The sequence below is a fragment of the Neobacillus niacini genome, assembly GCF_031457145.1.
Lineage (GTDB): Bacteria > Bacillota > Bacilli > Bacillales > Cytobacillaceae > Neobacillus > Neobacillus niacini_J.
Map to the genome: position 1 here is coordinate 1 of NZ_JAVDVZ010000022.1, position 46,535 is coordinate 46,535.

Consider the following 46,535-nt stretch of genomic DNA (forward strand, 5'->3'; position numbering starts at 1 on the left):
GTCACACCCGTTCCCATACCGAACACGGAAGTTAAGCTTCTCAGCGCCGATGGTAGTTGGGACTTTGTCCCTGTGAGAGTAGGACGTTGCCAGGCAATTGAAGCACAACCTGATAAGGGTTGTGCTTTTTTGTTGTCCGAAAGGTAGAAAATCGTGTATCGCGAAACAGCTTGATTCCCTCAAACGAACATTTTCGTAGGTTAAGGTAACCAAAACGACTTTTTGATTCCCTCAACCCAAGATTTCCAAGGGCAAAGGTAACCAAAACCCCCTTCACAAGTTAAAGAATAGCCCCCTTAACAGCAAACAATACTTAATCAAAAAAATCTTTGCCTTTCCTGCTACTAATTTCCTAAAATTGAAATTAACAGGTTTCACACCTGCAAAATATGGAGAAAATCATTAGTAGCAGTTATTTGCAACTACATAAAATTTTCAGTATAATTAAAGTCAAATATAGTCAAAGTCAAAAGGGGGTGGGAAGATGAGAAACATCTCCGATATTATCGAAAAGTATTTGAAGCAAGTTCTAGAAATGAGCGAGCAGGAGCATGTTGAAATAAAGCGCAATGAGATTGCTGATAAATTTCAATGTGTTCCATCACAAATCAATTATGTCATTAATACACGCTTTACCATTGAACGAGGGTATATCGTAGAAAGTAAACGCGGCGGAGGCGGATACATTCGAATCATGAAGGTTCAGTCCCATGATCTAGTTGACTTAATTGATCATTTATTATCACTCTTTGAGAATCGTATCGCACAATCTACGGCAGAAGATGTTATTTATAGACTAGTCCATGAGGAGATAATCACGAAACGAGAAGCAAAAATTATGTTAAGTGTTATTGACCGTTCTGTCCTATATATTGATCTTCCATTCCGAGATGAATTAAGAGCCAGAATGTTGAAAGCTATGTTAACATCATTGAAATATAAGTAATATATACCAGCTAGAGAGGTGAAGTGAAAAATGATTTGCCAGGAATGTAATCAAAGGCCTGCTGCACTACATTTTACAAAAATCATAAACGGTGAAAAAACAGAAGTAAATCTTTGCGAAAAGTGTGCCCAAGAAAAGGGCGAGATGTTCATGTTTACTGGAGGATCTGGTTTTACTTTTAATAACCTATTAGCAGGTCTATTAAATATTGATCCTTCTGTTCAAAAACAGAATCAAAATGCGTTTCATCAAGAAGAAATTCTTCAATGTAATGGGTGTTCAATGACCTTTCCGCAATTTATCAAAGTGGGGCGCTTTGGATGTGCTCATTGTTATGAAACATTTAAAGAGCAGCTTCCACCGGTTTTAAGGAGACTTCATAGCGGGAATTGGTCGCATAGCGGGAAAATACCAAAGAGAATAGGTGGAGGAATTCACCTTAGAAAACAAGTTGAAAATCTCAAAAATGAACTGAAAAATTTAATTCAACAAGAAGAATTTGAAAAAGCTGCTCAGATACGAGATGAAATACGCACTCTCGAAAAAGATATACCGGGCAGTAATAAGGGAGGGGAATAACGTGTCGCTTGAACGCTTTATTAATCAAGCAGTCAGCTCATGGATGAGCGAGGAGGGACCTGATTCAGATATCGTCCTTAGTTCCCGAATCCGTTTAGCCCGAAACTTTGAGAATGTTAAGTTTCCAACATTATTTTCACATGAAGAAGCACAATCCGTTATTTTAAAAATGGAAGAAATACTTCGTGAATCAAATTTCACAAAGTTTGGGCAAATAGAATTACTGAAAATCGATGAATTACAGCCTCTTCAAAAAAGCGTTTTAGTTGAAAAGCACCTGATTAGTCCTAATTTAGCAGAGGATTCGCCATATGGTGCAGTTCTATTAACCGAAAATGAAGAAGTTAGTATTATGATTAATGAAGAAGACCACATTCGTATTCAGTGTTTGTATCCAGGGTTACAATTAGAAGAAGCTTTGGAAGCTGCAAATGAAGTGGATGATTGGCTTGAGAGTTTTATTCAGTTTGGTTTCGATGAGAAGCACGGTTATTTAACAAGCTGCCCTACCAATGTAGGTACTGGTCTTCGAGCTTCTGTCATGATGCATTTGCCAGGGCTTATGTTGACCCAGCAAATTAATCGTATCATTCCGGCAATTAATCAGCTGGGATTAGTGGTTAGAGGGATCTATGGTGAGGGGAGTGAAGCGCTCGGAAATATATTTCAAATCTCCAATCAAATTACTCTAGGAAAATCCGAGGAAGACATTTGCCGTGACCTTAAAGGTGTTGTAAGTCAGTTAATTTCACAAGAAAGGTCCGCTCGTGAAGCATTACGCAAGACTTCGAACATACAATTAGAAGATAGAGTGTTTCGTTCTTATGGCGTGTTATCCAATTGCAGGATTATTGAAACAAAAGAGGCTGCCAAGTGCCTATCTGATGTTCGTTTAGGAATTGATATGGGATACATTGATCATTTGCCTAAGAATATATTAAATGAACTAATGATTTTAACACAGCCTGGTTTCTTACAGCAATATGCAGGCGGGCATTTACGACCCAATGAAAGAGATATAAGACGAGCAGCATTAATCCGAGAAAGACTTAAAATGGAGCAAGATAAAAGGTGAGGAGGAATGGAATATGATGTTCGGCCGTTTTACTGAGAGAGCTCAGAAGGTATTAGCTTTAGCACAAGAGGAAGCAATCAGACTAGGACACAACAATATTGGGACTGAGCATATTTTATTAGGTTTAGTCCGTGAGGGAGAAGGCATTGCAGCCAAAGCACTTTATGGGCTTGGATTAGGCTCTGAGAAAATCCAAAAGGAAGTTGAATCATTAATCGGGAAAGGCCAAGAAGCAACCCAAACGATTCACTATACACCTAGAGCGAAAAAAGTAATAGAACTATCAATGGATGAAGCACGAAAATTAGGACATTCTTACGTTGGAACAGAGCATATCCTCCTCGGTTTAATCCGTGAAGGAGAAGGTGTAGCAGCAAGAGTTCTTAATAACTTGGGAGTAAGCTTAAATAAAGCACGCCAACAGGTACTCCAATTACTAGGAAGTAATGAGTCAGGCGGTCATCAGGGAGGAGCCTCTGTTAGTGCCAATACTCCAACCCTTGACAGTCTTGCTAGAGACCTTACCGCAATTGCTAGAGAAGGAAGTTTGGATCCAGTCATCGGAAGAGGTAAGGAAATACAGCGTGTAATAGAAGTATTAAGCCGCCGTACAAAAAACAACCCGGTTTTAATTGGTGAACCAGGAGTAGGTAAAACGGCTATTGCTGAAGGTCTTGCACAACAAATTGTGAATAATGAAGTTCCAGAAATTCTTCGTGATAAGCGGGTTATGACTCTAGATATGGGAACAGTTGTAGCTGGTACCAAATATCGTGGAGAATTTGAGGATCGTTTGAAAAAGGTAATGGATGAAATCCGCCAAGCCGGTAACATCATTCTTTTTATCGATGAATTACACACATTAATTGGAGCAGGAGGAGCAGAAGGCGCGATTGACGCTTCTAATATCTTAAAGCCATCCCTTGCCCGTGGGGAGCTCCAATGTATCGGTGCAACCACTCTAGATGAATATCGAAAATATATAGAAAAAGATGCTGCATTGGAACGCCGTTTCCAACCAATTCGTGTTGATGAGCCGACAGCTGATGAGTCTATCCGGATTTTAGAGGGTCTTCGTGATCGCTATGAAGCCCATCACCGTGTATCCATTACGGATGAGGCAATCGAGGCAGCGGTAAAGCTATCTGATCGCTATATTTCTGACCGCTTCCTGCCAGATAAAGCAATTGACTTAATTGATGAGGCAGGGTCGAAGGTTCGTTTACGCTCCTATACGACACCGCCAAATTTAAAAGAATTGGAAGTTAAGCTTGATGAAGTCCGCAAAGAAAAGGATTCAGCAGTTCAAAGTCAAGAATTTGAAAAAGCAGCTTCTCTGAGGGATACGGAACAGCGACTCCGTGAACAGCTTGAAGAAACGAAGAAAACATGGAAAGAAAAGCAAGGGAAAGAAAACAGCGAAGTGACTGTTGAGGATATTGCGAGTGTTGTTGCAAGCTGGACTGGGATACCTGTCTCCAAGCTTGCCCAAACAGAAACAGCTAAATTGCTTAATTTAGAGGAAATCCTACATTCTAGGGTGATTGGTCAGGAAGAGGCTGTTAAGGCTGTTGCCAAAGCTGTCCGTCGTGCAAGAGCAGGCTTAAAGGATCCAAAACGTCCAATTGGCTCTTTTGTTTTCCTTGGTCCTACTGGTGTAGGGAAAACCGAATTGGCACGAGCCCTTGCTGAAGCAATGTTTGGTGATGAGGATGCAATGATTCGAATCGATATGTCTGAATACATGGAAAAGCATTCTACTTCTCGTTTGGTTGGTTCTCCTCCAGGATATGTTGGATATGAAGAAGGCGGTCAACTTACGGAAAAGGTAAGAAGAAAGCCATATTCCGTTATCCTGCTTGATGAAATTGAAAAGGCACATCCAGATGTATTTAATATTTTATTACAAGTCTTAGAGGATGGTCGTTTAACGGACTCTAAAGGCAGAACGGTTGATTTCCGTAATACAGTTCTCATCATGACTTCCAATGTCGGAGCAGAGGCATTAAGACGTAATAAGTATGTTGGTTTTAATATTCAAGATGGCGAACAGAATTATAAGGATATGAAGGGCAAGGTAATGGAAGAATTGAAAAAGGCCTTCCGTCCAGAATTTTTAAACCGTATTGATGAAATTATTGTCTTCCATGCCCTAGAGAGAAAGCATTTAGAAGAGATTGTTACATTGCTGTCTGACCAGCTAGTAAAGCGTCTTAAAGAGCAGCATATATCTCTAGAGTTAACGGAAGCTGCAAAGGGTAAAATTTCTGTAGAAGGATACGACCCAGAGTACGGTGCCCGTCCATTACGCAGGGCCATTCAAAAGCATATTGAAGACCGCCTCTCTGAAGAGCTGCTAAGAGGTACAGTTTTAACCGGTCAGCATGTTATAATAGATGTTGATAATGGTGAATTCATAGTTAGAACGGCTGAAAAAACGACTCTAACTAAATAAGCCAGATTAATCACTTTTAAGAACAACTAAAAGGGGTACACGATACTAGTTCGACCGTGTACCTCTTTTTTATTTAGAGTCAGGAGTAGATGGAAATGGCCAAACGGAAAACGAAGTTCATGTGTCAGGAGTGTGGGTATGAATCTCCTAAATGGTTGGGAAAATGCCCTGGGTGCGGAGAATGGAACAAAATGGTGGAGGAAGTGGAGGTAACAGGGGGAAATAGAAGAGGTGCCTTTGCTCATTCTCAAGGAGTATCAACGATTCTCTCTAAACCAACTCCCATTACAGCAATCGAATCCTTATCTGAACCTCGGATTCTTACCGATTTAAATGAGCTTAATCGCGTTTTAGGTGGTGGAGTAGTAAAGGGATCACTAGTTTTAATCGGTGGTGACCCTGGGATTGGTAAATCTACCCTCCTTTTGCAGGTATCATCTCAACTTGCGCATAAAGGTAATCAGGTACTATACATATCTGGAGAGGAATCTTTAAGGCAAACAAAGCTTCGTGCTGAGAGACTAGGGGTACAATCTGAAAATCTTCTCGTTTATTCTGAGACTAATTTAGAAGAAATAAATCGGAACATTGAAAGTACGAATCCAAGCTTTGTTATTATTGACTCCATTCAAACAGTGTTCCATCCTGAAGTAACATCTGCACCAGGCAGCGTTTCACAGGTTCGGGAATGTACCTCAGAGTTAATGAGAATAGGAAAAACGAAAGGTATTGCTATTTTTATTGTTGGCCATGTTACAAAAGAAGGATCGATTGCCGGACCAAGACTACTCGAGCATATGGTAGACACCGTTCTCTACTTTGAAGGGGAAAGGCACCATACGTATCGAATTTTACGTGCCGTAAAGAATCGTTTTGGATCAACCAATGAAATGGGAATTTTTGAAATGAAAGAATATGGACTTGAAGAAGTGGCAAATCCATCCGAAATCTTCCTTGAGGAAAGATCACAAGGAGCGGCTGGCTCTACGGTAGTTGCCTCAATGGAGGGCACCCGTCCAGTACTTGTTGAAATCCAAGCCTTAATTTCCCCGACGAGTTTTGGAAATCCTAGGAGAATGGCGACAGGGATTGACAATAATCGTGTACCTTTGTTAATGGCCGTATTAGAAAAGCGAATGGGAATGCTGCTTCAAAATCAAGACGCATACCTTAAGGTAGCAGGTGGAGTAAAGCTCGATGAACCGGCAATTGACTTAGCGATTTGTGTAAGTATTGCTTCGAGCTTTCGAGACAAAACTACGAGGGCAGCCGATTGTATTATTGGTGAAGTTGGGCTTACTGGGGAAGTAAGAAGGGTTTCCAGAATCGAACAGCGAGTTCAGGAGGCCGCGAAGTTGGGGTTTGAACGGGTTATTTTACCTGCTAATAATTTGGGCGGCTGGCAATGCCCGAAAGGTGTAGAGTTAATTGGTGTATCTACTGTAGCTGAAGCCTTAAAAGCAGCGTTGGGAGTGTAATACATGGAAAATAGAAAGCTGGGTGAACAAACCGTAAGCGAAGTTTTACAGTTTATTGCCCCCGGTACACCTATTCGTGAAGGAATCGATAATGTACTCAGGGCAAATACCGGCGGGCTAATTGTTGTTGGTTACAATGATAAGGTTAAAGGTATTGTGGATGGTGGTTTTCAAATAGATTGTCCCTTTTCGCCGAGTTATCTTTATGAGTTAGCGAAGATGGATGGGGCAATCATTCTTAATGAATTAGGAAATACGATCCTGATTGCGAATGCACAGCTTGTACCAGATTCAAATATTTCTGTTTCGGAAACAGGCATGCGGCACCGTACCGCCGAAAGAGTGGCTAGACAAACAAAGGCACTTGTTATTGCAATTTCCCAAAGGAGAAATGTGATAACCCTTTATCAAGGGAATTTTCGCTATGCACTTAAAGATATTTCTGTGATTCTAACGAAGGCGAACCAGGCTATTCAAATGCTTGAAAAGTACAAATCAGTCCTAGAGAGAAGTATTGCTAACTTGAGTATTTTAGAGTTTGAAGAATCTGTAACGTATAACGATTTTCTTCTCGTACTGCACCGATTTGAAATGGTTCTTAAAATAAAAAATGAACTCATTACCTATTTAAACGAGCTTGGTACGGAGGGCAGGCTTATTCGTCTGCAAATGAATGAAATATTAACAGATTTAGAAGAAGAGACATCCCTGATTATTAAGGATTATGCATTGGATAGGGATATTAAGGCGAGAGATGTCCTCAAACGGATGCAGGTATTAACCAGTAATGGGTCATTAGATGATATTGCCATATTGAAACTAATGGGCTATCAAGGATATATTCCTCTAGATGAAAATAAACATCCCCGCGGGTATCGGATTCTTAACAAAATACCCCGGCTTCCTATGGTAATAATTGAAAATATTATTAATACCTTTAGTGAGTTTTCTAAAATAATTACTGCTTCAGTTGAAAATTTAGACGATGTAGAAGGCATAGGGGAAATCCGGGCAAAAAAAATCAAAGAAGGCTTAAAATTAATTAAAGATCGCTTATATACGGAGCGACAACTATAGACCTTCTATAAAAATACGGTAAATATCCGTTTATTTGACAGAGTTTTTTTCCAGTGCTACCCTTGAAGTGAAAAATTGACTCAATATCATGTGTTAATTTAATTTGCCTTTTTATAAAATAATCAACAAACGAAGGTTTCATTTTAGGGAATATGTTTATAATGAGTAGAGGAGGTGAAGGAATGTTAAAACGTATTGTGCAAGCATGCTTTCTAATAACCGGTGGAACGCTTGGAATATTGTTAATTCCCCTGTTACTAAAATTAATAAATTTTGATGACATTCCAATAATCAGTAACTCATATGCAACGGCTATTATAGGTGCAATTATTTTTTATCTTATTACTTTTTGGGCAGTAGATTATGTACTAGAGTTTATTAAATGGGCAGAAGATTCGCTGGTGAAAATCCCGGTAACGGACGTGATATTTGGCAGTATTGGATTAATCTTTGGCTTGTTAGTAGCTTTTTTAATCGGATTTGCTCTAAATGCAGTACAAGTACCTATATTAAATGCTGTCGCCCCTATTTTGCTGACATTATTATTTGGTTACCTTGGCTTTCAAGTAGGTTTTAAGAAAAGGGATGAGATTTTAAATCTTTTTGGCAGCCGAGGGAAGAAGAAGTCTGGAGAAGAGGATTCTGAAAAAGCAGAAGGCCAATCGCTTAAGATTCTAGATACTAGTGTAATAATTGATGGACGTGTGGCTGATATCTGCCAAACAGGATTTTTGGAAGGAACGATTGTCATTCCTCGTTTTGTACTAGAAGAATTACAACATATTGCTGATTCATCTGATGTCCTCAAGCGTAACCGAGGGAGACGGGGCTTAGATATTCTAAATCGAATTCAAAAGGAACTAGCTATTAAGGTTGAGATTTATGAAGGCGATTTTGATGATATTCAAGAAGTGGATAGCAAGTTGGTGAAATTAGCCAAAATAACGAACGGCATGCTTGTAACCAATGATTTTAATCTCAATAAAGTATGTGAATTACAGAACGTTTCCGTATTGAATATTAATGATTTAGCCAATGCAGTTAAACCAGTTGTACTGCCTGGGGAAGAGTTAGCCGTGCAGGTAATCAAGGATGGAAAAGAATATCACCAAGGTGTAGCCTATCTTGATGATGGAACCATGATTGTAGTTGAAGAGGGCAGAGAATATATCGGAAAAAGAATTGATGTTCTTGTCACGAGTGTTCTTCAAACATCAGCAGGAAGAATGATATTTGCAAAACCAAAGCTACTGGAAAAGGCATTGTAACTAGAAGATAGGAGTTTGACTATGGCTTATCAAGTCATTATCCCGGCAGCAGGTCAGGGGAAGAGGATGGGAGCAGGGAAAAATAAGCTTCTGTTAGAACTAAATAACATACCTATATTCATCCATTCTCTAAAAGTGTTCGATCAAGATGAGTTATGTGAGGGCATTATTTTAGCTATTAGCCCACAAGATGAAGTAGAATTTAAATTATTACTTAAGCAGTATAAGGTGAAAAAGGTGCTGGGTTTAGTTCCTGGTGGAAAAGAACGTCAGGATAGCATTTATAATGCATTGAAAACGGTGAAGACCGATGGAATTATTCTAGTTCATGATGCAGCTCGTCCTTTTATTCTTAAGGAACATATTCACCGATTAGTAGATACAGCACAAAAAACAGGTGCAGCAATCATTGGAGTACCAGCAAAAGATACCATGAAAACAGTACGTGATAATGTGGTAACAGCAACTGTCGAAAGGTCTAGCTTGTGGGCTGTTCAAACCCCACAAGCTTTTCGTTTTTCTATTCTTTTTAAGTCCTATGAACAGGCAGAAAAGGATTCCTTTATTGGTACCGATGATTCAAGTCTGGTAGAGCGAATCCCTCATCCAGTCACAATGATTGAGGGAGATTATGATAATATTAAGCTTACCACCCAGGAAGATTTATTTTTTGCAGAGGCGATAGTAAAGAAAAGACAAGGGAGTTTTTAAATATGTTTCGAATTGGCCAGGGCTTTGATGTACACCAATTAACGGAGGGCCGCCCTCTCATTATCGGCGGTATAACCATCCCCTATGAAAAAGGACTGCTAGGTCACTCGGATGCGGATGTTTTATTACACACAATTTCAGATGCGTGTCTAGGTGCTATTGGGGAAGGTGATATTGGCAGACATTTTCCAGATACGGATCCTGAATTTAAAGATGCAGATTCCGCTAAGCTAATGGAACATGTCTGGCAGCTTGTGAAAGAAAAAGGATACGAGCTTGTTAATGCAGATTGCACCATTATTGCACAGAAGCCGAAAATGGCGCCTTACATTCAGCAGATGAAAGAGCGAATTGCGCAGTTACTAGACGCCGATTCAGAACAAATCAATGTGAAGGCAACAACAACAGAGAAATTAGGCTTTACTGGCCGTGGTGAGGGAATTGCCTCACAAGTTGCAGTTTTATTAAAAAAGGTTAACGTATAGTCTTTATTGCGTAAATACACAGTGGTAAAATAAATCAGATGTAGAAAATCAAGGTATACGGAGGCATAATGATGTCAAATGAAGTTCGTGTAAGGTATGCTCCAAGTCCAACTGGACATTTACATATTGGTAATGCCCGTACAGCATTATTTAATTATTTGTTTGCCCGCAACCAGGGCGGGAAGTTTATTATCCGAATTGAGGATACTGATAAAAAAAGAAATATTGCTGGCGGCGAAGAAAGTCAATTAAAATATCTTAAATGGCTTGGTATGGATTGGGATGAAAGTGTGGATGTCAGCGGTGAGTATGGACCCTACCGACAGTCCGAAAGAAATGATATTTATCAAACTTACTACAATCAATTACTAGAGAATGGCCATGCCTATAAATGTTATTGTACAGAGGCAGAGATTGAAGCGGAGCGGGAAGAGCAAACGGAGAGAGGGGAAACCCCTCATTACTCTGGGAAATGCCGCCACCTAACAGCTGAGGAACGAGCAAAGCTAGAAAGTGAAGGCCGGGAGCCAAGTATAAGAATACTTGTACCGGAAGGAAAGACATATACGTTTGATGATATGGTAAAAGGACCTGTATCCTTTGAATCTGAAGGAATGGGTGATTGGGTCATTATCAAAAAGGATGGGACACCAACCTATAATTTTGCAGTAACCATTGATGATTACTTAATGAAAATATCACATGTCCTACGCGGAGATGATCATATCTCTAATACTCCTAAGCAGTTAATGGTCTATGAGGCATTAGGCTGGGAGCCGCCGATATTTGGCCATATGACACTTATTGTGAACGAAAGCAGAAAGAAATTAAGTAAACGGGATGAATCCATCATTCAATTCATTGAGCAATATGAAGAATTAGGCTATCTGCCAGAAGCCTTATTTAACTTTATCACTTTACTAGGCTGGTCTCCTGAAGGAGAAGAAGAACTCTATTCTAAAGAGGAGTTTATCAAGATATTCGATGCGAATCGTTTATCGAAGTCTCCGGCTTTATTTGATACTCAAAAGCTTACATGGATGAACAACCAATATATGAAAAAGATAGATATTGACCGAGTTTTAGAGGTATCCTTGCCACATCTAGTTAAAGCTGGACGATTAAGCGAGAACTTAACGGAAGAACAACAGCAATGGGCAAAAAGCTTAGTTTCACTTTTACAGGAAAAAATGAGCTTTGGTGCAGAGATTGTTGGAATATCGGATATGTTCTTTAAAGATGAAGCAGAATACGAAGAAGATGCCAAGGAAGTATTGTCAGGAGAAACAGTTCCCGAAGTCTTAAAGGCATTTTCGGACGAACTTGAAAAGCTGGCGAACTTTAAAGCAGACGAAATCAAGGCAGCAATGAAGGCAGTGCAAAAATCCACTGGTCAAAAGGGGAAAAATCTGTTTATGCCGATTCGTGCGGCTGTTTCCGGTCAAACACACGGTCCAGATTTACCTCAAGCCATTGAGCTTTTAGGAAAAGAGAAAGTTTTAAAGAGAATTCAAAAAATTATTGGTTAACATCGGCAGAGAAATGTAATATAGTAAAGAAATAAACATTCTATATGAAAAAGTGTAGAAGAGGAAAAGTAGAATACGATGCTTTAAAGAGATGACCATCATCGGCTGAAAGTGGTCAAAGCCTCTCATATTTGAAAATGCACCTCTGAGTCCCATTTCGAAAAGATGAAAATCTGTGTAGATATGGGCGGAACCTTTCCGTTAACAGGTTGAGTGAGACCAATATAAGCTAGAAGCTTATCGGTCTAATCAGAGTGGAACCACGCCAAAAGCGTCTCTGTCGTTATGACAGGGGCGCTTTTTATTTACTTGGAAAAACAAGGGGATTATTTTACAGATAATGCTTCATTACATTTAAGGGGGAAATGAAAAATGTTCAAAAGGATGAGGGAGGATATTGAGGTTGTTTTTGAACAGGATCCTGCAGCAAGAACTTACTTGGAAGTTATCCTAACGTATTCAGGATTACATGCCATTTGGGGGCACCGAATTGCACATGCATTTTTCAAGCGGAAGTTTTATTTTCTTGCACGGGTCATTTCTCAAATAAGTCGCTTCTTCACAGGTATTGAAATCCATCCAGGTGCAAAAATAGGCAGTAGATTATTTATTGATCACGGAATGGGGATTGTTATTGGGGAGACCTGTGAAATTGGTGATAATGTAACAATATTTCAGGGTGTGACACTTGGGGGAACTGGGAAAGAGAAAGGGAAGCGTCATCCAACCATTAAGGATAATGCGTTGATTGCAACAGGTGCAAAAGTGCTAGGATCGATAATCATTGGCGAAAATTCCAAGATTGGTGCAGGATCGGTTGTTTTAAAGGAGGTTCCACCGAATTCAACTGTTGTTGGGGTACCAGGAAGGGTAGTTATTCAAAATGGCAAGCGGATTGGTAAGGATTTAGATCATTGTAACCTTCCTGATCCTATCGCAGATCGCATTAAAGATTTGCAAATCGAACTAACTGAATTGAGAGAAGAGTTAATTGAATTGAAGAAAGAAAGGAAAAAAGTAAATGACCATACAGCTGTATAATACACTAACCCGCAAAAAAGAAGTATTTGTTCCGCTCGAAGAAGGAAAAGTCAAAATGTATGTTTGTGGTCCGACGGTCTATAATTATATTCATATCGGTAATGCACGTCCGGCAATTGTTTTTGATACTGTCCGCCGTTATTTTGAGTACCGGGGATACGACATCCAATATGTTTCCAACTTTACTGATGTAGATGATAAATTAATCCGTGCTGCCAACCAGCTTGGGGTAGATGTCCCAACCATTGCTGACCGTTTTATTGAAGCGTATTTCGAAGATGTATCAGCATTAGGCTGCAAACATGCGGATATCCATCCGCGTGTAATGGATAATATGGATATAATTATTGACTTTATTGATCAACTTATCCAAAAGGGCTTTGCCTATGAATCAGAAGGCGATGTCTACTTCCGAACAAGAAATTTCGATGACTATGGCAAACTTTCACATCAGTCGATTGATGACCTGCAGGTGGGTGCCAGAATTGAGATTGGTGAGAAGAAACAGGATGATTTGGATTTTGCCTTATGGAAGGCGGCAAAGGAAGGGGAAATCTATTGGGAAAGTCCTTGGGGAATTGGGCGGCCTGGATGGCATATTGAGTGCTCGGCAATGGCAAAGAAATACCTTGGTGAAACAATTGATATTCATGCTGGCGGCCAAGATTTAACCTTCCCGCACCATGAAAATGAAATTGCTCAATCTGAGGCACTTTCTGGAAAAACTTTTGCCCGTTACTGGATGCATAACGGATATATCAATATTGACAATGAAAAAATGTCAAAGTCACTTGGGAACTTTGTTCTTGTCCATGACATTATTAAGAAGCATAATCCTCAAGTATTGCGATTTTTCATGCTATCTGTTCATTACCGCAATCCAATAAACTATAGTGAAGAGCTATTGGAAAGCACAAAGGCAGCCTTTGAACGAATAACTACTTCTTATCAAAATCTAAAGCATCGTAAAGAATCTAGTACAAATTTAACAAATAACAATCAGGAATGGTTAGGGAAGATTGCAGCTTTACAAGATGAGTTTATCAAAGCCATGGATGATGATTTCAACAGTGCGAAAGCCATTTCCGTCTTGTTTGATCTTTCCAAGCTGGCAAATTACTATCTATTAGAAAAAAACACAGCAGTTGAGGTAATTGATACATTCACCAGCCAATTTGATGAACTATTTAATGTCTTAGGTCTGACGCTAGAAACGGCATCGGAAATGTTAGATGAGGAAATTGATGCGTTAATTGAGAAAAGAATCCAAGCGCGCAAAGACCGCGATTTTCAGCTATCAGACCAAATTAGAGACCAATTGAAGGAAATGAATATTATTTTAGAAGATACCCCGCAGGGTACAAGATGGAAAAGAGGCTAATTCATGCTTGATTATCAAGAAAAAGTAAATGCCAATCAATTGAATAGTCTTGCCTTAGCTTATATGGGTGACGCTGTCTATGAGACATATGTCAGATGTCACCTCCTTCAAAGCGGTAAGGTAAAGCCAAACCATCTTCACCGCGAGGGAACAACATATGTTTCCGCAAAGGCACAATGCCAGGTACTATTTCGGATGATGGATGAAAATCTCCTGTCAGAGGAGGAGCTGGCCGTAGTCAAGCGGGGGCGAAATGCCAAATCGGGCACTGTACCAAAAAACACAGATGTCCAAACCTATCATTATAGCACCGCATTTGAAGCCTTAATTGGTTTTTTATATTTAACAGAGAAAACAGAACGATTAGAAGAACTTATCGTAAAGTCCTTTATGTTTGTTGAAGAAAAGAAAGGAGGAACAAGTGAATGAATGAAAATAAGGATTATATCATTGGAAAAAATCCAGTTATGGAGGCGCTTAGATCAGAAAGGGATATCAATAAAATACTGATAGCAGAATCCTCCCAACGTGGTCAAATGCAACCGTTAATTCAATTAGCAAAAGAAGCAAATGTTATTGTTCAATTTGTCCCAAAGAAAAAAATTGACCAAATTTCTGATGAAAATCATCAAGGAGTTCTAGCTTATGTTGCTGCCTATCAATATGCAGAAATCGATGATTTATTTGCAGCTGCAGAAAAGAAGAACGAAACACCATTCTTTTTGTTATTGGATGAAATCGAGGATCCTCATAATCTTGGCTCAATCATGCGAACAGCTGATGCAGTAGGAGCTCATGGGATTATTATACCAAAAAGAAGAGCGGTTGGTTTAACGGCAACAGTGGCAAAAGCCTCAACAGGTGCAATCGAGCATATTCCAGTGGTCCGAATAACAAATATGGCGAGAACCATTGATGAATTAAAGGAACGAGGTATTTGGATTGCTGGCACCGATGCGAGCGGCAAACAAGATTATCGTCAATTTGATGGAACACTTCCACTTGGTCTTGTGATTGGGAGCGAAGGAAAAGGTATGGGGAGGCTAGTCAGAGATAAATGTGACTTCCTCATAAGCCTGCCGATGGCTGGAAAGGTAACATCATTAAATGCGTCTGTTGCAGCAGCTTTATTAATGTATGAGGTATACCGCAGGCGGCATCCTCTCGAGGGATAGAAAATGGATATTTTGCTTGTCGATGGATATAACATCATTGGGGCATGGCCGGAGCTAAGGGTATTAAAGGATCATGATTTGCCAGCAGCCCGGGACCGCTTAGTAGAGAGGATGGCAGAATACCAAGCTTTTTCAGGCTATCGTGTCATCGTTGTATTTGATGCCTATTATGTCCAAGGAATTGAGAAAAAATATAAAAATCATCAAGTAGAGGTTATTTTTACGAAAGAAAATGAAACAGCAGATGAGCGCATTGAAAAAATGGCTATTTCATTAAATAATCGGAGGACCCAAATTCATGTGGCTACCTCCGATTTTACGGAGCAATGGGCAATTTTTGGACAAGGTGCGCTTAGGAAATCTGCTCGTGAATTACTTATAGAAATGTCCTCGGTAGAAAAAGGAATAGAGTTAAAGGTAAAAAAGATACAAGAGAAAAGGCCGGTCTCAAAAATACCGATTAGTAACGAAGTGGCAGAAATTTTTGAAAAATGGCGCAGGGGTAAAAAGTAAGCGTTGACGTTCAAAAGTTACGGGCAGTATAATAATACTATCTATGCTTGTTCGGTGGAGGGGATCTTAATTGGGTACAGACTTCGGAGAAAAAGGCAACGATCTATTTTTTTCAATGGAAGATGAAGAAATGGTTTATCTAGTGCACCAAGGTAATACTGAGGCATTAGACTATTTAATTCACAAGTATCGTAACTTTGTTCGTGCAAAGGCAAGATCCTACTTCTTAATCGGAGCGGATAAGGAAGATATTGTTCAAGAGGGAATGATCGGGCTTTTTAAGGCCATTCGAGACTTTCGCGAGGACAAGCTTACCTCTTTCAAAGCATTCGCTGAATTATGTATCACCCGGCAAATTATTACGGCTATAAAAACAGCAACAAGGCAAAAACATATTCCGTTAAATTCCTATGTATCATTGGACAAACCAATTTATGACGAAGAATCCGACCGCACCTTAATGGATGTTCTGTCAGGAACGAAGGTTCTGGATCCAGAAGAATTAATTATTAACCAAGAAGAATTTGATCATATAGAAGTAAAAATGACAGAATTATTAAGTGATTTAGAACGGAAGGTTCTGGCTCTATACCTTGATGGCCAATCCTATCAAGAGATTTCAGAAGAACTGAATCGTCACGTAAAATCAATTGATAACGCCTTACAGCGTGTGAAGAGGAAATTAGAAAGATATTTAGAGATTAGAGAATTTAGTTTATAAGTTTGAAAACTATGTCATTTATATGAAACTGCTCATAGAAGCTGTTGACAATAAATAGGGGTCGTGTTACATTTTTAAGGATATAATAGATGGATGTTGAAGGTGACACTTTATGAGTAAAAAGGTTATTCTAGCATGTGCTGACTGTGGTTCACGTAATTACTCCACTAATGCTAATCAATTACAATCCGAACGATTAGAATTAAAAAAGTATTGCAAAACATGCGCCTCCCATACAATGCACCGAGAAACAAAATAATTTCAGTCAAACATGCAATGTTATTCCGATAGTTGGAGGGTTACAGATATGCAACGCTTAAAGAAATTCTTCAGTGATATAATCCGTGAAATGAGAAAGGTTAGTTGGCCAAAACGGAAGGAACTAACGCGCTATACGATTACAGTACTCTCAACGGTTGCATTTTTCTCAATTTTCTTTGGTGTCCTAGATTTAGGAATATCAAAATTGATTCGTTTTATTATTGAATAATAAAAGGTATTTCATGGTATAATGGTGAATAATAAAGGAAATTTTCTTGCAAAACCCGTCTAACGGGTTTTTTCATTTGTCTTTATAAAAATATCTTCATAAAAGTACGGGGAGGGATGGACGTTTAGTCCTCTTGAATGGAAAAAAATTGGTATGTTTTACATACTTACTCAGGTTATGAGAATAAGGTTAAAGCGAATTTAGAAAAACGTGTGGAATCAATGGGTATGACAGATAAGATATTTAGAGTTGTTGTTCCCGAAGAAGAAGAAACCGAAATTAAAAATGGGAAAACGAAAGTTGTTAAACGAAAAGTTTTCCCTGGTTATGTCCTTGTTGAAATCGTAATGACGGATGATTCTTGGTATGTAGTACGGAATACTCCTGGTGTAACAGGATTTGTCGGCTCGTCAGGAGCCGGTTCCAAACCGACTCCCCTTCTTCCTGAAGAAGTACAGGTTATTCTAAAAAGAATGGGTGTTGAGGAAAGACGTATTGATGTTAATTATGAAATCGGTGAAACTGTTCGGGTGAAAGAAGGTCCATTTACAAACTTTACAGGAACCGTTGAAGAGATGGATAAGGACAAGGCTAAACTTAAGGTTCTTGTTAATATGTTTGGTCGTGACACCCCGGTAGAACTAGAATTTACACAAATTGAGAAATTGTAATTAGAAAAGCGGAACCGCCTTGCCCAGGGGCGCTGAAGCTAGACATTCTAAGAAAAATGAATAGTAATTAGAAAAAAACTTGAAATCATTTTAAAAAAGTGGTAATATTTCATAGGTCAGTATGTCTCTTGATGAGACGAGACTTTTAATAAGATCTTTATCTTTATATAAAGACAAATGCCTGAGTGGGAGGGTAAAACCCTATTACCACATCACGGACTTTAAGGAGGTGTGTCTCGTGGCTAAAAAAGTAATTAAAGTTGTTAAATTACAAATCCCTGCTGGGAAAGCGAATCCTGCACCACCAGTTGGACCTGCACTAGGTCAAGCCGGTGTTAACATCATGGGATTCTGTAAAGAATTTAACGCTCGTACAGCAGATCAAGCTGGATTGATCATTCCTGTTGAAATCACGGTTTTTGAAGACCGTTCATTTACATTTATTACGAAAACTCCTCCTGCTGCCGTTCTTCTAAAAGTAGCAGCTGGAATTCAATCTGGTTCTGGTGAACCAAACCGTAATAAAGTAGCAACAGTAAAACGTGATACAGTACGCGAGATTGCGGAACAAAAAATGCCTGACCTAAACGCAGCAAGTGTTGAAGCAGCAATGCGCATGGTTGAAGGTACTGCACGCAGCATGGGTATCGTAATCGAAGACTAATCCATGTAAACTGTTTTTGAAATGAAGGGGGTTGCGTTACTTACGCAACCTTTATTCGTGGGAGTTATTAAACAACGTTAAAACCACAATCTAGGAGGAAATAAAAATGGCTAAAAAAGGTAAAAAGTTTTTAGAAGCTGCAAAGCTTGTAGATCGTACAAAAGCTTACCCAGTTGTTGAAGCAATTGAACTTGCTAAGCAAACAAGCTATGCTAAATTTGATGCGACACTTGAAGTTGCTTTCCGTTTAGGCGTAGACCCTAAGAAAGCAGACCAACAAATTCGTGGTGCAGTCGTACTTCCGAATGGAACTGGTAAAACTCAACGCGTTTTAGTATTCGCAAAGGGTGAAAAAGTGAAAGAAGCAGAAGCTGCTGGTGCAGATTATGTAGGTGATGCTGAGTATATCACTAAAATCCAACAAGGTTGGTTTGAATTTGATGTAATCGTAGCAACTCCTGACATGATGGGTGAAGTTGGTAAACTTGGTCGTACATTAGGACCTAAAGGTTTAATGCCAAACCCTAAAACTGGTACTGTAACTTTCGATGTAACTCGAGCTATTAATGAAATTAAAGCAGGTAAAGTTGAATACCGTGTTGATAAAGCTGGTAATATCCATGTTCCAATCGGTAAATCTTCTTTCGAAAACGAAAAACTTGTTGAGAACTTTAAAACAATATTCGAAACAATGTTAAAAGTTAAGCCTGCAGCTGCAAAGGGAACATACATGAAGAACGTAACTGTTACTTCAACAATGGGACCTGGCGTGAAGGTTGATCCTTCATCAGTTACAGTTAAGTAATTTTTTACCAATTGACAAATATAGATATATTTTATATAATCTATTTTGTTGTTTAAATAAAAACATTTGTACTGAAGACAGCAGGTGCTTTGTATAGCTTAATTCCCTGCCGAGGTAATGCGATAGAATTGGCTGATTCATTCGGCTATTGTATGCACCTCCATGTCTTTACTTGATGTGGAGGTTTTACTTTGCCTGGTATAAATGTAGAGAATCTACAGGAGGTGTAAAGATGAGCAGCGTAATCGAACAAAAGATTCAAATCGTTGACGAAATTACTGCAAAGTTAAAAGCTAGTAAATCAACAATCGTTGTTGACTACCGTGGACTTACTGTTGCTGAATTAACAGAACTTCGTAAACAGCTTCGCGAAGCTGGCATCGATTTTAAAGTTTATAAAAACTCTATGACTCGCCGTGCAGCAGATGCTGCTGAGCTTTCAGAGTTAAATGCAGCATTAACAGGACCGAACGCAATCGCGTTCAGTAATGAAGATGTTGTAGCACCTGCAAAAATCCTTAACGATTTTGCAAAAAAACATGAAGCGCTAGAAATTAAAGCTGGTGTAATCGAAGGAAATATCGCTACAGTTGAAGAGGTTAAAGCACTTGCTGAACTACCTTCACGCGAAGGTTTGCTTTCTATGCTACTCAGCGTTCTACAAGCTCCAATCCGCAACCTTGCTCTTGTTACAAAGGCAGTTGCAGAACAAAAAGAAGAACAAGGCGCGTAAGCTAAAACTTATCGCTTAACAAATAACGGATTGAAAACTAAGGAGGAAAATTAAAATGACTAAAGAACAAATCATTGAAGCAGTTAAATCTATGACTGTTTTAGAACTTAACGACCTAGTAAAAGCAATCGAAGAAGAATTCGGCGTAACTGCAGCTGCACCAGTAGCAGCAGGCGGCGCAGCTGTTGCAGCTGTTGAAGAGCAAACTGAATTTGATGTAATCCTAGCTAGCCCTGGAGATCAAAAAATTAAAGTTATCAAAGCAGTACGTGAAATCACTGGTCTTGGTCTTAAAGAAGCAAAAGACCTTGTTGACAACACACCTAAAGCTGTTAAAGAAGGCGTTTCTAAAGAAGAAGCTGAAGAAGTTAAAGCTAAGCTTGCTGAAGTTGGAGCAAACGTTGAAGTTAAGTAATAACCTTATAGAAAAGCTCGCTGTATAAGCGGGCTTTTTTTCGACAGTTTTTTTCCTCAGGTAACCTCATTAATTACACTCCTCGGAGGTGAACTTATTGTCTGAACATTACTATTCTCGTACCCAAAAGGTTGAAAGTGAACCGAAATATTGGGACTTTACCTTAAGAAATAAGTTATTTCGTTTTAAAACAGATAACGGAGTTTTTTCAAAGAAGGAAGTAGATTTTGGTTCCCGCTTATTAATAGAAGTATTTGAATTGCCAAACGTGGAAGGACCTGTTTTAGATGTAGGCTGTGGATACGGCCCAATTGGTCTTTCAATTGCAAACAATTATCCAGAGCGTAATGTACATATGATCGATGTGAACGAACGGGCGATTGAGCTGGCAAAGGCAAATGCTGAGCAAAATGCGGTACAAAATGTTGAGATTTATGAAAGTGACACTTTGAAAAGTGTAAAAGAATTTAACTTTGCTGCTATTTTAACAAACCCGCCTATTAGAGCAGGTAAAAAGACAGTTCACGATATTTTTGATCAAAGTTATGAGCATCTAGTCACCAGTGGTGAGCTTTGGGTAGTGATTCAGAAGAAACAAGGTGCGCCTTCAGCAATTGAAAAATTAAAAGAACGTTTTACCACAGTAGAAACTATTGACAAAGCTAAAGGTTATTTTATTATTAAGGCTGTAAAATAGTTGACTTGAATTTGTCAAGTGTGTTAGCATTATAAAATGCCATCATAATAATTTCCGATTTATTCCTGAAAATACTTATTTTATTAGTATAAAACGGGTTTAAGACGGAAAAGATGACAAAATAATAGTCTAAATGTGAAATTGTGGTTTTTTTAGATATAAAAACCCTTTTTCTTTTTTTGTCTGATGGGGAACTTTTTGGTTCCTGCATAAGACCAAAATATATGTTTAATAAAAACGCTTGATTTGAGGGGTGAATCAGTTGACAGGTCAACTAGTTCAGTATGGACGACACCGCCAACGAAGAAGTTACGCACGAATCAGTGAAGTTTTAGAATTACCAAATCTAATTGAAATCCAAACCTCTTCCTATCAATGGTTTCTTGATGAGGGTTTGCGTGAAATGTTCCAGGATATTTCACCGATTGAAGACTTTACTGGTAACCTATCACTAGAATTTATTGATTACAGCCTTGGCGAACCGAAGTATGTTGTTGCGGAATCGAAAGAGCGGGATGTTACATATTCTGCACCATTGCGTGTTAAAGTACGTCTTGTAAACAAAGAAACAGGCGAAGTAAAAGACCAAGATGTTTTTATGGGTGATTTCCCACTCATGACTGAAACGGGGACGTTTGTCATTAATGGGGCAGAACGTGTTATCGTTTCACAGTTAGTACGTTCTCCGAGCGTATATTTTAGTGGAAAACTTGATAAAAACGGTAAAAAAGGATTTACAGCTACAGTCATTCCGAACCGCGGCGCTTGGCTTGAATATGAAACAGACGCCAAAGATGTCGTCTATGTCAGAATAGATCGTACTCGGAAACTGCCCGTTACGGTTCTTTTGCGTGCACTAGGGTTCGGCTCTGATCAAGAAATCATTGAATTGATTGGGGATAATGAGTACATTCGAAATACTCTTGAAAAGGACAACACTGAGGGAGTAGAAAAAGCGCTTCTTGAAATCTATGAGCGTCTCCGTCCAGGTGAGCCTCCGACCGTAGAAAATGCAAAGAGTCTATTGGTTTCAAGATTCTTTGATCCTAAGAGATATGACCTTGCAAATGTAGGTCGATATAAAATTAATAAAAAGCTTCATATTAAAAACCGTTTATTTAATCAACGTTTAGCTGAATCACTCGTTGATTCTGAAACAGGCGAGATTATTGCAGAAAAAGGTACGCTTCTAGATCGTAGAAACCTTGATCGGATCATTCCTGCTCTCGAAAAGGATGTTAACTTCAAGGGCTTTAATCCAGCTGGCGGTGTTGTATCAGAAGAAATCATTCTTCAAGGAATAAAAATCTATGCACCAAATGACGATGGAGAAAAAGTAATCAACGTCCTAGGAAATGCCTATGTTCCAGAACCTATTAAGAATATTACGCCTGCAGATATCATTGCTTCTATCAGTTATTTCTTTAACTTATTACATGGTGTTGGCGACACGGATGATATTGACCATTTAGGAAATAGACGTCTTCGTTCTGTTGGTGAATTGCTTCAAAATCAGTTCCGAATTGGTTTGTCTCGGATGGAACGTGTGGTACGTGAGAGAATGTCGATTCAAGATACTGCTACAATCACACCACAGCAGTTAATCAATATTCGTCCTGTAATTGCATCAATAAAAGAATTCTTCGGAAGCTCTCAGTTATCGCAATTCATGGATCAAACGAATCCGCTTGCTGAATTAACACATAAGCGTCGTTTATCTGCATTAGGACCAGGTGGATTAACACGTGAACGTGCAGGATTTGAAGTGCGTGATGTTCACTACTCCCACTACGGTCGTATGTGTCCAATTGAAACGCCAGAGGGACCAAACATTGGTCTAATCAACTCATTATCATCATTTGCAAAGGTTAATCGTTTTGGCTTCATTGAAACTCCATATCGCCGAATTGATCCTGATACTGGAAGGGTTACAAGTCGAATCGATTACTTAACAGCAGATGAAGAAGATAACTATGTTGTGGCACAGGCGAATTCACTTCTTGGTGATGACGGTACATTCTTAGATGAAGATGTTGTTGCACGTTTCCGTGGTGAAAACACGGTTGTAAAACGCGACCGTATCGACTATATGGATGTATCACCTAAACAGGTTGTTTCGGCAGCAACAGCATGTATTCCGTTCCTTGAAAATGATGACTCTAACCGTGCGTTGATGGGTGCGAACATGCAACGTCAAGCTGTTCCTTTATTACAGCCTGAAGCACCACGTGTAGGTACTGGAATGGAGTATGTATCTGGTAAAGACTCTGGAGCTGCGGTTATTTGTAAGCAAGAAGGTATCGTGGAGCATGTCGAGGCGCGTGAGGTTTGGGTTCGTCGAATCAATACAGTTGATGGTCAAGAAGTAAAAGGTGACCTTGATAAATATAAAATGTTGAAATTCATTCGTTCTAATCAGGGAACATGCTATAATCAACGCCCAATTGTTGCAGTGGGTGACCATGTAACAAAAGGTGAGATTCTTGCTGATGGTCCTTCGATGGAACTAGGTGAACTAGCTCTAGGTCGTAACGTTTTAGTTGGCTTCGTTAACTGGGATGGCTATAACTATGAAGATGCGATCATTATGAGCGAACGACTTGTAAAAGATGATGTTTATACATCTATTCATATTGAAGAATATGAGTCAGAATCACGTGATACAAAGCTTGGCCCAGAAGAAATTACCCGTGACATTCCAAATGTAGGGGAAGATGCTCTTCGTAATTTGGATGAGCGTGGAATTATTCGTACTGGTGCAGAGGTAAAAGATGGTGACTTGCTGGTTGGTAAAGTAACTCCGAAGGGTGTTACAGAACTTACTGCTGAAGAAAGGCTTTTGCATGCAATCTTCGGAGAAAAAGCACGTGAAGTTCGTGATACTTCCTTAAGAGTTCCACATGGCGGCGGTGGTATTGTCCTTGATGTTAAAGTGTTTAACCGCGAAGATGGCGATGAATTGCCTCCAGGTGTGAATCAGCTTGTACGTGTTTATATTGTTCAGAAGCGTAAGATTCATGAAGGGGATAAAATGGCAGGACGCCATGGTAATAAAGGGGTTATTTCTCGGATATTACCAGAAGAGGATATGCCTTATTTACCAGATGGTACCCCAATTGATATTATGTTAAATCCTTTAGGGGTTCCTTCACGTATGAACATCGGTCAGGTGCTTGAGCTTCATTTAGGAATGGCAGCTAGAGCCCTTGGTATTCATGTTGCATCACCAGTATTTGACGGTGCAACTGAAGATGATGTTTGGAGCACGATTGAAGAAGCCGGAATGGCTAGTGATGCAAAAACTGTATTATACGATGGCCGTTCAGGAGAACCATTTGATAACCGTGTGTCTGTTGGTGTCATGTACATGATTAAGCTTGCACATATGGTTGATGATAAACTCCATGCTCGTTCAACGGGACCATACTCACTTGTAACCCAGCAGCCACTTGGCGGTAAAGCTCAGTTTGGTGGACAGCGTTTTGGTGAGATGGAGGTTTGGGCATTAGAGGCATACGGTGCCGCCTACACTCTTCAAGAAATTCTGACAGTAAAATCAGATGATGTTGTGGGTCGTGTGAAAACGTATGAAGCAATTGTAAAAGGTGAAAATGTACCGGAACCAGGTGTTCCTGAATCATTCAAAGTATTAATAAAAGAACTTCAGAGTCTTGGTATGGATGTAAAAATCCTTTCCGGTGATGAAAAAGAAATAGAAATGCGTGATACGGAAGATGATGATGAGTTACAGCAAGTTGACACATTAAACGTACCGGAAGCACAAGCATTTGAATCTGAAAAGGTCGGTTCAAAGGAATAAGACTTAACTGAAGCACATAAGTGTGCTTCAGTTAATGACTGTCTAGATAGAAAGGGAGGTAGGCCCCTTGCTTGATGTTAATAATTTTGAGTATATGAAGATTGGTTTGGCATCACCTGATAAAATTCGTTCTTGGTCTTTTGGAGAAGTGAAAAAACCAGAAACAATTAACTATCGTACATTGAAGCCTGAAAAGGATGGTTTATTCTGTGAAAGAATTTTTGGTCCGACTAAGGACTGGGAATGTCATTGTGGAAAATATAAACGCGTCCGCTATAAAGGTGTTGTATGTGACCGATGCGGTGTTGAAGTAACACGTGCTAAGGTTCGTCGTGAACGTATGGGGCATATTGAGCTTGCAGCTCCTGTCTCTCATATATGGTATTTTAAAGGCATTCCTAGCCGTATGGGACTAGTTTTAGATATGTCTCCAAGGGCTTTAGAGGAAATTATTTATTTTGCTTCTTACGTTGTAACTGAATCAGGAGATACAGCTCTTGATAGGAAACAACTTTTATCAGAAAAGGAATATCGTGCATACCGTGAAAAATACGGAAATAAATTCCAAGCAGCGATGGGTGCAGAAGCAATTAAAAAACTTCTTTCTGATATTGATTTAAATAAAGAGGTTGAAGCACTAAAAGAAGAACTGAAATCAGCACAAGGTCAGCGCCGTACACGTGCGATTAAGCGTCTTGAAGTGTTGGAAGCTTTCCGTAACTCTGGTAATGGAACATCATGGATGATTCTTGATGTCCTTCCTGTTATTCCACCAGAACTTCGTCCAATGGTACAGCTTGATGGAGGAAGATTTGCTACATCTGATTTAAACGATCTTTACCGTCGTGTTATCAATCGGAATAACCGTTTAAAGCGGTTATTGGATCTTGGTGCTCCAAATATTATCGTTCAAAACGAAAAACGGATGCTCCAAGAAGCAGTGGACGCATTAATTGATAATGGTCGTCGCGGTCGTCCGGTAACGGGTCCAGGTAACCGTCCATTAAAGTCACTTTCCCATATGTTAAAAGGAAAGCAAGGACGTTTCCGTCAAAACTTACTTGGAAAACGTGTAGACTATTCTGGTCGTTCCGTTATTGTTGTTGGTCCGAACTTAAAAATGTACCAATGCGGTTTGCCGAAAGAAATGGCTCTTGAGTTATTTAAGCCTTTCGTTATGAAGGAACTAGTAGAAAAAGGTTTAGCCCATAATATTAAATCGGCAAAACGTAAGATTGAAAGAGTCTCTCCGGAAGTATGGGATGTGCTTGAAGATGTTATTCGCGAGCACCCGGTTTTACTTAACCGTGCCCCAACACTTCATAGACTAGGGATTCAGGCATTTGAACCTACTCTTGTTGAAGGAAGAGCGATACGCCTTCACCCGCTCGTATGTACTGCATACAACGCGGATTTTGATGGTGACCAAATGGCTGTTCACGTTCCGCTTTCATCTGAAGCGCAAGCAGAAGCTAGACTTTTAATGTTAGCTGCTCAAAACATCTTGAACCCTAAAGACGGTAAGCCAGTTGTTACACCTTCTCAGGATATGGTACTAGGTAACTACTACCTAACTCTTGAAAGAGAAGGCGTTGTCGGAGAGGGTATGATATTTAAAGATACCAACGAAGCGTTAATCGCTTATCAAAATGGCTATGTTCATCTGCACACCCGTGTTGCTGTCCATGCTGGTTCATTAGGAAATGAAACATTGACAGAAGAACAAAATAATAAGCTACTTATTACTACTGTGGGTAAACTTATTTTTAATGAAATTCTTCCGAAATCTTTCCCATATATCAACGAACCAACAAGACAAAATCTTGAAGTAGAAACACCAGCAAACTACTTTGTTGAAAAAGGTGAAGATGTTCTAGCTAGAATTAAAGAAATGCCATTAGTCGATCCTTTCAAAAAGAAAATCCTTGGAAATATCATTGCTGAAGTATTTAAACGATTCAAAATCACTGAAACGTCTAAAATGCTAGACCGGATGAAGGACTTAGGATTTAAATATTCTACAAAAGCGGGGATTACTGTTGGTGTTGCTGATATCGTGGTATTACCTGAAAAGCAAGAAATTCTTCATGAGGCTCAAACGAAAGTTGATAACGTTTTGAAGCAGTTCCGTCGCGGATTAATTACGGAAGACGAACGTTATGATCGTGTTATTGCCATTTGGAGTGCTGCGAAGGATACCATCCAAGGTAAACTAATGCAATCCTTGAATAAAACGAATCCAATATTCATGATGAGTGATTCCGGAGCCCGTGGTAACGCATCAAACTTTACACAGTTAGCAGGTATGCGTGGACTAATGGCCAACCCGGCTGGACGTATTATTGAATTACCAATCAAATCAAGTTTCCGTGAAGGTCTGACAGTTTTAGAATACTTTATTTCTACACACGGTGCGCGTAAAGGTCTTGCCGATACAGCCTTGAAAACTGCTGACTCTGGTTACTTAACACGTCGTCTAGTTGATGTTGCACAAGATGTCATTGTCCGTGAAGATGATTGTGGAACAGATCGTGGATTGTTAATCCGGTCATTAAAGGATGGTACCGAGGTTATCGAAGGCTTGGATGAACGTTTAGTTGGCCGCCATGCCCGTAACCCAATTAAACATCCAGAAACGAATGAAGTGTTAGTTCCTGAAAATGGACTAATCACTGAAGATCTTGCTGAAACCATCGTCGGTGCAGGAATTGAAGAAGTGAAAATTCGCTCTGCCTTTACATGTAATACTCGTCATGGTGTATGTAAAAAGTGTTATGGCCGTAACCTGGCTACAGGTCAAGAAGTTGAAGTTGGGGAAGCAGTTGGTATTATTGCAGCCCAATCAATCGGAGAACCTGGTACACAGTTAACAATGCGTACATTCCATACAGGCGGGGTTGCGGGTGACGATATCACTCAAGGTTTACCTCGTATTCAAGAGATTTTTGAAGCGCGTAATCCTAAGGGTGTTGCGGTTATATCTGAAATTGATGGTGTTGTTGTTGGCATTAATGAAGGCCGTGATCGCCAGCATGAGATTATTGTTCAAGGTGAGATCGAATCACGAACATATAATGCACCATATACAGCACGCTTAAAAGTGGCTGTTAATGATCAGGTTGCCCGTGGTGAGGAGTTAACGGAAGGTTCTATTGACCCTAAAGAATTAATCAAAATCAAAGATGTTAACGCTGTTCAAGAGTACTTGTTACGTGAAGTTCAAAAAGTTTACCGTATGCAGGGTGTTGAAATTGGCGATAAACACGTAGAGGTAATGGTTCGACAAATGATGCGTAAGGTTCGTGTTAGTGATGCTGGTGAAACGGATGTACTTCCTGGTACACTTCTTGACATTCACCAATTCACAGATGCAAATGAAAAAGCATTGTTAAGTGGAAAACTACCGGCCACTGGCCGTCCGGTATTGCTTGGTATTACAAAAGCATCTCTTGAGACAGATTCATTCTTGTCTGCGGCATCATTCCAAGAAACAACAAGAGTTCTTACAGATGCAGCCATCAAAGGCAAGCGTGATGAACTACTGGGCTTAAAAGAAAATGTTATTATCGGAAAACTAGTTCCAGCAGGAACAGGTATGCAAAGATACCGCAAAGCTGAACCAATTTTAAGAGATACAACTTCTGAAGAAACAGTAGCCATTGATTAATTAATAAATCGCGGTACTTGCTTTAGGGCAAGTACCGCATTTTAAAAAAAATGAAATGCTTTGTTGACATATTTTTTAGAAGATGGTATTATATCAAAGGTGCTCCTATTAACCTGATACTTTGGAGGATATGATAAATGTCTTATGAAAAAGTATTACAGGCAAAAAGAATTGTTATAGGAACGAAACAAACAGTAAAAGCACTAAAGGATGGAACAGCCAGTGAGCTCATCATTGCAAGTGACGCTGATACAAAAGTAACAGCAGCGGTAGTGAAACTAGCTCAAGATGTGAACGTCCCAATTATCCACGTTGACTCGATGAAAAAACTCGGCAAAGCATGTGGAATAGAAGTTGGTGCTTCAACTGTAGCGATTATCCGTTAAAAACTGTTTTTGTAGATAGATGGTCTGCAAAAACTTTGTTTTTGCACAAAAATGAACCACCTGGATGTGTGGGCTTACAAAAAATGAAGGGAGGAAAAGTAACATGCCAACTATTAACCAATTAGTACGCAAACCTCGTCAATCTAAAGAGGAAAAGTCAAAATCACCTGCGCTAAATAAAGGTTATAACAGCTTCAAAAAATCACAAACAAATGTATCTTCACCACAAAAACGCGGAGTATGTACTCGTGTTGGTACAATGACTCCAAAGAAACCGAACTCAGCGTTACGTAAATATGCACGTGTACGTTTGACAAACGGTATCGAGGTGACTGCATACATTCCTGGTATCGGCCACAACCTTCAAGAACACAGTGTTGTTCTTATTCGTGGAGGACGTGTAAAGGACTTACCAGGGGTACGTTATCACATCGTACGTGGTGCTCTTGATACGGCTGGTGTTAACAACCGTATGCAAGGTCGTTCTAAATATGGTACTAAGAGACCAAAAGCAGCTAAGAAGTAATAGCATAATAAATAGAAAGCTTGTTTGAAAGGAGGAAATTAAATGCCACGTAAAGGTCCTGTAGCAAAAAGAGATGTGTTACCAGATCCACTTTACAATTCTAAATTAGTTACTCGTCTAATCAATAAAATGATGGTTGATGGTAAAAGAGGTAAGTCACAAGATATTCTTTACTCTGCGTTTGAAACAATTCGTGAACGCTCTGGTAAAGAGCCAATGGAAATTTTTGAAGCAGCAATGAAGAACATTATGCCAGTACTAGAGGTAAAAGCACGCCGTGTAGGTGGAGCGAACTATCAAGTACCAATTGAGGTGCGTCCAGATCGCCGCTCAACTCTTGGTCTACGCTGGTTAGTGAACTATGCGCGTCTTCGCGGAGAAAAAACGATGGAAGAGCGTTTAGCTAATGAAATCATGGATGCAGCTAACAACACTGGTGCATCAGTTAAAAAGCGTGAAGATACACACAAAATGGCAGAAGCAAACAAAGCGTTTGCTCACTATCGTTGGTAGGATTACCTTAATCATAAAAACTTTCATACTAGGAAGGAGAAAGACCAATGGCAAGAGAGTTCTCCTTAGCAAACACTCGTAATATCGGCATCATGGCACACATCGATGCCGGTAAAACGACTACCACTGAACGCGTCCTTTATTACACTGGTAAGATTCATAAGATCGGTGAAACACATGAAGGTGCTTCTCAGATGGACTGGATGGAGCAAGAACAAGAGCGTGGAATCACTATCACGTCAGCAGCGACAACTGCATCATGGAAAGGTCACCGTGTAAACATCATTGACACTCCTGGACACGTAGATTTCACTGTTGAAGTTGAACGTTCCCTTCGTGTACTTGATGGAGCAGTAGCGGTACTTGATGCACAGTCTGGCGTTGAACCACAAACTGAAACAGTTTGGCGTCAAGCAACAACTTATGGTGTACCTCGTGTAGTATTCGTAAACAAGATGGACAAAATCGGTGCAGACTTCCTATATTCAGTAGGAACAATTCATGATCGTCTGCAAGCGAATGCTCATCCAATTCAACTACCGATTGGTGCTGAAGATCAATTCTCAGGTATCATTGACCTTGTGGAAATGAATGCTGTATTCTATGCGAACGACTTAGGTACAGATATCACAGTTGGCGAAATTCCTGAAGAATACAAAGCAAAAGCTGAAGAATATCGTGAAAAACTAGTTGAAGCGGTAGCAGAATTAGATGAAGAATTAATGGAAAAATACCTTAGTGGTGAAGAAATCACTAAAGAAGAGCTTAAATCAGCGATTCGAAAAGGTACTGTTAATGTAGAATTCTATCCTGTTATTTGTGGATCTGCTTTCAAAAACAAAGGTGTTCAACTTATGTTGGATGCGGTTATCGACTACCTTCCATCACCATTAGATGTTCCTGCAATCAAAGGACACGATGTAGATGATGAGGAAGTACTAGTTGAACGTCATTCTGATGATGATGAGCCGTTTTCTGCTCTAGCATTTAAAGTTATGACAGACCCTTATGTTGGTAAATTAACGTTCTTCCGTGTGTACTCTGGTACACTGGATGCTGGATCATATGTCCAAAACTCTACTAAGCGTAAGCGCGAACGTATTGGACGTATCCTACAAATGCATGCAAATAGCCGTCAAGAAATCTCTAAGGTTTATGCTGGTGACATTGCGGCAGCTGTAGGTCTGAAAGATACAACAACTGGTGATACTCTATGTGACGAGAAAAACCTTGTTATCCTAGAATCAATGGTATTCCCTGAACCAGTAATTCAACTTTCAGTAGAACCAAAATCAAAAGCTGACCAAGATAAAATGACAACTGCATTACAAAAACTTCAAGAAGAAGATCCTACATTCCGTGCGCACACTGACCCAGAAACTGGACAGGTTATTATCGCGGGAATGGGCGAACTTCACCTTGATATTCTTGTAGACCGTATGCGTCGCGAGTTTAAGGTTGAAGCTAATGTTGGTGCGCCTCAGGTTGCTTATCGCGAAACTTTCCGTGCTTCTGCACAAGTTGAAGGTAAATTCGCTCGTCAATCTGGTGGTCGTGGTCAATACGGACACGTTTGGATTGAATTCTCACCTAATGATGAAGGTAAAGGATTTGAATTCATTAATGGAATCGTTGGTGGTGTAGTTCCTCGTGAATACATCGCTCCAGTTCAAGCTGGACTTGAAGATGCTCTAAATCGTGGTGTTCTTGCTGGATATCCATTAGTTGATATTAAAGCAAGATTATTCGACGGATCTTACCATGATGTTGACTCCTCTGAAATGGCGTTTAAGATTGCTGCTTCAATGGCACTTAAAAATGCAGCTTCAAAGTGTAAGCCTGTTATCCTTGAACCAATGATGCGCGTTGAAGTTGTAATCCCAGAAGAATATCTAGGTGATATCATGGGACAAATCACTGCACGCCGCGGACGCGTTGAAGGTATGGAAGCTCGTGGAAATGCACAAGTAGTTCGTTCCCAGGTTCCACTTTCAGAAATGTTTGGTTATGCAACTTCACTTCGTTCAAGTACACAAGGTCGTGGAGTATTCTCTATGCACTTTGATCACTATGAAGAAGTTCCAAAATCAGTATCTGAAGAAATTATCAAAAAAAATAAAGGTGAATAATTGATTTTCACCTGTTAATAAAGTATAACTACTTATGTAACCATGGAAACTGTGAAATTGGGACAACCAATTTACAGTTTCCATAAAATATACTTAACTTTTATATATTAAAGGAGGATTTTCCTAATGGGTAAAGCTAAATTCGACCGTTCAAAGCCACACGTAAATATTGGTACAATTGGTCACGTTGACCACGGTAAAACAACTCTAACAGCTGCTATCACATCTGTACTTGCTAAAGTTGGTGGTGCAGAAGCTCGCGGCTATGATCAAATCGACGGTGCACCAGAAGAAAAAGAGCGTGGAATCACAATTTCTACTTCACACGTTGAGTATCAAACTGAATCACGTCACTATGCACACGTTGACTGCCCAGGACACGCTGACTATGTTAAAAACATGATCACTGGTGCAGCTCAAATGGACGGCGGTATCCTAGTTGTTTCTGCAACTGATGGTCCAATGCCACAAACTCGTGAGCATATCCTTCTTTCTCGTCAGGTAGGCGTACCTTACCTTGTTGTATTTATGAACAAGTGTGATATGGTTGATGATGAAGAACTTCTTGAATTAGTAGAAATGGAAATTCGTGATCTATTATCAGAATACGACTTCCCAGGTGATGACACTCCAGTTATCAAAGGTTCTGCTCTTAAAGCTTTAGAAGGCGAAGCTGCTTGGGAAGAAAAAATCAACGAACTTATGGCTGCGGTTGATGAGTGGATTCCAACACCAACTCGTGACACTGACAAACCTTTCATGATGCCAGTTGAGGATGTATTCTCAATCACTGGTCGTGGAACAGTTGCTACTGGCCGTGTTGAGCGTGGAGTAGTTAAAGTTGGGGACGTAGTTGAAATCGTAGGTTTCACTGAAGAGCCAAAATCTACTACTGTAACAGGTGTAGAAATGTTCCGTAAGCTTCTTGACTTCGCTGAAGCTGGAGACAACATCGGTGCATTACTTCGTGGTGTAGCACGTGAAGAAATCGAGCGTGGTCAAGTATTGGCTAAGCCGAAATCAATCACTCCACACTCAAAGTTCAAAGCACAAGTTTATGTATTATCTAAAGAAGAAGGTGGACGTCATACTCCATTCTTCACTAACTACCGTCCACAATTCTATTTCCGTACTTCTGATATTACTGGTATTTGTAATCTTCCAGAAGGCGTAGAAATGGTTATGCCTGGCGACCACATCGAAATGATTGTAGAACTTATTGCTCCAGTAGCAATCGAAGAAGGTACAAAGTTCTCTATCCGTGAAGGCGGACGTACTGTAGGTTCAGGTTCAATCACAACTATTACTGAGTAATTTGAATAATAGAGAGCAGATGGATGACGATCCATCTGTTTTTTTTATGTCAAAAATCTTGTTTCTACTATATAAATAGAGCTCATTTAATATTCAATTAATAAAGCGTTATTAAAGGTTATTTTTGGAGAATGGCTTTTTCTATTGATATTGTATAAACAGGTCGCTATAATAGTAAAAGTGCGCTGAACGCAGCAGAAAATAATTTATTTAAAAAATGTTGCGTTTGCCTAATGTTTTATGTATAATAGACAATGTTGGTCTTTGACTGCGATGATGTGAAAGGTTGCTGACACACCCGGCCGCTTTGCCATGGCGAGTGTGTGGGAAATTTTCACTGAGAATGTCTATTTTTAAAATAGGCGAATAAAGGAGGGAAAATAATGGCAAAACAAAAGATTCGTATCCGTTTAAAAGCTTATGATCACAGAATTCTTGATCAGTCTGCAGAAAAAATCGTTGAAACAGCAAAGCGTTCTGGTGCAGCCGTTTCTGGTCCGATTCCGCTTCCGACTGAAAAAACTATTTACACTGTTCTTCGTGCGGTTCATAAGTACAAAGATTCTCGTGAGCAATTCGAACAACGGACACATAAGCGTCTAATCGATATCGTTAACCCAACTCCACAAACAGTTGATGCGTTAATGCGTTTAGATTTACCATCCGGTGTTGATATTGAAATTAAACTTTAGTTTAAAAAATAAATAACAAATTATCTAGGAGGTGTGACTTAAATGACCAAAGGAATCTTAGGAAGAAAGATTGGTATGACTCAAGTATTTGCAGAAAACGGCAACTTAATCCCAGTTACTGTTGTTCAAGCTGCTCAAAACGTAGTTCTTCAAAAGAAATCAGTTGAAAGCGACGGATATGAAGCTATTCAAATTGGTTTTGAAGATAAGCGTGAAAAGTTAGCTAACAAACCTGAAAAGGGACATGTTGCTAAGGCAAACACTACTCCTAAGCGCTTCATTCGCGAATTCAGCGGAGTTGACGTTACAGGATATGAAGTTGGTCAAGAAGTCAAAGTTGATATTTTCGCTGCTGGCGATGTTGTAGATGTAACAGGAATCTCAAAGGGTAAAGGTTTCCAAGGTGTAATTAAACGCCACGGACAATCACGCGGCCCAATGGCCCACGGTTCTCGTTATCACCGTCGTCCTGGTTCTATGGGACCTGTTGCTCCAAACCGTGTATTCAAAGGTAAACTATTACCTGGTCGTATGGGTGGAGAACAAGTAACAGTTCAAAATCTTGAAATTGTAAAAGTTGATGTTGAACGTAACTTACTTTTAATCAAAGGTAATGTTCCAGGACCTAAGAAAGCATTATTGAAAATCAAAGGTGCGATTAAAGCGTAATATCTTCAAAAGAAAGGAGGAGCAAAAGAATGCCGAAAGTTTCATTGTTTAACCAAAACGGATCACAAGTTGGTGAAATCGAACTTAACGAATCAGTATTTGGTATCGAGCCTAACCAACACGTGTTATTCGAAGCAATTGTTATGCAAAGAGCTTCTTTACGTCAAGGAACTCATAAAGTAAAAGTTCGTTCTGAAGTACGCGGCGGTGGACGTAAACCATGGCGTCAAAAAGGAACTGGTCGTGCTCGTCAAGGGTCTATCCGTTCTCCACAATGGCGCGGAGGTGGTACTGTATTTGGTCCAACACCACGCAGCTACAGCTACAAATTACCGAAAAAGGTACGTCGCTTAGCGATTAAATCTGCATTATCTTCTAAAGTATTAGAAGAAAATGTTTTAGTATTAGAAAGCCTTGCTTTCGATGCTCCAAAAACAAAAGATTTCAAATCAGTATTAGGCGGTCTTTCTGTTGAGAAGAAGGCACTAATCGTTACTGCTGACCTAGATGAAAATGTAGCACTTTCTGCTCGTAATATTCCTGGTGTAACTGTTGTAACAGCTGACGGAATCAATGTGTTGGATGTTGTAAATCATGATAAGTTAATCATGACGAAAGCTGCAGTTGAAAAAGTAGAGGAGGTGCTTGCATAATGGATGCACGCGATATCATTAAGCGCCCCGTTATCACTGAACGTTCTACTGACCTAATGGCTGAGAAGAAATATACTTTTGAAGTTGATGTGAGAGCTAACAAAACTCAAGTTAAAGATGCGATTGTTGAAATCTTTGGCGTAGAAGTTGACAAAGTTAACATCATGAACTATAAAGGTAAATTTAAGCGTATGGGTAAATTCGGTGGTTACACAAATAAACGTCGTAAAGCAATTGTAAAATTAACTGCTGATAGCAAAGAAATCGAATTCTTCGAAGCATAAATTCTATTAAGAAGAGGAGGGAATAAACATGGCGATTAAAAAGTACAAACCTACCTCCAATGGTCGTCGCGGTATGACTACTTCTGATTTCGCAGAAATCACAACTAGCACACCAGAAAAATCTCTAATGGCTCCGTTAAAGAGAAAAGGCGGCCGTAATAACCAAGGTAAGTTAACTGTTCGTCATCAAGGTGGCGGCCATAAGCGTTCATATCGTATTATTGACTTTAAACGTAACAAAGATGGCATTCCAGGACGCGTTGCTACGATCGAGTACGATCCAAACCGTTCCGCGAATATCGCATTAATCAATTATGCAGATGGTGAAAAGCGTTATATCCTAGCTCCTAAAAACCTAGTAGTAGGTTTGGAAGTAATGTCTGGCCCAGAGGCTGATATTAAAGTAGGTAACGCATTACCACTTGTAAACATCCCTGTTGGTACTGTTGTACACAACATCGAGTTAAAACCAGGTAAGGGTGGACAATTAGTTCGTTCTGCTGGAACTTCTGCACAGGTTCTTGGTAAAGAAGGAAAATACGTACTTGTACGTTTAAATTCCGGTGAAGTTCGAATGATTCTTGCTGAGTGCCGTGCAACTATCGGTCAAGTAGGTAACGAACAACACGAACTTATTAAAATTGGTAAAGCAGGACGCTCACGCTGGTTAGGCAAACGCCCAACAGTACGTGGATCTGTAATGAACCCTAACGATCACCCACACGGTGGTGGTGAAGGACGTTCACCAATCGGACGTAAGTCACCAATGTCTCCATGGGGTAAACCAACTCTTGGATTCAAAACTCGTAAGAAAACGAACAAATCCGACAAGTTTATCGTACGTCGTCGTAAAAAATAACGGGATTGACCTACGGTTCACAGAAAGAGCCGTAGAACAATCACGAAGGGAGGTTCATCCATGGGTCGCAGCCTTAAAAAAGGACCATTTGTTGATGATCATTTAATAGTTAAGATCGAAAAGTTAAATGAAACTGAAAGTAAACAAGTTGTTAAAACTTGGTCTCGTCGTTCTACGATCTTCCCACAATTTATCGGCCACACTATCGCTGTATATGACGGTCGCAAACATGTGCCTGTTTATGTTACTGAAGACATGGTAGGACACAAGCTTGGAGAATTTGCTCCAACTCGTGCTTACAAAGGTCATGGTAATGATGATAAGAAAACCAGACGTTAAGAGAGGAGGGCATCCAAATGCAAGCTAAAGCTGTTGCAAGAACAGTTCGTATTGCTCCTCGTAAAGCACGTTTAGTCGTAGATTTAATTCGAGGAAAGCAAGTTGGTGAAGCGGTGGCGATTTTAAATCATACACCAAAGTTTGCTTCTCCAATCGTTGAAAAAGTATTAAAATCTGCTATGGCAAATGCCGAGCATAATTATGAAATGGACATTAATAGCTTGGTAGTAACTCAAGCTTTTGTAGATGAAGGACCAACGTTGAAACGTTTCCGTCCTCGTGCGATGGGCCGTGCAAGTCAAATCAACAAACGCACTAGCCACATCACAATCGTTCTATCAGAAAAGAAGGAGGGATAATCTGTGGGTCAAAAAGTAAATCCAGTCGGTTTGCGAATCGGAATCATCAAAGATTGGGAATCTAAGTGGTACGCAGGTAAAGACTTCGCTGATCTTTTACATGAAGACCTTAAAATTCGTGAGTATATCACGAAGCGTTTGAAGGATGCTTCTGTATCTAAAGTTGAAATCGAACGCGCGGCTAACCGTGTGAATGTAACAGTTCATACTGCTAAGCCTGGTATGGTTATCGGTAAAGGCGGTACTGAAGTTGAAGCACTTCGTAAAGCTTTAAATCAATTAACTGGCAAACGTGTACACATCAACATTCTTGAAATCAAGAGAGCAGATCTTGATGCAAAATTAGTTGCTGAAAATATTGCTCGTCAATTAGAAAATCGTGTATCTTTCCGTCGTGCACAAAAGCAAGCAATTCAACGTGCTATGCGTGCAGGAGCTAAAGGTATTAAGACTATGGTATCAGGTCGTCTTGGCGGTGCAGATATTGCTCGTGCAGAACACTACAGCGAAGGAACAGTTCCACTTCATACACTTCGCGCTGATATCGACTATGCTCATGCTGAAGCAGATACTACTTATGGTAAGCTTGGCATAAAAGTATGGATCTATAAGGGAGAAGTCCTTCCTACTAAGAAGAAACCTGCGGAAGGAGGCAAATAATATGTTATTGCCAAAACGCGTTAAATATCGCCGTCAACACCGTGGAAAAATGCGTGGTAACGCAAAAGGTGGAACTGAAGTAACTTTCGGTGAATTCGGCTTACAAGCAACTGAAGCTTCTTGGATCACTAACCGCCAAATCGAAGCTGCCCGTATTGCAATGACTCGTTACATGAAACGTGGCGGTAAAGTTTGGATTAAAATTTTCCCGCATAAGCCTTATACTGCAAAACCTCTTGAGGTGCGGATGGGATCTGGTAAAGGTGCACCTGAAGGCTGGGTAGCTGTTGTTAAACCAGGGAAAGTAATGTTTGAAATTGCTGGTGTTTCTGAAGAGGTAGCACGTGAAGCACTTCGTCTTGCAATGCACAAACTTCCAATTAAATGTAAGTTCGTAAAACGTGAAGAAATTGGTGGTGAATCAAATGAGAGCTAATGAAATTAAAGACCTTACCACTGCCGAAATTGAACAAAAAGTTAAATCCTTAAAAGAAGAGCTTTTCAACCTACGCTTCCAATTAGCGACTGGCCAACTTGAAAATACAGCTCGTATCCGTGAAGTACGCAAAGCGATTGCTCGCATGAAAACTGTGATTCGTGAGAGAGAAATCAGCTTTAACAAGTAATAATTGAGAGGAGGTTCACATAATGAGTGAACGTAATCAACGCAAAGTTTACACTGGGCGGGTCGTTTCTGACAAAATGGATAAAACTATTACTGTTTTAGTCGAAACCCACAAAAAGCATCCTCTTTACGGTAAACGCGTTAAATACTCTAAAAAGTTTAAGGCTCATGATGAGCAAAATGAAGCTAAGATTGGCGATGTTGTACGTATCATGGAAACTCGTCCTCTATCAGCTACAAAACGCTTCCGTTTAGTTGAAGTTACAGAAAAAGCAGTTATTATTTAATTGTTCGGATTAAGTATCATTCCGAAGGGAGGTTACACACATGATTCAACAAGAATCACGTTTAAAAGTTGCAGATAACTCTGGTGCTCGTGAGGTACTTACCATTAAAGTTCTTGGCGGTTCTGGCCGTAAAACTGCGGGTATTGGTGATGTTATCGTTTGTACAGTGAAACAAGCAACACCTGGTGGCGTTGTTAAGAAGGGTGACGTTGTTAAGGCTGTTATCGTTCGTACGAAAAGCGGTGCTCGTCGACCTGATGGAACATACATTCGTTTCGATGAAAACGCATGTGTAATTATCAAGGATGATAAGAGTCCTCGTGGAACTCGTATCTTCGGACCAGTTGCTCGTGAACTTCGCGATAGCAACTTTATGAAAATTGTATCTTTAGCTCCAGAAGTATTATAATTTAAATTCAAATGCCTTTAAGGAGGTGCTTACGAATGCATGTTAAAAAAGGTGACAAAGTAAGAGTTATCTCCGGTAAGGATAAAGGCAAAACAGGAGTAATCCTAGCAGCCTATCCTAAAGATAGCCGTGTACTAGTAGAAGGTATTAATATCGTGAAAAAACACGCTAAACCTTCTCAAGTGAATCCACAAGGCGGAATTATGAGCTTTGAGGCACCAATTCATGTATCAAACGTTATGCCTATCGATCCTAAGTCTGGTAACCCAACTCGTGTAGGTTATACAAATGTTGATGGCAAAAAAGTACGCGTGGCAAAATCCGGTGAATTACTAGATAAATAAATAGTTTAAATAAGAAGGGAGGTACTATGTATGAACCGCCTAAAAGAAAAATTTGTTAAAGAAGTAACACCTGCTCTAATGAGCAAGTTCAACTATAAATCAGTAATGCAAGTTCCACAACTTAATAAGATTGTTATTAACATGGGTGTTGGTGATGCAGTTGCTAACGCAAAAGCATTAGATAATGCTGTTGAAGAACTTTCTACCATTACAGGTCAGAAGCCTGTTGTAACTCGTGCTAAGAAATCAATCGCTGGTTTCCGTCTTCGTGAAGGTATGCCAATCGGTGCAAAAGTTACACTTCGCGGTGAGCGCATGTACGAATTCTTGGATAAATTAGTTTCTGTTTCTTTACCTCGTGTTCGTGACTTCCGTGGTGTTTCTAAAAAATCATTCGATGGTCGCGGTAACTATACTTTGGGTGTTAAAGAACAATTAATCTTCCCTGAAATTGATTACGATAAAGTAAGCAAGGTTCGTGGTATGGATATCGTTATCGTAACGACTGCTAATACTGATGAAGAAGCACGTGAACTATTAACACAATTTGGAATGCCGTTCCAAAAGTAATCGCTAAATAAGGGAGGCGAAAACGTGGCTAAAAAGTCAATGATAGCGAAACAAAAACGCACGCCTAAATTCGCGGTTCAAGAGTACACTCGCTGTGAACGTTGCGGCCGTCCACACTCTGTATACCGTAAATTTAAGCTTTGCCGTATTTGTTTCCGTGAATTAGCATACAAAGGACAAATTCCTGGTGTCAAAAAAGCTAGCTGGTAAACCCCAAGTCTGGGAAGGAGGTAAAAATAATGGTCATGACAGATCCGATTGCTGATTTGCTTACTCGCATTCGTAATGCGAATATGGTGCGTCACGAAAAGTTAGAAGTGCCTGCTTCTAATATCAAAAAAGAAATCGCTGAAATCTTAAAGCGTGAAGGCTTCGTTCGTGATGTTGAATTTATTGAAGACAACAAACAAGGTATTATCCGTATCTTCTTAAAGTACGGTTCTAATAATGAACGTGTTATCACTGGTCTTAAGCGCATAAGCAAGCCTGGACTTCGTGTTTATGCAAAATCTACTGAGGTACCACGTGTCCTTAATGGTCTTGGTATCGCATTAGTATCAACTTCAAATGGTGTTATAACTGATAAAGAAGCACGTGCTAAACAAGTTGGCGGAGAAGTATTAGCTTACGTTTGGTAATATAGTTTCTGAATGAATGGAGGTGCACTAAATGTCTCGCGTAGGAAAAAAACCTATTGAAATCCCTGCAGGTGTTACGGTTACTTTAAATAATAGTACCGTTACTGTTAAAGGTCCAAAAGGCGAACTTACTCGCTCTTTTAATCCAGATATCGAAATTAAAATCGAAGAAAACCTAGTAACAATCACACGTCCATCTGATGTAAAAGAACATCGCGCATTACACGGAACAACTCGTGCGTTAATTGCGAACATGGTTGAAGGTGTTTCCAAGGGCTTCGAAAGAAGATTAGAATTAATCGGGGTTGGTTACCGTGTTCAAAAGCAAGGTAACAAGCTTGTATTAAATGTTGGATATTCACATCCAGTAGAGTTTGAACCAGAAGCTGGTCTTGAAATCGAAGTACCTGCTAATACAAAGATTACAATTAAAGGTACAGATAAAGAACGTGTTGGTGCATTAGCAGCCAATATTCGTCAAGTTCGTCCTCCAGAGCCGTATAAAGGTAAAGGAATTCGTTACGAAGGTGAATTTGTTCGTCGTAAAGAAGGTAAAACAGGTAAGTAATGCCGCTTAGGTAAACGAAAGGAGTGACGTAAATGATTACGAAGCTTGATAAAAATGCTAGTCGGAAGAAAAGACATGCTCGAGTTCGTTCGAAACTTAGCGGTACTGCAGCACGTCCACGTCTAAATGTCTTCCGTTCAAATAAGCATGTTTATGCACAGGTTATCGATGACATGAGTGGAGTTACATTAGTAAGTGCTTCTACTATGGAAAAAGATCTTAACCTTGAATCTACAAGCAATCTTGAAGCTGCTAAGTTGGTCGGAGAATTAGTTGCTAAACGTGCGGTAGAAAAAGGTATCTCTGCTGTTGTTTTTGACCGTGGAGGATATCTATATCATGGTCGTATCCAAGCACTAGCTGATGCAGCCCGTGAAAACGGCCTACAATTTTAATAGATAAAGGAGGGACACATATAATGATACGTCGTATTGATCCAAACAAACTTGAACTTGAAGAACGCGTTGTAACGGTTAACCGTGTAGCGAAAGTTGTTAAGGGTGGTCGTCGTTTTCGCTTCACTGCTCTAGTAGTAGTTGGAGATAAAAACGGTCATGTTGGTTTCGGTACTGGTAAAGCTCAAGAAGTACCAGATGCGATTCGTAAAGCAATCGAAGATGCTAAGAAGAACTTAGTCGAAGTACCAATGGTTGGAACTACTGTTCCTCACCAAGTAATTGGACGATTTGGCGCTGGCGAAATTCTTCTAAAGCCTGCTTCTGAAGGTACAGGGGTTATTGCTGGTGGTCCAGTCCGTGCTGTTCTAGAATTAGGCGGGGTAGGAGATATCCTTTCTAAATCATTAGGAACAAACACTCCAATTAATATGGTACGTGCAACGATTGACGGTATTAAACAACTAAAACGTGCTGAAGACGTAGCCAAGTTACGTGGTAAATCAGTAGAAGAACTGCTAGGATAAGGAGGGAAATCAAATGGCAAACAAACTATTAATTACCCTCAATAAAAGCGTTATTGGTCGCCCTGGTGACCAAAAAGCGACAGTTACTGCTCTAGGTTTACGCAAATTAAATCAAACAGTTGAGCACCAAGATAATGCTGCAATTCGCGGCATGATTACGAAAGTTGCTCACCTTGTAACAGTAAAAGAACAATAATTGATTGTTTTCTTTCATAAGGAGGTGCCAATATGAAACTTCATGAATTAAAGCCTGCTGAGGGTTCTCGTAAAGAACGTAAACGTTTAGGACGTGGAATCGGTTCTGGTCAAGGGAAAACTGCTGGTAAAGGTCATAAAGGTCAAAATGCTCGTTCCGGCGGTGGTGTCCGTCTAGGATTCGAGGGTGGTCAAACACCTTTATTCCGTCGTTTACCAAAACGTGGTTTTACAAATATCAACCGTAAAGAGTATGCAATTGTAAACCTTGATGTTCTTAACCAGTTTGAAGAGGGTACAGAAGTTACTCCAGAACTTCTAATTGAAACTGGTGTTGTTAAGAATGAAAAAGCAGGAATCAAAATTCTTGCAAAAGGGAACGTAGAGAAAAAACTCACTGTTAAAGCTCATAAATTCTCCTCTACCGCCAAAGAAGCAATTGAAGCTGTAGGTGGAACTACTGAGGTGATCTAATGTTCCAGACAATCTCCAATTTTATGCGCGTGGCTGAAATTAGAAGAAAGATTATTTTCACTCTTTTAATGTTAATCGTATTTCGACTTGGCAGTTTTATTCCTGTTCCAAATGTAAATGCTGAAATTTTGGCTGCACAAGATAAATTAAGTGTCTTTGGTATATTAAATACCTTTGGTGGTGGGGCGTTGCAAAACTTCTCCATCCTTGCTATGGGTATTATGCCTTACATCACTGCTTCCATTATTATTCAGCTTTTACAGATGGATGTTGTTCCGAAATTTACGGAATGGTCAAAGCAAGGAGATGCTGGACGCCGAAAGTTAGCTCAGTTTACCCGTTATTTCACGATTGTACTTGGCTTTATTCAAGCTTTAGGTATGTCTTACGGATTTAATAGTATGTCAAGTGGTCAATTAATCGTAAATCCTGGAATTGGTACTTATTTATTAATTGCAGTTGTTTTAACTGCCGGTACTGCATTTTTGATGTGGTTAGGAGAGCAAATTACTGAAAAGGGCGTTGGAAATGGTATTTCCATTATCATCTTTGCAGGTATTGTTGCTAGTATCCCTAATACAGTTAATCAAATTTATGTACAGCAGTTTGAAAATGCTGGTGAGCAGTTATTCCTCCGTATCGTTACGGTTGTTTTAATACTCTTGGCTGTAATCGCAATTGTAGTTGGTACTATTTTCATTCAACAAGCGATAAGAAAAATTCCAATTCAGTATGCAAAACAAAGATCTGTTAACGGTCGTAATGCTGGTGCACAACAATCCACTCATATGCCGTTAAAAGTTAATGCTGCTGGTGTTATCCCTGTAATCTTTGCAGTTTCCTTTATTGTAACCCCAAGAACTATTGCATCATTTTTTCCAACAAATGATGTAACGCTTTGGATTACAAGAGTATTTGATTATTCCCACCCAATTGGAATGACCCTATATGCTGCTCTGATTATCGCTTTTACTTATTTCTATGCATTTATTCAGGTTAATCCAGAACAAGCTGCAGAAAATTTACAAAAGCAAAGCGGTTATATCCCAGGTATTAGACCGGGCAGGAGTACACAGGAATACTTAACACGCGTACTATATCGTTTAACATTTGTAGGTGCACTTTTCTTAACAGTTATTGCGATTCTTCCTATTATCTTCATTGGAATAGCGAACCTTCCGCAATCGGCTCAAATTGGGGGAACAAGCTTACTAATCGTTGTGGGTGTTGCCCTTGATACGATGAAGCAGCTTGAAGCACAGCTAGTTAAACGTCATTATAAAGGTTTTATAAAATAAGGTGGTTTTGGGGACATACGTTCCCTAAAACCGATAAATAGCACGAGGGGGAACACGTGTGAATTTAGTATTAATGGGGCTACCGGGTGCTGGAAAAGGTACTCAAGCCGAGCAAATCGTCGAACAATACGGCATCCCTCATATCTCTACTGGAGATATGTTCCGTGCAGCGATGAAAGAAGGAACAGAACTAGGATTAGAAGCTAAGTCTTTCATGGACAAAGGTGAACTTGTTCCTGATGAAGTTACAATCGGCATTGTTCGTGAACGTTTAAGTAAAGATGACTGTAAAAATGGCTTTTTACTTGATGGCTTTCCTAGAACGGTACCTCAAGCTGAAGCATTGGAAAATCTATTATCTGACCTAGATAAAAAGATTGATTACGTAATCAATATTAGTGTTGATAAAAGTATTTTAATGGAACGTTTGACAGGTCGTCGTATCTGTAAAGATTGTGGATCAACTTATCATTTAGTATTCAATCCTCCTGCAAAAGAGGGTAATTGCGACAAATGTGGTGGAGAACTCTACCAACGTGCAGATGATAATGCTGAGACCGTACAAAATAGATTAGACGTCAATATTAAACAGCAAGAACCATTGCTTACTTTTTATGAAACAAAAGGTTACCTGCGCTCAATTGATGGTCAACAGGATATTAAAAAAGTATTTGCTGTAATCAAGCAATTGGTCGGGGACTTACGTTAATGGCCATTAGTTTAAATGTGCAATCGACTCTCGAACATCTCTTCAATAAGCTTCAAAAGTATGTAGATGTAAATGGCTTTTCTATTGTACTGAGTATGTAGGACCGAGAGTTGGGCAAGACTTACATGTGGAATTTGAAATTCCAAACATTGTAGAATTTACTTGCGGACAGTTAACAAACATTATGTTAGAATTACAAGGTTGCTATTGTTTTGTACGAATGAAAAGAATTTGCTTTGCATTTTCGGATCTAATAATTGAATCGAGAAGGGAGACGAATTAATGGCCAAAGATGATGTAATTGAAATTGAAGGTAAAGTCATTGAAACTTTGCCAAATGCAATGTTTAAGGTAGAATTAGAAAATGGTCATACCGTGCTAGCTCATGTTTCTGGTAAAATCCGAATGCACTTCATTCGCATCCTTCCGGGTGACAAAGTTACTGTCGAGCTTTCTCCATATGACTTAACACGCGGAAGAATTACTTACCGCTTTAAATAGTTGCTTGCACTCCGTATTACTAAGGAGGTTAGGATAATGAAAGTAAGACCATCTGTTAAACCGATCTGCGAAAAGTGCAAAGTTATCCGTAGACGCGGTAAAGTCATGGTTATCTGTGAAAACCCTAAACATAAACAAAAACAAGGTTAATCTTGAAGGAGGTGCGCTCATTTATGGCACGTATTGCTGGTGTAGATATTCCACGTGAAAAACGTGTAGTTATCTCTTTGACTTACATTTATGGTATTGGTAAAAATACTGCACAAAAAGTTTTAACAGAAGCTGGTGTTTCTGAAAATACTCGAGTACGTGATTTAACAGAAGACGAACTAAACAAAATCCGTGATATCATCGACAAATTAAAAGTTGAAGGTGACCTTCGCCGTGAAATTTCTCTTAACATTAAGCGTTTAATGGAGATTGGCTGCTACCGCGGATTACGTCATCGTCGTGGTTTACCGGTTCGTGGACAAAACACGAAAAACAACGCTCGTACACGCAAAGGTCCTCGTAAGACTGTTGCGAACAAGAAGAAGTAATCGGCAAAGGAGGTTATTTAAATGGCACGTAAAACTAATACACGTAAACGTCGTGTTAAAAAGAATATTGAACAAGGTATCGCGCATATTCGTTCAACATTTAACAATACAATCGTAACAATTACGGATGTTCATGGTAATGCGATTTCATGGTCAAGTGCTGGTGCGCTTGGATTTAGAGGTTCTCGTAAATCTACTCCATTCGCAGCTCAAATGGCAGCTGAAACTGCAGCTAAGACCTCTATTGAACATGGTATGAAGACTCTAGAAGTTACAGTTAAAGGACCTGGTGCAGGTCGTGAGGCTGCAATTCGTGCGTTACAAGCTGCTGGTCTTGAAGTAACAGCTATTAAGGACGTTACTCCAGTACCTCATAACGGATGCCGTCCACCAAAACGCCGTCGTGTTTAATTTTTCTGTATAGAATTTGTATCTTGCGTCTATAATGGGTTATGATACTAATTTTTCCGTTCTTACAGAAGATTTTATTCCAGTTGTTGTGCACAAAACGGGAACGTATACATGGGGGAATTTCGATTAGCTAATTTTCTAGTCGAGGTTCGACGTTTTGAAGGAGGGTTATTTGATGATCGAAATAGAAAAACCAAAAATCGAAACGGTTGAGATCAACGATGATGCCAAGTACGGAAAGTTCGTCGTAGAACCACTTGAGCGTG

59 protein-coding genes, 1 rRNA gene and 2 other annotated features are annotated in these 46,535 nt (G+C 39.7%); all 60 genes read left to right on the top strand.

Annotated elements, in window-relative coordinates; genetic code table 11:
* Positions 1-95, top strand: a 5S ribosomal RNA gene (gene rrf, locus J2Y03_RS27285); the annotation flags it as partial.
* 389 nt (positions 96-484) lie between these two features.
* Positions 485-946: a CtsR family transcriptional regulator gene (locus tag J2Y03_RS27290; protein WP_132096442.1), complete on the top strand. Its 462-nt coding sequence runs from the start codon at positions 485-487 to the stop codon at positions 944-946.
* A 30-nt stretch (positions 947-976) separates the two neighbouring features.
* Positions 977-1,525: a UvrB/UvrC motif-containing protein gene (locus J2Y03_RS27295; protein WP_310200254.1), complete on the top strand. Its 549-nt coding sequence runs from the start codon at positions 977-979 to the stop codon at positions 1,523-1,525.
* A 1-nt stretch (position 1,526) separates the two neighbouring features.
* Positions 1,527-2,600 carry a protein arginine kinase gene (locus J2Y03_RS27300; RefSeq protein WP_132096446.1) on the top strand — a complete coding sequence of 358 codons (1,074 nt, stop codon included), beginning with the start codon at positions 1,527-1,529 and terminating at the stop codon, positions 2,598-2,600.
* 13 nt (positions 2,601-2,613) lie between these two features.
* On the top strand, positions 2,614-5,055 hold the full coding sequence (gene clpC, locus J2Y03_RS27305) for an ATP-dependent protease ATP-binding subunit ClpC (RefSeq protein ID WP_132096448.1): 2,442 nt from the start codon (positions 2,614-2,616) through the stop codon (positions 5,053-5,055).
* Between the two features lie 95 nt (positions 5,056-5,150).
* Entirely contained in the window at positions 5,151-6,533 is a 1,383-nt protein-coding gene (gene radA, locus J2Y03_RS27310) for a DNA repair protein RadA (protein ID WP_132096450.1), read from the top strand.
* 3 nt (positions 6,534-6,536) lie between these two features.
* Positions 6,537-7,610 carry a DNA integrity scanning diadenylate cyclase DisA gene (disA, locus tag J2Y03_RS27315; RefSeq protein WP_132096452.1) on the top strand — a complete coding sequence of 358 codons (1,074 nt, stop codon included), beginning with the start codon at positions 6,537-6,539 and terminating at the stop codon, positions 7,608-7,610.
* 182 nt (positions 7,611-7,792) lie between these two features.
* A complete protein-coding gene (locus tag J2Y03_RS27320; RefSeq protein WP_310200258.1) occupies positions 7,793-8,878 on the top strand; it encodes a PIN/TRAM domain-containing protein in 1,086 nt (361 codons plus the stop codon).
* Positions 8,879-8,899: 21 nt separating this feature from the next.
* Complete coding sequence (gene ispD / locus J2Y03_RS27325) at positions 8,900-9,589, top strand: 2-C-methyl-D-erythritol 4-phosphate cytidylyltransferase (RefSeq protein WP_310200260.1); 690 nt, start codon at positions 8,900-8,902, stop codon at positions 9,587-9,589.
* Between the two features lie 2 nt (positions 9,590-9,591).
* Positions 9,592-10,074, top strand: a complete 483-nt coding sequence (gene ispF, locus J2Y03_RS27330; RefSeq protein WP_310200262.1) for a 2-C-methyl-D-erythritol 2,4-cyclodiphosphate synthase — start codon at positions 9,592-9,594, stop codon at positions 10,072-10,074.
* A gap of 71 nt (positions 10,075-10,145) precedes the next feature.
* Positions 10,146-11,603 (top strand): glutamate--tRNA ligase, encoded by a 1,458-nt coding sequence (gene gltX / locus J2Y03_RS27335; protein WP_310200264.1) that lies wholly within the window; start codon positions 10,146-10,148, stop codon positions 11,601-11,603.
* Between the two features lie 46 nt (positions 11,604-11,649).
* Positions 11,650-11,885, top strand: a binding site (T-box leader).
* Positions 11,886-11,975: 90 nt separating this feature from the next.
* Positions 11,976-12,644 (top strand): serine O-acetyltransferase, encoded by a 669-nt coding sequence (gene cysE / locus J2Y03_RS27340; protein WP_310200265.1) that lies wholly within the window; start codon positions 11,976-11,978, stop codon positions 12,642-12,644.
* Positions 12,625-14,025, top strand: a complete 1,401-nt coding sequence (gene cysS, locus J2Y03_RS27345) for a cysteine--tRNA ligase (RefSeq protein ID WP_310200266.1) — start codon at positions 12,625-12,627, stop codon at positions 14,023-14,025. Before cysE ends, cysS begins: the two co-directional genes overlap by 20 nt.
* A 3-nt stretch (positions 14,026-14,028) precedes the next feature.
* Positions 14,029-14,454, top strand: a complete 426-nt coding sequence (locus J2Y03_RS27350; RefSeq protein WP_310200268.1) for a Mini-ribonuclease 3 — start codon at positions 14,029-14,031, stop codon at positions 14,452-14,454.
* Positions 14,451-15,200 carry a 23S rRNA (guanosine(2251)-2'-O)-methyltransferase RlmB gene (gene rlmB, locus J2Y03_RS27355; RefSeq protein ID WP_132096468.1) on the top strand — a complete coding sequence of 250 codons (750 nt, stop codon included), beginning with the start codon at positions 14,451-14,453 and terminating at the stop codon, positions 15,198-15,200. The genes J2Y03_RS27350 and rlmB overlap by 4 nt, the downstream gene beginning before the upstream one ends.
* Before the next feature lie 3 nt (positions 15,201-15,203).
* On the top strand, positions 15,204-15,713 hold the full coding sequence (locus tag J2Y03_RS27360) for an NYN domain-containing protein (RefSeq protein ID WP_132096471.1): 510 nt from the start codon (positions 15,204-15,206) through the stop codon (positions 15,711-15,713).
* Between the two features lie 115 nt (positions 15,714-15,828).
* Entirely contained in the window at positions 15,829-16,434 is a 606-nt protein-coding gene (gene sigH, locus J2Y03_RS27365) for an RNA polymerase sporulation sigma factor SigH (RefSeq protein ID WP_132096576.1), read from the top strand.
* Between the two features lie 112 nt (positions 16,435-16,546).
* A complete protein-coding gene (gene rpmG, locus J2Y03_RS27370; protein WP_132096473.1) occupies positions 16,547-16,693 on the top strand; it encodes a 50S ribosomal protein L33 in 147 nt (48 codons plus the stop codon).
* Between the two features lie 48 nt (positions 16,694-16,741).
* Positions 16,742-16,924 (top strand): preprotein translocase subunit SecE, encoded by a 183-nt coding sequence (secE, locus tag J2Y03_RS27375; RefSeq protein ID WP_132096475.1) that lies wholly within the window; start codon positions 16,742-16,744, stop codon positions 16,922-16,924.
* A gap of 137 nt (positions 16,925-17,061) precedes the next feature.
* Positions 17,062-17,595 carry a transcription termination/antitermination protein NusG gene (nusG, locus tag J2Y03_RS27380; protein ID WP_132096477.1) on the top strand — a complete coding sequence of 178 codons (534 nt, stop codon included), beginning with the start codon at positions 17,062-17,064 and terminating at the stop codon, positions 17,593-17,595.
* A gap of 238 nt (positions 17,596-17,833) precedes the next feature.
* Entirely contained in the window at positions 17,834-18,259 is a 426-nt protein-coding gene (rplK, locus tag J2Y03_RS27385) for a 50S ribosomal protein L11 (protein ID WP_007085303.1), read from the top strand.
* Positions 18,260-18,365: 106 nt separating this feature from the next.
* Entirely contained in the window at positions 18,366-19,064 is a 699-nt protein-coding gene (gene rplA / locus J2Y03_RS27390; RefSeq protein WP_132096479.1) for a 50S ribosomal protein L1, read from the top strand.
* A gap of 53 nt (positions 19,065-19,117) precedes the next feature.
* Positions 19,118-19,263: a sequence feature (ribosomal protein L10 leader region), on the top strand.
* A 33-nt stretch (positions 19,264-19,296) separates the two neighbouring features.
* Positions 19,297-19,797, top strand: a complete 501-nt coding sequence (gene rplJ / locus J2Y03_RS27395) for a 50S ribosomal protein L10 (protein WP_132096481.1) — start codon at positions 19,297-19,299, stop codon at positions 19,795-19,797.
* Positions 19,798-19,852: 55 nt separating this feature from the next.
* Positions 19,853-20,212, top strand: coding sequence for a 50S ribosomal protein L7/L12 (rplL, locus tag J2Y03_RS27400; RefSeq protein ID WP_132096483.1), 360 nt, complete (start codon positions 19,853-19,855; stop codon positions 20,210-20,212).
* A 97-nt stretch (positions 20,213-20,309) separates the two neighbouring features.
* Positions 20,310-20,909: a class I SAM-dependent methyltransferase gene (locus J2Y03_RS27405; protein WP_310200272.1), complete on the top strand. Its 600-nt coding sequence runs from the start codon at positions 20,310-20,312 to the stop codon at positions 20,907-20,909.
* A 262-nt stretch (positions 20,910-21,171) separates the two neighbouring features.
* Positions 21,172-24,729, top strand: coding sequence for a DNA-directed RNA polymerase subunit beta (gene rpoB / locus J2Y03_RS27410; RefSeq protein ID WP_132096487.1), 3,558 nt, complete (start codon positions 21,172-21,174; stop codon positions 24,727-24,729).
* A gap of 67 nt (positions 24,730-24,796) precedes the next feature.
* Positions 24,797-28,396 (top strand): DNA-directed RNA polymerase subunit beta', encoded by a 3,600-nt coding sequence (gene rpoC / locus J2Y03_RS27415; protein WP_132096489.1) that lies wholly within the window; start codon positions 24,797-24,799, stop codon positions 28,394-28,396.
* A 137-nt stretch (positions 28,397-28,533) separates the two neighbouring features.
* Positions 28,534-28,782 (top strand): 50S ribosomal protein L7ae-like protein, encoded by a 249-nt coding sequence (locus J2Y03_RS27420; RefSeq protein WP_132096492.1) that lies wholly within the window; start codon positions 28,534-28,536, stop codon positions 28,780-28,782.
* 103 nt (positions 28,783-28,885) lie between these two features.
* A complete protein-coding gene (rpsL, locus tag J2Y03_RS27425) occupies positions 28,886-29,308 on the top strand; it encodes a 30S ribosomal protein S12 (protein ID WP_026565517.1) in 423 nt (140 codons plus the stop codon).
* A 42-nt stretch (positions 29,309-29,350) separates the two neighbouring features.
* Positions 29,351-29,821, top strand: a complete 471-nt coding sequence (gene rpsG / locus J2Y03_RS27430) for a 30S ribosomal protein S7 (RefSeq protein WP_132096494.1) — start codon at positions 29,351-29,353, stop codon at positions 29,819-29,821.
* 47 nt (positions 29,822-29,868) lie between these two features.
* The gene (gene fusA, locus J2Y03_RS27435) at positions 29,869-31,950 is read left to right on the top strand and encodes an elongation factor G (RefSeq protein WP_310200281.1); all 2,082 of its coding nucleotides are present in this window, start codon (positions 29,869-29,871) and stop codon (positions 31,948-31,950) included.
* Positions 31,951-32,076: 126 nt separating this feature from the next.
* Positions 32,077-33,264, top strand: coding sequence for an elongation factor Tu (gene tuf / locus J2Y03_RS27440; protein WP_310200283.1), 1,188 nt, complete (start codon positions 32,077-32,079; stop codon positions 33,262-33,264).
* Between the two features lie 383 nt (positions 33,265-33,647).
* A complete protein-coding gene (gene rpsJ, locus J2Y03_RS27445; protein WP_132096501.1) occupies positions 33,648-33,956 on the top strand; it encodes a 30S ribosomal protein S10 in 309 nt (102 codons plus the stop codon).
* A 42-nt stretch (positions 33,957-33,998) separates the two neighbouring features.
* Positions 33,999-34,625 carry a 50S ribosomal protein L3 gene (gene rplC / locus J2Y03_RS27450; RefSeq protein WP_310200285.1) on the top strand — a complete coding sequence of 209 codons (627 nt, stop codon included), beginning with the start codon at positions 33,999-34,001 and terminating at the stop codon, positions 34,623-34,625.
* 29 nt (positions 34,626-34,654) lie between these two features.
* Positions 34,655-35,278: a 50S ribosomal protein L4 gene (gene rplD / locus J2Y03_RS27455; RefSeq protein WP_132096505.1), complete on the top strand. Its 624-nt coding sequence runs from the start codon at positions 34,655-34,657 to the stop codon at positions 35,276-35,278.
* Positions 35,278-35,562 (top strand): 50S ribosomal protein L23, encoded by a 285-nt coding sequence (rplW, locus tag J2Y03_RS27460; protein WP_090767618.1) that lies wholly within the window; start codon positions 35,278-35,280, stop codon positions 35,560-35,562. Before rplD ends, rplW begins: the two co-directional genes overlap by 1 nt.
* A 28-nt stretch (positions 35,563-35,590) precedes the next feature.
* Complete coding sequence (gene rplB, locus J2Y03_RS27465) at positions 35,591-36,421, top strand: 50S ribosomal protein L2 (RefSeq protein ID WP_310200290.1); 831 nt, start codon at positions 35,591-35,593, stop codon at positions 36,419-36,421.
* A 60-nt stretch (positions 36,422-36,481) separates the two neighbouring features.
* Positions 36,482-36,760: a 30S ribosomal protein S19 gene (gene rpsS, locus J2Y03_RS27470; RefSeq protein WP_090767623.1), complete on the top strand. Its 279-nt coding sequence runs from the start codon at positions 36,482-36,484 to the stop codon at positions 36,758-36,760.
* Between the two features lie 17 nt (positions 36,761-36,777).
* On the top strand, positions 36,778-37,119 hold the full coding sequence (gene rplV, locus J2Y03_RS27475) for a 50S ribosomal protein L22 (protein ID WP_132096509.1): 342 nt from the start codon (positions 36,778-36,780) through the stop codon (positions 37,117-37,119).
* A 3-nt stretch (positions 37,120-37,122) separates the two neighbouring features.
* Complete coding sequence (gene rpsC / locus J2Y03_RS27480) at positions 37,123-37,779, top strand: 30S ribosomal protein S3 (RefSeq protein WP_310200292.1); 657 nt, start codon at positions 37,123-37,125, stop codon at positions 37,777-37,779.
* Between the two features lies 1 nt (position 37,780).
* Positions 37,781-38,215, top strand: coding sequence for a 50S ribosomal protein L16 (gene rplP / locus J2Y03_RS27485; RefSeq protein ID WP_045516533.1), 435 nt, complete (start codon positions 37,781-37,783; stop codon positions 38,213-38,215).
* The gene (gene rpmC, locus J2Y03_RS27490; protein WP_132096513.1) at positions 38,205-38,405 is read left to right on the top strand and encodes a 50S ribosomal protein L29; all 201 of its coding nucleotides are present in this window, start codon (positions 38,205-38,207) and stop codon (positions 38,403-38,405) included. The genes rplP and rpmC overlap by 11 nt, the downstream gene beginning before the upstream one ends.
* 22 nt (positions 38,406-38,427) lie before the next feature.
* Entirely contained in the window at positions 38,428-38,691 is a 264-nt protein-coding gene (gene rpsQ / locus J2Y03_RS27495) for a 30S ribosomal protein S17 (RefSeq protein ID WP_310200295.1), read from the top strand.
* 40 nt (positions 38,692-38,731) lie between these two features.
* Positions 38,732-39,100, top strand: coding sequence for a 50S ribosomal protein L14 (gene rplN / locus J2Y03_RS27500; RefSeq protein ID WP_090767641.1), 369 nt, complete (start codon positions 38,732-38,734; stop codon positions 39,098-39,100).
* Between the two features lie 35 nt (positions 39,101-39,135).
* Positions 39,136-39,444, top strand: a complete 309-nt coding sequence (gene rplX, locus J2Y03_RS27505) for a 50S ribosomal protein L24 (RefSeq protein WP_132096517.1) — start codon at positions 39,136-39,138, stop codon at positions 39,442-39,444.
* A 30-nt stretch (positions 39,445-39,474) separates the two neighbouring features.
* Positions 39,475-40,014, top strand: a complete 540-nt coding sequence (rplE, locus tag J2Y03_RS27510; protein WP_132096519.1) for a 50S ribosomal protein L5 — start codon at positions 39,475-39,477, stop codon at positions 40,012-40,014.
* A 24-nt stretch (positions 40,015-40,038) separates the two neighbouring features.
* Positions 40,039-40,224 carry a 30S ribosomal protein S14 gene (gene rpsN, locus J2Y03_RS27515; protein WP_090767650.1) on the top strand — a complete coding sequence of 62 codons (186 nt, stop codon included), beginning with the start codon at positions 40,039-40,041 and terminating at the stop codon, positions 40,222-40,224.
* A gap of 29 nt (positions 40,225-40,253) precedes the next feature.
* Positions 40,254-40,652, top strand: coding sequence for a 30S ribosomal protein S8 (gene rpsH, locus J2Y03_RS27520; RefSeq protein WP_132096521.1), 399 nt, complete (start codon positions 40,254-40,256; stop codon positions 40,650-40,652).
* A 31-nt stretch (positions 40,653-40,683) separates the two neighbouring features.
* A complete protein-coding gene (gene rplF / locus J2Y03_RS27525) occupies positions 40,684-41,220 on the top strand; it encodes a 50S ribosomal protein L6 (protein ID WP_310200300.1) in 537 nt (178 codons plus the stop codon).
* A gap of 32 nt (positions 41,221-41,252) precedes the next feature.
* A complete protein-coding gene (gene rplR / locus J2Y03_RS27530; protein ID WP_132096525.1) occupies positions 41,253-41,615 on the top strand; it encodes a 50S ribosomal protein L18 in 363 nt (120 codons plus the stop codon).
* A gap of 26 nt (positions 41,616-41,641) precedes the next feature.
* Positions 41,642-42,142, top strand: coding sequence for a 30S ribosomal protein S5 (rpsE, locus tag J2Y03_RS27535; RefSeq protein WP_132096580.1), 501 nt, complete (start codon positions 41,642-41,644; stop codon positions 42,140-42,142).
* A 13-nt stretch (positions 42,143-42,155) separates the two neighbouring features.
* A complete protein-coding gene (gene rpmD, locus J2Y03_RS27540; protein ID WP_132096527.1) occupies positions 42,156-42,338 on the top strand; it encodes a 50S ribosomal protein L30 in 183 nt (60 codons plus the stop codon).
* Between the two features lie 32 nt (positions 42,339-42,370).
* Entirely contained in the window at positions 42,371-42,811 is a 441-nt protein-coding gene (gene rplO / locus J2Y03_RS27545) for a 50S ribosomal protein L15 (RefSeq protein WP_310200302.1), read from the top strand.
* Complete coding sequence (gene secY / locus J2Y03_RS27550; protein WP_310200304.1) at positions 42,811-44,109, top strand: preprotein translocase subunit SecY; 1,299 nt, start codon at positions 42,811-42,813, stop codon at positions 44,107-44,109. The genes rplO and secY overlap by 1 nt, the downstream gene beginning before the upstream one ends.
* A gap of 58 nt (positions 44,110-44,167) precedes the next feature.
* Complete coding sequence (locus tag J2Y03_RS27555; protein WP_310200306.1) at positions 44,168-44,818, top strand: adenylate kinase; 651 nt, start codon at positions 44,168-44,170, stop codon at positions 44,816-44,818.
* A 282-nt stretch (positions 44,819-45,100) separates the two neighbouring features.
* Complete coding sequence (gene infA / locus J2Y03_RS27560) at positions 45,101-45,319, top strand: translation initiation factor IF-1 (RefSeq protein WP_007085268.1); 219 nt, start codon at positions 45,101-45,103, stop codon at positions 45,317-45,319.
* A gap of 36 nt (positions 45,320-45,355) precedes the next feature.
* The gene (gene rpmJ, locus J2Y03_RS27565; protein WP_000868344.1) at positions 45,356-45,469 is read left to right on the top strand and encodes a 50S ribosomal protein L36; all 114 of its coding nucleotides are present in this window, start codon (positions 45,356-45,358) and stop codon (positions 45,467-45,469) included.
* 23 nt (positions 45,470-45,492) lie between these two features.
* Positions 45,493-45,858, top strand: coding sequence for a 30S ribosomal protein S13 (rpsM, locus tag J2Y03_RS27570; RefSeq protein WP_132096582.1), 366 nt, complete (start codon positions 45,493-45,495; stop codon positions 45,856-45,858).
* Between the two features lie 21 nt (positions 45,859-45,879).
* Positions 45,880-46,269, top strand: a complete 390-nt coding sequence (rpsK, locus tag J2Y03_RS27575) for a 30S ribosomal protein S11 (RefSeq protein ID WP_066072366.1) — start codon at positions 45,880-45,882, stop codon at positions 46,267-46,269.
* Positions 46,270-46,444: 175 nt separating this feature from the next.
* The coding region (locus J2Y03_RS27580; RefSeq protein ID WP_310200309.1) for a hypothetical protein at positions 46,445-46,535 on the top strand (91 nt) is incomplete at its 3' end.

What these genes read in the sequence shown, in the direction of transcription:
- rpmJ (WP_000868344.1), top strand. Translation starts at nt 45,356, where the DNA reads ATGAAAGTAAGACCATCTGTTAAACCGATCTGCGAAAAGTGCAAAGTT.
- rpsH (WP_132096521.1), top strand. Translation starts at nt 40,254, where the DNA reads ATGGTCATGACAGATCCGATTGCTGATTTGCTTACTCGCATTCGTAAT.
- rpsJ (WP_132096501.1), top strand. Translation starts at nt 33,648, where the DNA reads ATGGCAAAACAAAAGATTCGTATCCGTTTAAAAGCTTATGATCACAGA.
- secE (WP_132096475.1), top strand. Translation starts at nt 16,742, where the DNA reads ATGCAACGCTTAAAGAAATTCTTCAGTGATATAATCCGTGAAATGAGA.
- ispD (WP_310200260.1), top strand. Translation starts at nt 8,900, where the DNA reads ATGGCTTATCAAGTCATTATCCCGGCAGCAGGTCAGGGGAAGAGGATG.
- rplR (WP_132096525.1), top strand. Translation starts at nt 41,253, where the DNA reads ATGATTACGAAGCTTGATAAAAATGCTAGTCGGAAGAAAAGACATGCT.
- rplV (WP_132096509.1), top strand. Translation starts at nt 36,778, where the DNA reads ATGCAAGCTAAAGCTGTTGCAAGAACAGTTCGTATTGCTCCTCGTAAA.
- rpmG (WP_132096473.1), top strand. Translation starts at nt 16,547, where the DNA reads ATGAGTAAAAAGGTTATTCTAGCATGTGCTGACTGTGGTTCACGTAAT.
- J2Y03_RS27320 (WP_310200258.1), top strand. Translation starts at nt 7,793, where the DNA reads ATGTTAAAACGTATTGTGCAAGCATGCTTTCTAATAACCGGTGGAACG.
- rpsK (WP_066072366.1), top strand. Translation starts at nt 45,880, where the DNA reads ATGGCACGTAAAACTAATACACGTAAACGTCGTGTTAAAAAGAATATT.
- clpC (WP_132096448.1), top strand. Translation starts at nt 2,614, where the DNA reads ATGATGTTCGGCCGTTTTACTGAGAGAGCTCAGAAGGTATTAGCTTTA.
- rpsQ (WP_310200295.1), top strand. Translation starts at nt 38,428, where the DNA reads ATGAGTGAACGTAATCAACGCAAAGTTTACACTGGGCGGGTCGTTTCT.
- gltX (WP_310200264.1), top strand. Translation starts at nt 10,146, where the DNA reads ATGTCAAATGAAGTTCGTGTAAGGTATGCTCCAAGTCCAACTGGACAT.
- cysS (WP_310200266.1), top strand. Translation starts at nt 12,625, where the DNA reads ATGACCATACAGCTGTATAATACACTAACCCGCAAAAAAGAAGTATTT.
- rpsL (WP_026565517.1), top strand. Translation starts at nt 28,886, where the DNA reads ATGCCAACTATTAACCAATTAGTACGCAAACCTCGTCAATCTAAAGAG.
- rpmC (WP_132096513.1), top strand. Translation starts at nt 38,205, where the DNA reads ATGAGAGCTAATGAAATTAAAGACCTTACCACTGCCGAAATTGAACAA.
- rplX (WP_132096517.1), top strand. Translation starts at nt 39,136, where the DNA reads ATGCATGTTAAAAAAGGTGACAAAGTAAGAGTTATCTCCGGTAAGGAT.
- rpsM (WP_132096582.1), top strand. Translation starts at nt 45,493, where the DNA reads ATGGCACGTATTGCTGGTGTAGATATTCCACGTGAAAAACGTGTAGTT.
- tuf (WP_310200283.1), top strand. Translation starts at nt 32,077, where the DNA reads ATGGGTAAAGCTAAATTCGACCGTTCAAAGCCACACGTAAATATTGGT.
- rplN (WP_090767641.1), top strand. Translation starts at nt 38,732, where the DNA reads ATGATTCAACAAGAATCACGTTTAAAAGTTGCAGATAACTCTGGTGCT.
- rpsG (WP_132096494.1), top strand. Translation starts at nt 29,351, where the DNA reads ATGCCACGTAAAGGTCCTGTAGCAAAAAGAGATGTGTTACCAGATCCA.
- rplB (WP_310200290.1), top strand. Translation starts at nt 35,591, where the DNA reads ATGGCGATTAAAAAGTACAAACCTACCTCCAATGGTCGTCGCGGTATG.
- rplD (WP_132096505.1), top strand. Translation starts at nt 34,655, where the DNA reads ATGCCGAAAGTTTCATTGTTTAACCAAAACGGATCACAAGTTGGTGAA.
- rplA (WP_132096479.1), top strand. Translation starts at nt 18,366, where the DNA reads ATGGCTAAAAAAGGTAAAAAGTTTTTAGAAGCTGCAAAGCTTGTAGAT.
- rplL (WP_132096483.1), top strand. Translation starts at nt 19,853, where the DNA reads ATGACTAAAGAACAAATCATTGAAGCAGTTAAATCTATGACTGTTTTA.
- secY (WP_310200304.1), top strand. Translation starts at nt 42,811, where the DNA reads ATGTTCCAGACAATCTCCAATTTTATGCGCGTGGCTGAAATTAGAAGA.
- rpmD (WP_132096527.1), top strand. Translation starts at nt 42,156, where the DNA reads ATGGCAAACAAACTATTAATTACCCTCAATAAAAGCGTTATTGGTCGC.
- rplP (WP_045516533.1), top strand. Translation starts at nt 37,781, where the DNA reads ATGTTATTGCCAAAACGCGTTAAATATCGCCGTCAACACCGTGGAAAA.
- rplF (WP_310200300.1), top strand. Translation starts at nt 40,684, where the DNA reads ATGTCTCGCGTAGGAAAAAAACCTATTGAAATCCCTGCAGGTGTTACG.
- rpsS (WP_090767623.1), top strand. Translation starts at nt 36,482, where the DNA reads ATGGGTCGCAGCCTTAAAAAAGGACCATTTGTTGATGATCATTTAATA.
- J2Y03_RS27295 (WP_310200254.1), top strand. Translation starts at nt 977, where the DNA reads ATGATTTGCCAGGAATGTAATCAAAGGCCTGCTGCACTACATTTTACA.
- cysE (WP_310200265.1), top strand. Translation starts at nt 11,976, where the DNA reads ATGTTCAAAAGGATGAGGGAGGATATTGAGGTTGTTTTTGAACAGGAT.
- radA (WP_132096450.1), top strand. Translation starts at nt 5,151, where the DNA reads ATGGCCAAACGGAAAACGAAGTTCATGTGTCAGGAGTGTGGGTATGAA.
- J2Y03_RS27290 (WP_132096442.1), top strand. Translation starts at nt 485, where the DNA reads ATGAGAAACATCTCCGATATTATCGAAAAGTATTTGAAGCAAGTTCTA.
- rplC (WP_310200285.1), top strand. Translation starts at nt 33,999, where the DNA reads ATGACCAAAGGAATCTTAGGAAGAAAGATTGGTATGACTCAAGTATTT.
- nusG (WP_132096477.1), top strand. Translation starts at nt 17,062, where the DNA reads ATGGAAAAAAATTGGTATGTTTTACATACTTACTCAGGTTATGAGAAT.
- sigH (WP_132096576.1), top strand. Translation starts at nt 15,829, where the DNA reads ATGGAAGATGAAGAAATGGTTTATCTAGTGCACCAAGGTAATACTGAG.
- rlmB (WP_132096468.1), top strand. Translation starts at nt 14,451, where the DNA reads ATGAATGAAAATAAGGATTATATCATTGGAAAAAATCCAGTTATGGAG.
- ispF (WP_310200262.1), top strand. Translation starts at nt 9,592, where the DNA reads ATGTTTCGAATTGGCCAGGGCTTTGATGTACACCAATTAACGGAGGGC.
- rplW (WP_090767618.1), top strand. Translation starts at nt 35,278, where the DNA reads ATGGATGCACGCGATATCATTAAGCGCCCCGTTATCACTGAACGTTCT.
- rplE (WP_132096519.1), top strand. Translation starts at nt 39,475, where the DNA reads ATGAACCGCCTAAAAGAAAAATTTGTTAAAGAAGTAACACCTGCTCTA.
- J2Y03_RS27420 (WP_132096492.1), top strand. Translation starts at nt 28,534, where the DNA reads ATGTCTTATGAAAAAGTATTACAGGCAAAAAGAATTGTTATAGGAACG.
- disA (WP_132096452.1), top strand. Translation starts at nt 6,537, where the DNA reads ATGGAAAATAGAAAGCTGGGTGAACAAACCGTAAGCGAAGTTTTACAG.
- J2Y03_RS27350 (WP_310200268.1), top strand. Translation starts at nt 14,029, where the DNA reads ATGCTTGATTATCAAGAAAAAGTAAATGCCAATCAATTGAATAGTCTT.
- J2Y03_RS27360 (WP_132096471.1), top strand. Translation starts at nt 15,204, where the DNA reads ATGGATATTTTGCTTGTCGATGGATATAACATCATTGGGGCATGGCCG.
- rplO (WP_310200302.1), top strand. Translation starts at nt 42,371, where the DNA reads ATGAAACTTCATGAATTAAAGCCTGCTGAGGGTTCTCGTAAAGAACGT.
- fusA (WP_310200281.1), top strand. Translation starts at nt 29,869, where the DNA reads ATGGCAAGAGAGTTCTCCTTAGCAAACACTCGTAATATCGGCATCATG.
- rplJ (WP_132096481.1), top strand. Translation starts at nt 19,297, where the DNA reads ATGAGCAGCGTAATCGAACAAAAGATTCAAATCGTTGACGAAATTACT.
- infA (WP_007085268.1), top strand. Translation starts at nt 45,101, where the DNA reads ATGGCCAAAGATGATGTAATTGAAATTGAAGGTAAAGTCATTGAAACT.